The 56,132-nt window shown below is 50.7% G+C and carries 64 protein-coding genes and 1 pseudogene (2 of these 65 only partly in view); 39 read left to right on the forward strand and 26 right to left on the reverse strand.

What is annotated here, in order from left to right:
* Nucleotides 1-932, forward strand: the 3' portion of a protein-coding gene (locus M467_RS27335; protein WP_021067386.1) for a serine hydrolase domain-containing protein. 91 nt of this gene lie to the left of the window's left edge; only the last 932 of its 1,023 coding nucleotides appear in the window; its start codon lies off the left edge, out of view; the stop codon is at nt 930-932.
* Here M467_RS27335 and M467_RS27340 read toward each other — a convergent pair.
* On the reverse strand, nt 925-1,761 hold the full coding sequence (locus tag M467_RS27340) for a GGDEF domain-containing protein (protein WP_158406026.1): 837 nt from the start codon (nt 1,759-1,761) through the stop codon (nt 925-927). The genes M467_RS27335 and M467_RS27340 overlap by 8 nt on opposite strands.
* Before the next feature lie 214 nt (nt 1,762-1,975).
* A complete protein-coding gene (gene pyrH, locus M467_RS27345; RefSeq protein WP_021067388.1) occupies nt 1,976-2,713 on the reverse strand; it encodes a UMP kinase in 738 nt (245 codons plus the stop codon).
* A gap of 134 nt (nt 2,714-2,847) precedes the next feature.
* On the opposite strand from pyrH, the gene M467_RS27350 reads away from it, so the two are divergent.
* Entirely contained in the window at nt 2,848-3,759 is a 912-nt protein-coding gene (locus M467_RS27350; RefSeq protein WP_021067389.1) for an alpha/beta fold hydrolase, read from the forward strand.
* Between the two features lie 82 nt (nt 3,760-3,841).
* On the opposite strand, the gene M467_RS27355 is transcribed toward M467_RS27350, so the two are convergent.
* From M467_RS27355 to M467_RS27365, 3 genes are all read right to left on the reverse strand, one after another.
* Nucleotides 3,842-4,549 carry a class I SAM-dependent methyltransferase gene (locus tag M467_RS27355; RefSeq protein WP_021067390.1) on the reverse strand — a complete coding sequence of 236 codons (708 nt, stop codon included), beginning with the start codon at nt 4,547-4,549 and terminating at the stop codon, nt 3,842-3,844.
* Nucleotides 4,550-4,862: 313 nt separating this feature from the next.
* Nucleotides 4,863-6,086 (reverse strand): MFS transporter, encoded by a 1,224-nt coding sequence (locus tag M467_RS27360; RefSeq protein WP_021067391.1) that lies wholly within the window; start codon nt 6,084-6,086, stop codon nt 4,863-4,865.
* A gap of 99 nt (nt 6,087-6,185) precedes the next feature.
* On the reverse strand, nt 6,186-7,427 hold the full coding sequence (locus M467_RS27365; protein WP_021067392.1) for an MFS transporter: 1,242 nt from the start codon (nt 7,425-7,427) through the stop codon (nt 6,186-6,188).
* Nucleotides 7,428-7,549: 122 nt separating this feature from the next.
* Here M467_RS27365 and M467_RS31495 point away from each other — a divergent pair, with 122 nt between their 5' ends.
* On the forward strand, nt 7,550-8,344 hold the full coding sequence (locus M467_RS31495; protein ID WP_021067393.1) for a helix-turn-helix domain-containing protein: 795 nt from the start codon (nt 7,550-7,552) through the stop codon (nt 8,342-8,344).
* Here the strand turns inward: M467_RS31495 and M467_RS27375 are convergent.
* Together M467_RS27375 and M467_RS27380 are read right to left on the reverse strand one after the other, a co-directional pair.
* Nucleotides 8,341-8,742: a hypothetical protein gene (locus M467_RS27375; RefSeq protein ID WP_021067394.1), complete on the reverse strand. Its 402-nt coding sequence runs from the start codon at nt 8,740-8,742 to the stop codon at nt 8,341-8,343. The two genes, M467_RS31495 and M467_RS27375, sit on opposite strands and share 4 nt — an antisense overlap.
* 196 nt (nt 8,743-8,938) lie before the next feature.
* Nucleotides 8,939-9,388 (reverse strand): hypothetical protein, encoded by a 450-nt coding sequence (locus tag M467_RS27380; RefSeq protein ID WP_021067395.1) that lies wholly within the window; start codon nt 9,386-9,388, stop codon nt 8,939-8,941.
* A 124-nt stretch (nt 9,389-9,512) separates the two neighbouring features.
* Between M467_RS27380 and M467_RS27385 the strand changes: the two genes are divergently transcribed.
* From M467_RS27385 to M467_RS27395, 3 genes are read left to right on the forward strand one after another with little or no spacing between them, the layout of a single operon-like run.
* A complete protein-coding gene (locus M467_RS27385) occupies nt 9,513-9,815 on the forward strand; it encodes a hypothetical protein (RefSeq protein WP_021067396.1) in 303 nt (100 codons plus the stop codon).
* A gap of 58 nt (nt 9,816-9,873) precedes the next feature.
* Nucleotides 9,874-10,461, forward strand: a complete 588-nt coding sequence (locus M467_RS27390; protein ID WP_021067397.1) for a hypothetical protein — start codon at nt 9,874-9,876, stop codon at nt 10,459-10,461.
* Nucleotides 10,451-11,170, forward strand: coding sequence for a hypothetical protein (locus M467_RS27395; protein WP_144060668.1), 720 nt, complete (start codon nt 10,451-10,453; stop codon nt 11,168-11,170). Before M467_RS27390 ends, M467_RS27395 begins: the two co-directional genes overlap by 11 nt.
* 12 nt (nt 11,171-11,182) lie before the next feature.
* On the opposite strand, the gene M467_RS27400 is transcribed toward M467_RS27395, so the two are convergent.
* Nucleotides 11,183-11,500: a hypothetical protein gene (locus M467_RS27400; RefSeq protein WP_021067399.1), complete on the reverse strand. Its 318-nt coding sequence runs from the start codon at nt 11,498-11,500 to the stop codon at nt 11,183-11,185.
* Between the two features lie 228 nt (nt 11,501-11,728).
* Here M467_RS27400 and M467_RS31895 point away from each other — a divergent pair.
* The 12 genes and pseudogenes from M467_RS31895 to M467_RS27460 all read left to right on the forward strand — a co-directional run.
* Nucleotides 11,729-12,013: pseudogene (locus tag M467_RS31895) on the forward strand (DUF5412 family protein); the annotation flags it as partial.
* 40 nt (nt 12,014-12,053) lie between these two features.
* Nucleotides 12,054-12,737: a hypothetical protein gene (locus M467_RS27415; protein ID WP_021067402.1), complete on the forward strand. Its 684-nt coding sequence runs from the start codon at nt 12,054-12,056 to the stop codon at nt 12,735-12,737.
* 71 nt (nt 12,738-12,808) lie between these two features.
* Nucleotides 12,809-13,585, forward strand: coding sequence for a hypothetical protein (locus M467_RS27420; protein WP_021067403.1), 777 nt, complete (start codon nt 12,809-12,811; stop codon nt 13,583-13,585).
* Between the two features lie 219 nt (nt 13,586-13,804).
* Complete coding sequence (locus M467_RS31500) at nt 13,805-14,518, forward strand: DUF2750 domain-containing protein (RefSeq protein ID WP_021067404.1); 714 nt, start codon at nt 13,805-13,807, stop codon at nt 14,516-14,518.
* A 142-nt stretch (nt 14,519-14,660) separates the two neighbouring features.
* The gene (locus M467_RS27425; RefSeq protein ID WP_021067405.1) at nt 14,661-15,422 is read left to right on the forward strand and encodes a hypothetical protein; all 762 of its coding nucleotides are present in this window, start codon (nt 14,661-14,663) and stop codon (nt 15,420-15,422) included.
* A 25-nt stretch (nt 15,423-15,447) separates the two neighbouring features.
* Nucleotides 15,448-15,957, forward strand: a complete 510-nt coding sequence (locus M467_RS27430; protein ID WP_031200235.1) for a GNAT family N-acetyltransferase — start codon at nt 15,448-15,450, stop codon at nt 15,955-15,957.
* 39 nt (nt 15,958-15,996) lie between these two features.
* On the forward strand, nt 15,997-16,377 hold the full coding sequence (locus M467_RS27435; RefSeq protein WP_021067407.1) for a hypothetical protein: 381 nt from the start codon (nt 15,997-15,999) through the stop codon (nt 16,375-16,377).
* A 189-nt stretch (nt 16,378-16,566) separates the two neighbouring features.
* Nucleotides 16,567-17,361 (forward strand): hypothetical protein, encoded by a 795-nt coding sequence (locus M467_RS27440; protein WP_021067408.1) that lies wholly within the window; start codon nt 16,567-16,569, stop codon nt 17,359-17,361.
* A gap of 13 nt (nt 17,362-17,374) precedes the next feature.
* The gene (locus M467_RS27445) at nt 17,375-17,857 is read left to right on the forward strand and encodes an SRPBCC family protein (protein WP_021067409.1); all 483 of its coding nucleotides are present in this window, start codon (nt 17,375-17,377) and stop codon (nt 17,855-17,857) included.
* Between the two features lie 7 nt (nt 17,858-17,864).
* Complete coding sequence (locus M467_RS27450; protein WP_021067410.1) at nt 17,865-18,341, forward strand: GNAT family N-acetyltransferase; 477 nt, start codon at nt 17,865-17,867, stop codon at nt 18,339-18,341.
* Nucleotides 18,342-18,360: 19 nt separating this feature from the next.
* Nucleotides 18,361-19,341, forward strand: coding sequence for a Gfo/Idh/MocA family protein (locus M467_RS27455; RefSeq protein ID WP_021067411.1), 981 nt, complete (start codon nt 18,361-18,363; stop codon nt 19,339-19,341).
* Between the two features lie 59 nt (nt 19,342-19,400).
* On the forward strand, nt 19,401-19,766 hold the full coding sequence (locus M467_RS27460) for a hypothetical protein (protein WP_021067412.1): 366 nt from the start codon (nt 19,401-19,403) through the stop codon (nt 19,764-19,766).
* Here the strand turns inward: M467_RS27460 and M467_RS27465 are convergent.
* From M467_RS27465 to M467_RS27480, 4 genes are all read right to left on the reverse strand, one after another.
* A complete protein-coding gene (locus M467_RS27465) occupies nt 19,760-20,305 on the reverse strand; it encodes an ATP-binding protein (RefSeq protein ID WP_021067413.1) in 546 nt (181 codons plus the stop codon). The genes M467_RS27460 and M467_RS27465 overlap by 7 nt on opposite strands.
* A 66-nt stretch (nt 20,306-20,371) precedes the next feature.
* Nucleotides 20,372-21,184, reverse strand: a complete 813-nt coding sequence (locus M467_RS27470; protein ID WP_021067414.1) for an SDR family NAD(P)-dependent oxidoreductase — start codon at nt 21,182-21,184, stop codon at nt 20,372-20,374.
* Nucleotides 21,185-21,252: 68 nt separating this feature from the next.
* On the reverse strand, nt 21,253-21,768 hold the full coding sequence (locus M467_RS27475; RefSeq protein WP_144060669.1) for an AAA family ATPase: 516 nt from the start codon (nt 21,766-21,768) through the stop codon (nt 21,253-21,255).
* Between the two features lie 112 nt (nt 21,769-21,880).
* A complete protein-coding gene (locus M467_RS27480; RefSeq protein WP_235045188.1) occupies nt 21,881-22,636 on the reverse strand; it encodes a class I SAM-dependent methyltransferase in 756 nt (251 codons plus the stop codon).
* Between the two features lie 192 nt (nt 22,637-22,828).
* Between M467_RS27480 and M467_RS27485 the strand changes: the two genes are divergently transcribed.
* Nucleotides 22,829-23,395, forward strand: coding sequence for a histidine phosphatase family protein (locus M467_RS27485; RefSeq protein WP_031200236.1), 567 nt, complete (start codon nt 22,829-22,831; stop codon nt 23,393-23,395).
* A gap of 9 nt (nt 23,396-23,404) precedes the next feature.
* Nucleotides 23,405-23,569 (forward strand): hypothetical protein, encoded by a 165-nt coding sequence (locus M467_RS31750; RefSeq protein ID WP_158406027.1) that lies wholly within the window; start codon nt 23,405-23,407, stop codon nt 23,567-23,569.
* Here M467_RS31750 and M467_RS27490 read toward each other — a convergent pair.
* On the reverse strand, nt 23,556-26,936 hold the full coding sequence (locus M467_RS27490; protein ID WP_021067419.1) for a dynamin family protein: 3,381 nt from the start codon (nt 26,934-26,936) through the stop codon (nt 23,556-23,558). The genes M467_RS31750 and M467_RS27490 overlap by 14 nt on opposite strands.
* Nucleotides 26,937-26,953: 17 nt before the next feature.
* Nucleotides 26,954-27,574, reverse strand: coding sequence for an NAD(P)-dependent oxidoreductase (locus M467_RS27495; protein WP_031200237.1), 621 nt, complete (start codon nt 27,572-27,574; stop codon nt 26,954-26,956).
* 172 nt (nt 27,575-27,746) lie between these two features.
* Here M467_RS27495 and M467_RS27500 point away from each other — a divergent pair, with 172 nt between their 5' ends.
* The 4 genes from M467_RS27500 to M467_RS27515 all read left to right on the forward strand — a co-directional run bounded on the left by M467_RS27500 (nt 27,747) and on the right by M467_RS27515 (nt 32,154).
* Nucleotides 27,747-28,838 (forward strand): FUSC family protein, encoded by a 1,092-nt coding sequence (locus M467_RS27500; RefSeq protein WP_031200238.1) that lies wholly within the window; start codon nt 27,747-27,749, stop codon nt 28,836-28,838.
* 562 nt (nt 28,839-29,400) lie between these two features.
* Nucleotides 29,401-30,072, forward strand: a complete 672-nt coding sequence (locus tag M467_RS31505) for a WGR domain-containing protein (protein WP_021067424.1) — start codon at nt 29,401-29,403, stop codon at nt 30,070-30,072.
* Between the two features lie 73 nt (nt 30,073-30,145).
* Nucleotides 30,146-30,655 (forward strand): PH domain-containing protein, encoded by a 510-nt coding sequence (locus M467_RS27510; RefSeq protein ID WP_021067425.1) that lies wholly within the window; start codon nt 30,146-30,148, stop codon nt 30,653-30,655.
* Nucleotides 30,652-32,154 (forward strand): PH domain-containing protein, encoded by a 1,503-nt coding sequence (locus M467_RS27515; RefSeq protein ID WP_021067426.1) that lies wholly within the window; start codon nt 30,652-30,654, stop codon nt 32,152-32,154. Before M467_RS27510 ends, M467_RS27515 begins: the two co-directional genes overlap by 4 nt.
* Nucleotides 32,155-32,296: 142 nt before the next feature.
* Here the strand turns inward: M467_RS27515 and M467_RS27520 are convergent, their stop codons facing one another.
* From M467_RS27520 to M467_RS27530, 3 genes are read right to left on the reverse strand one after another with little or no spacing between them, the layout of a single operon-like run.
* The gene (locus tag M467_RS27520) at nt 32,297-33,439 is read right to left on the reverse strand and encodes a sensor histidine kinase (RefSeq protein WP_031200240.1); all 1,143 of its coding nucleotides are present in this window, start codon (nt 33,437-33,439) and stop codon (nt 32,297-32,299) included.
* Entirely contained in the window at nt 33,429-34,109 is a 681-nt protein-coding gene (locus tag M467_RS27525) for a response regulator transcription factor (protein WP_021067428.1), read from the reverse strand. Before M467_RS27525 ends, M467_RS27520 begins: the two co-directional genes overlap by 11 nt.
* Before the next feature lie 20 nt (nt 34,110-34,129).
* A complete protein-coding gene (locus M467_RS27530; RefSeq protein WP_021067429.1) occupies nt 34,130-34,690 on the reverse strand; it encodes a VanZ family protein in 561 nt (186 codons plus the stop codon).
* Nucleotides 34,691-35,469: 779 nt separating this feature from the next.
* Here M467_RS27530 and M467_RS27535 point away from each other — a divergent pair.
* From M467_RS27535 to M467_RS27575, 9 genes are all read left to right on the forward strand, one after another.
* Nucleotides 35,470-36,732: an NCS2 family permease gene (locus M467_RS27535; protein ID WP_021067431.1), complete on the forward strand. Its 1,263-nt coding sequence runs from the start codon at nt 35,470-35,472 to the stop codon at nt 36,730-36,732.
* 188 nt (nt 36,733-36,920) lie between these two features.
* Nucleotides 36,921-37,496, forward strand: a complete 576-nt coding sequence (locus M467_RS27540) for a TetR/AcrR family transcriptional regulator (RefSeq protein WP_021067432.1) — start codon at nt 36,921-36,923, stop codon at nt 37,494-37,496.
* Between the two features lie 72 nt (nt 37,497-37,568).
* Nucleotides 37,569-38,570, forward strand: a complete 1,002-nt coding sequence (locus M467_RS27545; protein ID WP_021067433.1) for an NADP-dependent oxidoreductase — start codon at nt 37,569-37,571, stop codon at nt 38,568-38,570.
* A gap of 47 nt (nt 38,571-38,617) precedes the next feature.
* Nucleotides 38,618-39,400 (forward strand): SDR family NAD(P)-dependent oxidoreductase, encoded by a 783-nt coding sequence (locus M467_RS27550; protein WP_021067434.1) that lies wholly within the window; start codon nt 38,618-38,620, stop codon nt 39,398-39,400.
* 110 nt (nt 39,401-39,510) lie between these two features.
* Nucleotides 39,511-39,864: a DUF2332 family protein gene (locus M467_RS27555; protein WP_081637954.1), complete on the forward strand. Its 354-nt coding sequence runs from the start codon at nt 39,511-39,513 to the stop codon at nt 39,862-39,864.
* Nucleotides 39,861-40,358 (forward strand): hypothetical protein, encoded by a 498-nt coding sequence (locus M467_RS27560; RefSeq protein WP_021067436.1) that lies wholly within the window; start codon nt 39,861-39,863, stop codon nt 40,356-40,358. Before M467_RS27555 ends, M467_RS27560 begins: the two co-directional genes overlap by 4 nt.
* Nucleotides 40,359-40,413: 55 nt before the next feature.
* Nucleotides 40,414-40,902 (forward strand): DinB family protein, encoded by a 489-nt coding sequence (locus M467_RS27565; protein ID WP_031200241.1) that lies wholly within the window; start codon nt 40,414-40,416, stop codon nt 40,900-40,902.
* Nucleotides 40,899-41,390: a DUF3916 domain-containing protein gene (locus M467_RS27570; protein ID WP_158406028.1), complete on the forward strand. Its 492-nt coding sequence runs from the start codon at nt 40,899-40,901 to the stop codon at nt 41,388-41,390. Before M467_RS27565 ends, M467_RS27570 begins: the two co-directional genes overlap by 4 nt.
* A gap of 87 nt (nt 41,391-41,477) precedes the next feature.
* Entirely contained in the window at nt 41,478-42,182 is a 705-nt protein-coding gene (locus M467_RS27575) for a hypothetical protein (RefSeq protein ID WP_021067439.1), read from the forward strand.
* A 92-nt stretch (nt 42,183-42,274) separates the two neighbouring features.
* On the opposite strand, the gene M467_RS27580 is transcribed toward M467_RS27575, so the two are convergent.
* Nucleotides 42,275-42,985 carry a GntR family transcriptional regulator gene (locus tag M467_RS27580; protein ID WP_021067440.1) on the reverse strand — a complete coding sequence of 237 codons (711 nt, stop codon included), beginning with the start codon at nt 42,983-42,985 and terminating at the stop codon, nt 42,275-42,277.
* A 162-nt stretch (nt 42,986-43,147) separates the two neighbouring features.
* On the opposite strand from M467_RS27580, the gene M467_RS27585 reads away from it, so the two are divergent.
* Entirely contained in the window at nt 43,148-45,037 is a 1,890-nt protein-coding gene (locus tag M467_RS27585) for a beta-glucoside-specific PTS transporter subunit IIABC (protein WP_021067441.1), read from the forward strand.
* Nucleotides 45,038-45,049: 12 nt separating this feature from the next.
* Nucleotides 45,050-46,504 (forward strand): 6-phospho-beta-glucosidase BglA, encoded by a 1,455-nt coding sequence (gene bglA, locus M467_RS27590; RefSeq protein WP_021067442.1) that lies wholly within the window; start codon nt 45,050-45,052, stop codon nt 46,502-46,504.
* A gap of 50 nt (nt 46,505-46,554) precedes the next feature.
* Here the strand turns inward: bglA and M467_RS27595 are convergent, their stop codons facing one another.
* Nucleotides 46,555-47,421 carry an AraC family transcriptional regulator gene (locus tag M467_RS27595; RefSeq protein WP_021067443.1) on the reverse strand — a complete coding sequence of 289 codons (867 nt, stop codon included), beginning with the start codon at nt 47,419-47,421 and terminating at the stop codon, nt 46,555-46,557.
* Between the two features lie 89 nt (nt 47,422-47,510).
* Nucleotides 47,511-47,726 (reverse strand): hypothetical protein, encoded by a 216-nt coding sequence (locus M467_RS27600; protein ID WP_021067444.1) that lies wholly within the window; start codon nt 47,724-47,726, stop codon nt 47,511-47,513.
* 111 nt (nt 47,727-47,837) lie between these two features.
* Between M467_RS27600 and M467_RS27605 the strand changes: the two genes are divergently transcribed.
* Nucleotides 47,838-48,101 carry an excalibur calcium-binding domain-containing protein gene (locus tag M467_RS27605; protein WP_021067445.1) on the forward strand — a complete coding sequence of 88 codons (264 nt, stop codon included), beginning with the start codon at nt 47,838-47,840 and terminating at the stop codon, nt 48,099-48,101.
* A gap of 33 nt (nt 48,102-48,134) precedes the next feature.
* Here the strand turns inward: M467_RS27605 and M467_RS27610 are convergent, their stop codons facing one another.
* Both M467_RS27610 and M467_RS27615 read right to left on the reverse strand, forming a co-directional pair.
* Nucleotides 48,135-48,674 (reverse strand): hypothetical protein, encoded by a 540-nt coding sequence (locus M467_RS27610; RefSeq protein ID WP_021067446.1) that lies wholly within the window; start codon nt 48,672-48,674, stop codon nt 48,135-48,137.
* On the reverse strand, nt 48,671-49,531 hold the full coding sequence (locus tag M467_RS27615; RefSeq protein ID WP_021067447.1) for an alpha/beta fold hydrolase: 861 nt from the start codon (nt 49,529-49,531) through the stop codon (nt 48,671-48,673). The genes M467_RS27610 and M467_RS27615 overlap by 4 nt, the downstream gene beginning before the upstream one ends.
* A gap of 194 nt (nt 49,532-49,725) precedes the next feature.
* On the opposite strand from M467_RS27615, the gene M467_RS27620 reads away from it, so the two are divergent.
* The gene (locus M467_RS27620) at nt 49,726-50,484 is read left to right on the forward strand and encodes a glucose 1-dehydrogenase (RefSeq protein WP_021067448.1); all 759 of its coding nucleotides are present in this window, start codon (nt 49,726-49,728) and stop codon (nt 50,482-50,484) included.
* A 33-nt stretch (nt 50,485-50,517) separates the two neighbouring features.
* Here M467_RS27620 and M467_RS27625 read toward each other — a convergent pair whose 3' ends face one another.
* Together M467_RS27625 and M467_RS27630 are read right to left on the reverse strand one after the other, a co-directional pair.
* Nucleotides 50,518-51,315 carry an AraC family transcriptional regulator gene (locus M467_RS27625; RefSeq protein ID WP_021067449.1) on the reverse strand — a complete coding sequence of 266 codons (798 nt, stop codon included), beginning with the start codon at nt 51,313-51,315 and terminating at the stop codon, nt 50,518-50,520.
* Nucleotides 51,316-51,455: 140 nt separating this feature from the next.
* A complete protein-coding gene (locus M467_RS27630) occupies nt 51,456-51,716 on the reverse strand; it encodes a DUF1294 domain-containing protein (RefSeq protein WP_021067450.1) in 261 nt (86 codons plus the stop codon).
* Nucleotides 51,717-51,924: 208 nt separating this feature from the next.
* Here M467_RS27630 and M467_RS27635 point away from each other — a divergent pair, with 208 nt between their 5' ends.
* Entirely contained in the window at nt 51,925-52,707 is a 783-nt protein-coding gene (locus M467_RS27635) for a LysM peptidoglycan-binding and 3D domain-containing protein (RefSeq protein WP_021067451.1), read from the forward strand.
* Between the two features lie 121 nt (nt 52,708-52,828).
* A complete protein-coding gene (gene cls, locus M467_RS27640) occupies nt 52,829-54,295 on the forward strand; it encodes a cardiolipin synthase (RefSeq protein ID WP_021067452.1) in 1,467 nt (488 codons plus the stop codon).
* Between the two features lie 49 nt (nt 54,296-54,344).
* Here the strand turns inward: cls and M467_RS27645 are convergent, their stop codons facing one another.
* Nucleotides 54,345-55,322 (reverse strand): hypothetical protein, encoded by a 978-nt coding sequence (locus M467_RS27645; RefSeq protein ID WP_021067453.1) that lies wholly within the window; start codon nt 55,320-55,322, stop codon nt 54,345-54,347.
* Nucleotides 55,319-56,132, reverse strand: the 3' portion of a protein-coding gene (locus M467_RS27650; RefSeq protein WP_021067454.1) for a DUF58 domain-containing protein. The gene runs 215 nt beyond the window's last position; 814 of the gene's 1,029 nt are visible here — the last part of the coding sequence; its start codon lies beyond the right edge, outside the window — the gene reads right to left on this strand; it ends in the stop codon at nt 55,319-55,321. The genes M467_RS27645 and M467_RS27650 overlap by 4 nt, the downstream gene beginning before the upstream one ends.

The following is a 56,132-nucleotide window of genomic DNA, read 5'->3' on the forward strand; positions in this document are numbered from 1 at the left end:
TGGACTCTAAACAGTTCGGAACGGTGGCGACGTGGAGCGGTCAACGGGTGAAGGCTGACACGCGCTTCAATGCCTGTTCGATGAGTAAGTTTCTGACCAGTGTCCTCGTTATGAAGTTGGTCGAAACGGGACAGGTAGCGTTAGATGAACCGGTGAATGACCGACTCGTTTCATGGCAACTCACAGATGTTGCCTCAAAACGTAGCGAGGTGACGTTGCGTCAAGTATTGCGTCATGAGTCCGGGGTCATCGATGCGACGGACAGTTTCGGAGAGCTTGATGTCACCTTCGGACGACCTTCGATGATCGCTTTATTGAACGGAGACACGCCGTATCACGACGGACCGGTTCATGTGACTGGCAAGCCGGGCCAAACGTTTCATTATTCAGACGCTGGATTTTGTGTGATTCAACTGCTGATTGAGGACGTCATGGAGCGTCCGTTCGCGGATGTGATGCGTGACGAGCTGTTCGTCCCGCTCGGTATGCATGCGAGTGGGTATCACTTCGAGGTGGAAAGTGTGAAGTTCGCGAGCGGCCACGACAAGCACGGCCATTCCGTCGCCCCCATCATCCCGCACTATCCATATCCAGCGGCGGCCGGATTGTGGACGACGACAGAGGATTTGTCGCGCGTCGTCATCGAAATGATGGAGGCGGTGAAAGGTAACAGTCGTGTTCTGTCTCCTCGGATGGTAAAAGACATGCTGTCTGCTTCGTCTTCAAACCCGTTCGTCGGACTCGGTGTCTTTCTTGACGGGGAGCATGGGCAACGTGAGCTATCCTCACTCGGCTGGGGAATCGGTTTTCAAAGCATGATCGTGGCATACCCGTACATCGGCAAAGCAATAATCATCATGACGAATGCAGAGTTAGGGGTGCACCAAATGGATGGTCTGATTGGGGATATATATCGCGCGACATTCAACTGAATGCGGACATGTTCGCAATGATTTCGTCGACGACCGCGTTTCCATTTTCTCGATTCACATCATAAAACGTATCCTCATGCGTCAATGACACGTGTTCACCGCTTTGGAGCTCGTACTGTTCGAGTAACGGACGAATCCGGTCATGGACGACGCGGGCGGCCTCTGGGGACGTATGTGGATAGATGATGGCGAACGTGTCTAGGGCGATGCGGTACTTATGATCTGTTCGTCTCGTGGCCAGATGGAGCTCGTCGCTGAAGTAGTTCAAGAACCATTCATACTCGGTCCGTCCATAGCGCTCCTCGAACTGTCTCAGCTCTTGGATTTGAATGAACGACACCGCGAAGGCGTCCCCATGGCGAATCAGACGATCGCGTTCTGCATTCAAGTCCATCCGAAACCGTTCGGCATTATCGAGCCACGTCTCAGAATCGACGGCCACGAGCTGACGGGCCCGCTCCTCTAACTCGAGCCGAGACAGCTGATCGTTCTTCACGAGTTGATGGACGAGGCCGGACAAAATGGACATGACGAGCAGCAGAACTGTAAAACTGATGCCTCTGCCGTTGAAAAACTGAACGTTTCCTGCTTCATAGATGGACGCGAACCATCGGAAATAGATGAATAAAAAGAGGAGAAGCGTGACAGACAGGGTCAGCCCGGCCCGCATCCCAAAGATGAGGGAAGATAAGACGATGGCGGGTAAAATCAAGTAGCCGAGAAGGCCGGTGTTACTTTCGGACAAAAGGACGGTGTACGCCATCGTGCCGACAACCATACAAGCGATGAGCCCGAACAAATAAATCGAGTCATTGGTCCATTGCTTCATGTTCATCCCTCCATCTGTTTCGAATCGGCTCGCCATGAGCCACCTCCTCAATTACCCGCTATATGTTGGGAATAACCAATCAAAGATGTCCGTCACCTTCATTATAGAACATCGATGGAAAACGACGAGCTCATTTTTCGAATCGGGGCGAGTGCGTTCTTCGAATGAATCAAGTAAACGACACCACCGACATCTGTGCCGGTGGTGTCGTCAGTTATGGCGCTAAGTTGGTCTGGCCGTCGTGAATCAACGTGCCGAGAGATTCGCCCGAACAGATGCGCTTCATCGCGCCCGTCTCTTCGAAGTCGAACACATGGATCGGGAGATGATTGTCCCGCGCGAGGAGCAGCGCTGACTGATCCATTACCTTCAAGTCATGGCGCAATACGTCGTTATAGTGGAGCGACGTATATTGTCTCGCCGTGTTCGATTGATTCGGATCGTCCGTATAGACGCCGGAGATCCCGTTCTTCGCGACGAACAGGGCGTCGCAGTGCATCTCGACCGCGCGTTGAACTGCTGGATAGTCGGTTGAGACGAACGGCTGACCGTTACCGCCTGCAAAGATGAGGACGTATCCTTTGTCCAGATGGGTGAGTGCCTTCAGCCGAATGTACGGCTCGGCCATGCTCGGAATCGGCATGGCCGTCATGACCCGAACTTCGCGGTCGGTCTTACTCTTCAAGACACCGCGCAACATCAAGCTGTTGATGACGGTGCCGAGTGTGCCGATGTTGTCAGCCTCGACGCGGTCGATGCCCCATGCGTCTGCCATATTTCCTCGGAAGATGTTCCCTCCGCCGATCATCAGGGAGACGTTGATGCCCATGTCAATCAATGACAGGATTTCATCCGCAATTTGATCGAGGTTGTGTGCATCGAAATTTGAGTTGTCCTCGCCGGCGATGGCCGCCCCGCTCAACTTGATGAGCACGTTTTGATAGTTGTTCATCGTTACACTCCCTTTACGATTCCAAATCTCCAAAATTATATAGTTTTTTCAATTAATTAGCAATGATTTTAAGGTGTCAGTTATAATGGAAAGTGAGATTGTTGGAAACGGGAGAGGAATGGGGGGACATATACATGAAGCATTTTGTGAAAGTGTTTGAGACAGAACTTGAAGTGAATCTTAAAGGAGAGCATGGTACACCGATCGTCATCATGACTGGAATGGGTTGTTCATTCGAGGAGTGGCATGAGGTGACAGAGAAGCTAAGTGCAATGAATCGGGTCATCCTGTATCACCGGCCGGGGATTGGCAGAAGTGAGCAGAGTCAAGGTGAGCGCAACACCGAAGCAACAGTACGCGATTTAAAAGAACTATTACACATTCTGCGTATTGACGAGCCCGTCATCTTGTTAGGACATTCCTACGGAGGACTTTGCGCCCAGCATTTCGCGAAGCGTTATCCATCTGATGTGGCTGCACTCGTGCTCGTTGACTCCACATCGCATGACTTGGAGAGGCTTGATACGCTAGACTTGCCAATCATGAATGAGGGAGCGTCGGATGAGGAATGGCTGAAACAATGTGAGGCGTATGCAGAGCAAACCGAATCAGCGTTAACGCGACGTATCCAAACCGTATTGACACCCAATCAGCTGAAGCTTCCGAGTGATGTTCAAGCAGAATTGATTCAATTTTTCCAAAGACCGAATCTGTATAAAACGATGATTGATGAAGTCAAGAACTGGTATGCGGATGCCCGGTTCATAAAACAGTTAGGAAACCTCGGTGTGATGCCGTTATATGTGATTGGACGCGACGCCGACCATGAAGTCGAACAAGGCATGTTAAACGGTTTTCCTGAATCTGAGTTAAGGTTATTAGAAGCAACGTGGCATCAACTCATTCGTGAACAAACGATGCTCTCAACGACTAGCAAGCTGGTGATTGCGGAACAGGCATCGCATGCCATTCATTTAGATCGTCCGGATGTTATTATTGCTGTGGTAGAAGAACACATTGATCAGATGACTCAAGCGATACAATAAGCCGAATGTCGCCGCAACAACTAAGAAAGAGCCGATTGAGAGAATGGTCTCAATCGGCTCTTTCTGTGTCGAGCATAAGAATTCAGTCCGTTTTTTTGAACAGCGCCGTCCATAGTGCCGGGACCCCAAAGACGTCTTCAGAACGGTCGGCCTGTCGCATCTTGCGAATCTCGACTTCCTCGAACGAATGGAAGATGGACCGAAGTTTTTCAGGCGTGAAGCCGAGCCCGCCGTTCAGGTTTCTTCGGCGATACACTTCCCAGTCCGTGATGTCCGAGCCGCCGAGCTCGCCACCTTCCACGAAGCACGTGATTGCAAAGTGACCGTCTGGCTTTAGCGTTTTCCAGACTAAATCGATATACTGTTTTCTTCGATGCGGCGCGATATGGTGAAAACAACCTGAATCATAAATGACGTCGTAGGTGGACTCTTTTAGTTTCACATCAAACAGATTGTCATGCATGAAGTTCACTTCCACTTGTTTCTTAAGGGCGCGTTCTTTGGCCCATTCAATCGACGTGATGGACAAATCGATGGCATCAACCGTACATCCGTTCTCCGCAAAATAGATGGCGTTGCGTCCAGGACCGCTCCCTAACTCCAACACGTGACACGGTGCTAGGATATCCCGCTCAAAATAGCTGACCAAGTTTTCATCAGGCTTGTTCACAAAGAAGGGGATGCGCTTGTCTCGATCTGCGTAAAACGAGTCCCAAAACTCACTCGGTTCCCTCAACAGAGAGTCCAACATATGCAATAAATCTTCTTCAGTTCGAATCGTCTCTTTCATGGTATCCCCCGCTTTTATAGTTTCTTGAACACTCCTTAATTATACGATTTTTTCCAAATATGAGGATGTCAGGTACATGACATTCAGGTTAATTCATCTCGGATTTGAAGGTAGTAGATGGACCGGTGAATCGTGTTTAAAGGGTTCAGGGGCGTCCATCTAGCTCGTTGTCTAAACTTCCATGTCCTTCCTTTCGGTTCAGTGATTATCGAAAGAAGAAGTGATTTTGAGAGCGTGAAGCGGAGTATTCATTTTCGAAAATCCCTATTTATTACAACTATTATAATTATGTTACAAATGAGGCAGTTTGGAATTACGAGACATTCTCTTCAACAACGACCGCCTCATACATCCCTCGTTTTGAACGTTCGAGCATAATCCGAACCGTGACCAAGCCGACGAGCAAGAACGAGAGCGAGAAGGCGACGTACGTCGAACGGATCCCGACATATTCAGCGAGGAGACCGATGCCGAACGTCAACCCGATAATCAAGACAGACTCCGCTACGTTGATCACCCCAGAGAAGCGGCCCATCAGCTCGGTCGGGACGTTGTTTTGATAGAACGACAAGAAGCCGGTGTTCGCGAACGACAGAGCGAACGTGAGCAAAAAGAACCCGACTGCTGCGAGTACGAATGACTCGGAGAAGGCGAAGACGAGATAGCCGACAGGTGTTAGGATGGCACCGAAACTGATTAGGAACGGTAACGTTAGCCGGGCACTGAACGTCGCGTTGATGATGGAACCGGTGATAATCCCGGCTCCGGCGACACTAACGAGAAAACCGTAGCGACTCTCAGAGAAGTTGAGCACTTGCGTCGCGAACGACGCCTCGAGCGAGTCGAGCCCCGACATGAAAATCGTCATGACGCAGAATAGGCCATAGACGAGTGTGACGTAACGCATGGTCGATGCGAATCGGACGACCGTTTTCCAATCATCGAGAATCATGCGCAGGTTGAACACTTCGACCTCGTCGCTGGCCGTGAACAGCTTCGGTAGTAGGGAGAGGATTCCGACGGACACGAGCAACGCCAACGCGTTCAACTGAATGGCGAACGTCGGTGTGCCGATCATGAACAACAATCCCGCGATGGCCGGGCCTAAGATGAACCCGGCCGATTGGACGAAGTTCTTGAGCGCGTTGAATCGTTGCCGGTCACTGCTCGGGACAAGCTTCGTCATATAGACGAGGGAGGCCGATTCGAAGACAGAGCTCGCGATGTTCAGCAGAAACACGAGCACATAAATGAGCGCGAGTGAGTCGATGAAAGCGAGACTGAAGACGACGACGGCGCGGAGCGCATCAAGCCACATCATCAAGCGGCGTGTATCGGTACGGTCGATGACCGAGCCTGACCAAACGTTCGCGCACAGGGCCGCGAGCGGGACGAGGATGTAGAGGACCGACACGGCGAACGCTGATTGCGTCATCTCAAGGACGATCAAGTTGAGGGCGATGAAGTACACCCAGGCCCCAAGGTTCGAGATGCCAACACCAGCTAGTAAAAGTAAAGGTTGTTTCCAAGTACGCATATCCATCGTCCCCGTTCAAAGTAGATTTTGAACAGTATGTCACAAAAATGATTGATACACTAGAAAAATCCAAATGATTTCAAAATTTTATGGATTTGATTATCCGACTTGCTCACTTTCCATAGATTGGATAAAGAGGCTGCGATATACTTTTTGATAGAGCCAGATGGCCGTCGCCCCGAACGTAATATAGACGACCGCCATCATGAATGGCGGAATCCATCCATACAACGAGACGCTCACGGCGCCGATGAGTAGTGCTCCCCGATAACGAAGCCCGTTGACAGCCAGGTATTGGCTGCGCCTCGATTCATCCATGAGCCGTGCGAGTAGCGCCTGGTGAATCGGGACGTACAACAACTCCCCGAGTGTGAACACGAACGTACCTAATAGCATAATAACAATAGAATCGCTGACGAGGAGCATCGCAAATCCGCCACTGAATAGGACGACCCCGGTATATAGCACCGAACGCTCGTTGAACGGATTCGTCCATTTCAAGACGAGGAAGCTGAACAGAAGCACGAGCACCGTATTCTCGCTCCGCAACACACCGAGCAGCATCGTCCCTTCGAACGGGACGCCGAACAGCAACTGTGGCGTCGTAAACGTGTCCACGAAATGAACGGCGAGATAGTGGGTCAATTGCAGTTCGAGCGACAGCGTCAACACACCGGCAATTAAATATGCGGTGAACAACCGGTCGCGAAACACGATCGCGTAGCCGTGATAGAGCCCGCGCCAAGAAAGAGGGGACGTGCCCGACTGCGGTCGATACGTATCGTTCAATCGCATCCGAATCAACAGCAGGCACCCAAACGATGCCAGCGCCGCGCCAACCAAAAGGTCGAACAGATGCGCTTGGAACAGGAAGCCACCGGCGATGCTGCCGACGACGATGGAGATGTTGAGCGTCCAGTAACTGAGCGCGTACAAGAATTTACGATTATCGCTCGTACTGTCATCAATTAAAATCGCCTCGTTCGCTGGTGTGACGATGCCACTTACGATGTTGTTCATCAAAAAGAAGACGAACGTCAGTGTCGGGGCGGTCAGAAATGCGGAGTTGCAGAACGCCATGGCGACGAGGCTCAATAGGCGGAGGTGTTCCCCGGAGACGAGGACTCGTTTGCGGCCATATTGGTCAGACCAAGCACCGCCGTACAGGCTGCCGATGAAGGACAGCACAGTCGTCATCAAAATCAAGACGCCGGCAAGCGTCACCCCGAACTGTTGGGCAAAATAAATCGTCATGAACGGGAAGATGGCCGTCTGCGTCAATTTTTGAATGAAGTTGATGGTGATTCTGATTTTTAAATTGGGATGTAACGAGTGGAACATATGGACACCTGGCTTTCATCGAATTGTCGACCTGTGATCGGTCTACTTCGATTATGGAAGGTGAGGCGGCTTGCGTCGTGTCGAGAATTGCGCAATTGTTCCGCAATAATAGGAGGGTCATCATGCAGCTAAAGTTGGAGTTACCAAATGTGAACATTCAAGTCAGGAATGAACGAAGTGGGTGGCAAGAGGACATGGTCGAGACGGCCAGGCATCGATTGACCGTGACACTCTCTGGGAAGATAGGTGTTTGTGTCGGATTGCGGGACTTTCGATTACAGGACGGAGAGGCAATCTTATGTGGCCCAGAGGTACAATGCCAGCGCTTCGTCACGAGTGAACAGGCCACGTTCGTGACGATGGACTTCGACAAGCATGAGTTCGACCGGTGGTGGCAACAGTCGAGCGGAGAGGATACACCGGTCACGTTTCAAGAGCTAACGACGATCGTACCGGAGATGTTGAAACGTCATGTCAACATGTGGATGCGCGAGTTTCTTGAGTACGGAGATGCGACGCTCGAACGTGACATCTACTCGTTCCTAAAGACGTTCGTCGCGGAACGTTCTGCGTTCAGCGAAGACGAATCATATGACGCCGTCTTCTCGTATATCGAACAGAATGTGGCCCAAGTTATCCGTGTCGACGACTTGAGCCGATTGGCGAACCAGAGCAAATATCAGTTCATCCGCAATTTTAATGTGTTGACCGGGTACACCCCGTATCAATACATCACCCGATTACGGCTTCAGAAGGCTAAACACTTATTGCGCTATTCAAATTTGAATTTGCTCGAGGTGAGCATCGCCGTCGGGTTCAGCAGCCCGGCCCAGCTGAACAAGCATTTCATTGACTGGGTCGGTTGCAAGCCGGCACGGTTCCGGGAGAACAAAGGGCATCGGGTCGAGACGACTTAACGGGCATTGCGTGCGAAGTGGGTCGTGATGGCAAGCGGTACGTCCTCGAGCGGTCCCGTCAATTGGGTAACGTGCGGCAAATGATAGAACGTGCTCGTCGTCTCAACATCGTCGAAGCGATTTGTAGCGTCATGGATGAACACGGGAACACCTGCACCAAGGGCGATTCCGAGCTCGACATGGCTGCTGTTGCCAGCCGGCAGTAAGATGACGACGAAGTCCGACGCCCTGATTGCCTCAAACTCGCTCGTGCCGATGGCTTGCAAGTCCTCAAGTGACGTCGCGCGGTCATTCGTCGTCCAGTCGTATGTATGGGTGTGACCTTGTGAGAGTAGACGATCACGCAGCGCTCTCACTCGTTCGATGTTTGCGAAGCGTGAGCCGATATAGAAGTTCATATGACTCCTCCTAGAGTATGTTATTTTGTTTGATTCATATTGAAGGTGAATCCTCACCATAGCACAATTGCTTCTAGTATCCATACGGACAAAGGCCCAATCCAATTCGGTGAGAACAAAAGGTAAACGATGGACATGAAAAGGCTCGTGCCACAAATCATCACCGCTTAAAAACGACGCGTCATGCTACTTTCGTTTATGATTTAACTCGATCGAATCGTGTCACTGCGAGTTCGTGGATGACGAGCAACAAAATTGCGATGAAAAAGACGAGCAACGCGACGTATTCCGGATTGACGTTCAGGAAGTAGTTGAGCCCGAACAGTGGTGTCACGAACAGGATGTAGAGCGGATACTGAATCGAGAACAAGGCATCCAGTAGCACGATGTCATAGACGTATGACTCGAAACTGATCAGTGTAAACACGGTCACACTTGCGAACAGAATAGCCATAATCAACAGTTTGGCGACACGATTCCGTAATAAACACGTCCCGAACATGCAGACGAGCAGTAAGCCGGAGGCGACCGCATGAATCGGCAATATCGTCGCATCAGGGAACATTATGGATGGAATCAGGTTCACGATAAATGCGAGTACATAAATCGCTGACAAGACGATGAGGCATTTCTTTGGATTGCCCATCAGGACACCCCTTTCTTGATGAGGGTTATATTTACATTTACTTACAAGTGTAATTTTACACTAAGGGGATATTGTGTCAAGATGGACAGGTGAAGTCAGACCAAAAAAGAAAGGTGGAACACCGATGACAACAGATGAATTGAAAGTACTATTGCCGACGGAAGAGCTCGAAATCAAGCTCGAAGATATAGAAGGGTTACCTCGTTTCGCATTCATCAACGAGAACGTTCGTTTCGAGGAAGTACAGGACGAGTATCAGGACGACGAGGAGCCATGGCCGGACGAACTCTATGTCATCGGGTATGAGGACTTTTTAGGTGATCCTGTCTGCGTGAACATCGAGACGAATCACGTCGTCATCGTCAGTCATGAGACGTTCGAAGTAGAGGAGACGTTGTCGACTTCCGTCAAAGATTGGTTACGGTAAGATGGGCGGGCCATTGTTTGAACAGCACGTCATCATTTCTTCATTAGGTGAGGAGGAAATGGAACGTCAGATGTTCACGACAGACGGAGCTTCAAGACAAGCAAGGCTGTTGACGATGGAAGATGCCGCACAACTTCGTGCTTTACAAGAAACCGACTTGCGGTTCATCCGTATTGGTTACGACAGTGTGAGGAGTTGGTTAGCGATCGATTTAGACAATGGGGAGCTATTCTTTTGTGACGACGAATACAGACCGAGTGATGTGATTCGCACACCGATTGAAACGGTTATGAGCTGGGCGCCGACGAAAGAACGACTATTGCTCTTGACGCAACGTTTAAATCTTGGAGAGTTGTCTGAACAAGAATTTCCTCGAAATCGTAATACCCCGACGTTCGAGGAGATGATCGAATGGATTCTGTATGTGAAGACGGGGGTATTGACTCGGGAAAACGTCTCCTCTTGGGCCGGACGTGTGCTCTGGCAATCGGAAAACGAGATGATGGAAGGGACAATGCTTGATGCACTGAATGAATTGAGCGTGATCGATATGCCGGGCGAGAATGGTTCTTATTTTTATGATGAAGTCGATTTGGACGAATGGATCGAGCAAATGCGGAAAGGGATGCGTCAAGATGAGGATTGAGGTTCAGCGAGTGGTTGAAGAAGGTGGTGCGTGGCAGATTTATGATGTGGGTGGCGTTGATTCGTTGCTTTGGCTGTACCACCAAAAGATTCGTCAATTGAAGCTAACGCTCCCAAAAGAGTCGAGCATCACCGTCCTATTTTGTGATGTAACATTACATGAACACGTTGAAGACATAAGACACTCGTTCGGTGCTTATCCAGTCTATATCACGATGTTGAATGAAGATGTGTCCCTCATGCCGTCTGTGTTGGCAGAGATAGAACGAGCGCTTCAGTCATATGATGTTACGGTTTTTACCGATTACATCATCCAAACCTTGCGTGATCACGTCGAAACAAATGAATATGCGTTCTCTTCTCGGCTGATGTCAGAAGTGAATAAACCCGGATCGATTCGGGCGACACTTAAGGTGCAAATTCATTCGAGTGATGCAGAACTGATTTTGGAGTTGTTTGATGTGCGCCAGAAACGTAAGTTGATTCAGCGCGATACGGTCATTCGTCTCGAACCATATGAATTTGTCGCCTCATTCCCCGCGTCCTATCGCCTGTCTCGTCAGTGGTATCGGCTTCATTGGGAGACGCTGTATACAGTGGATGTCATCGGAATGTTCGGTGATTGTTTTCGGTATCGCATCTATCCAAAACAAGATGGTAGCTGTGTTGTCGGGGCTGTTCAGCTCGAGCAAAGACGTTCAGAGCGCTAGATTGCCGTGCGGTTAACCGTAGATAAAGGACCAGATGAACCAGCATAAGTGAATCGTCGCGATCGAATAGAGCGCAGTGAGTGAACCAAGTAGGCGCGGATTGTCTCGTTTGTTGAAGTATCGAATCGTATATTCTGAGATGATGGCGCTCGTGAGCGGAATCACGGACACCATCATGAGGAATGGCAAAAATAAAAAGGTCTCAAATCCAATCAGCTCAATGATGAAATGGTTTTGATCGATTAAAACGCCTTCCACATAGAAGTACTGACGACCGAGAATGTAATTCCAGGCGACAAAAGATAAGATGCCAAGTATTCGAATGCGCAAACGACAATCCCCTTTGTTATAAAATGGATATAGATTACAATAATTATAATACGATGTGAATTGATTAACAATTTGAATCGAATGTATGGGGCTGGAAGGGTGCGATGGTTTGCAGAAGTTTAAAGTGAGCAAAAAGATGAATTTGACTGTAGCTACTATAGGTATAATGCTTCTGTTAGCCGGTTTTTTCTACGCCATCTTTGATTTCTTGACGGCGTCCCTGTCGGAGACCTCGTCTATGAAGAGGATTCTCCAGACGGTGCCTTCACAGTCGAATTTTATCGAACGAGCGGAGGCGCGACGACCGACTTTGCTATGCTCGGGGTGATGGAGCGGAAAGAAACAGGGGAACGGGCTCGAATCTTTTGGGAATATCCATGTGAGACGGTTTCCGTCGATTGGGACGACGCACACATATTTGTAAACGACATCAAACTAAAAAAGATGATGGACGTGTATGACTTCCGGTACGGCATCGCGGAACGTGAGGTTAATTCGTCGATTCCAAATTGATGATCAGTGAAACGATTCCATAATCGAGGGGGGCGACGCCATGCGTTGGATGATTCGGCTTGGCTTGACCGCAGTGCTGACAGTAGGGATGGTCATTGTCGGAATACGTCTCGTCTCATTTTTAATCGAGTGGTGGTATCGCCCTACGACGTCAGGCTTGAAGTTGCGACCGACACCGGCAGAATCTGAGTGTATGATGGAGTCGTCCGAAGGAAAGATGAGGATACCGAAAGAAGAAGAACAGACTCGTCTGAAACTGGACTATTTGGATTATACGATTGATTCTGTGACGACCGTCATCGAACGAGGCGATGGCCTCTTCTATTGGTTGCTGTTTTTAGCTTTTGTGGTGCTTGGAGGACTGATCTTTACCTTCAAATATCACTTTAAGCCTCGTAAACGTGCCAGTGAAACCGCTTCGTTCACGACACGGACGTTCTCGCGTCATCCAGTTCCGAGTTCGATGACATATTTCGAGGAACCGGCTTGGACCGGTGTGACGATTCGGGATGCGCTCATCGCGTTCAATCAGATGTTACCACCGGCGAAGAAATGGTTGCCGACAGAAACGGTTTTAGAGTGGGCACGACGCATTGAATTGACGGACATCGATTTCAAGCCTTATTTGGACGAGCGCTATGGAATGACCGATTCGGTGACTCCGGAAGAAGTTGACCGCTTCCGCAGAAGGCTCGAGCAGTATCAAGACCGTCTAACTCGTTGAGTAAACGTATAAACGATTCATCGTGTTCGATTGAACAACAAGATAGCGGTGAATATGGGAGGTGAAACTGGATGGAACTGCATGTTGAGACGTTATTTAAAATGGATGGGTTTAGCATAATTGATGCCGATTTATCAGGTGACGAAGTGATTGTTCTAGTGAATCAGGATGACCCGGTCGTCAATTGGAACGAGCGGACGCTGCGACTGCCGTTTCATTTGAGTTCGCCATTCATCCGTCTCCTTGATTCAGAAACGTTTCTCGTCGTCGATGTGACGCACGAAGGTACACCCGGCAACGCCTGGGTCATCGATGGGCGAGGGTCGATACTTCATTCGTTCCATGCGGGCAACGCCATCGGAGCTGTCGCCGTCAACGACACGGGGATTTGGATCGGCTATGCCGATGAAGGGGTGTTCGGGGAAGGGATATCCACCGAGGCACTCGTCTGTTTCTCGAGGACAGGGGAAGTGTTACAACGCTATCAGTCAGATTTTGTACGTCCGCCGACCATTGTCGACTGCGAATTGTTGAAAGCAAATCAAACCGGGGTATGGCTCTGTCCGTCGATTTGGTATGACTTGATTCATGTTGATTCAACCGGTCGACTCAACAAGTATAAGACACCGAAGCTTCTTCACGATAGCTCGGCGCTGACCGTTCGAGGTCAGGTCGGCTACTTCGTAAAAGACGGATTGTTGTACAGGTGGCCGTTCGGCAAGCGGGAACGCCCTCACATCGTAGCTAAAGTTTCGGGGAACGCAAGAGGGTTAGCCGAGGACGGACGGTTCCACTTCATTCAAATCGGTGATTATGAAGTGAGCGGCGTTCAGCTCGTTAACGAGTGATGACGCATATAGGTAGTCGTTGAATCGACTAAGAAGTTACTACTTACAACCGAATGATTTCTCGTGACGATGGACCTGGTCTACAGGTCCTTTTTTACGTTTTACACGTCTGGTCATACAGAATCGCGTTAATCATTGAATCAACTTGTCGGAATCAATTCCCTCTTTTTTGTAAATTCAGTATACTCATGTTATTGATGTTAGAAAGAGGGCGATGAGATGAGACTTGAGACAAACCTTCCAGGATTTTCGGTCGAAACGATTGAACAGGTAGAGCAACAAGTGGGGTCACGCTTCCCGGGCGGCTTACGTGACGCATGGGGTCATGGGAACAAGTTCGAACTTGGGGATTGGTTCTTTTATCCGATCAAGGACGAGCGGTTTTTCAATAAGACGTGGGATGATGTGATTCGAGCCAACGAATTGAAGCAAGAGGAGTTGCCGGAAGGGTTCGTGACGCTTGCGACGAATGGGTCTGGTGATGAGCTCGGTTTTCTAAAAGACGACCGGGAGACGATTTACGTCTGGTGGCACGAGTTAGATGAACTCGAGGTGGCGGCGCTTTCGTTTGAGGCGTTCGTCGAAGTGAAGCAGGCGGAAAGCGACGTGCTCGAGACGTTTTGCGAACGAGTCGAGGAGAATGGACTCGTCTTTGGATTATCTGCAGAGCAAGACGAGGGGTGGGCGTACGCACCATCGCACGTCGAAGAAGACACAGACGTCTTGTTATTCTTTTCGTCCCGAGAGCTTGCACTCGCTTGCCGGGCTGAAGAATGGGCCGACTATCATGTGATCGAGTTGCCGGTCGATTTGTTCCTTGAACGCTGGTTGCCGAACATGTCGGATGATGAGCTGCTGTGCGGCCTTGATTGGTCGAGCGAACTGGTTGGGTTGGAATATGACCCAGAAACCATTCTAGAGTATTTCGAATAATTTTATTTCAAATACCGTATGCGTTATATTTAAAAAAAATATAGCAACGAATATGATAAATTCTTTTTCTAAAAACGCAATCATATCGACAGAATTACTAGCGCTCATCGTGGAAAGCGACGCGTGAGAGGAGAACACGTCTTTGAATGATTATAACGTAGGGAATATCTTTGAGCTGTATTCAGGCAACGAGACCCTTTCGTTGGAGCAACAGGCGATGATGGATCGCATCGATGCCTACGTTGAGGCAAACCAGTTCAAACAGCTCGAACATTACCTTCGACAGACCCGGGGCATCGAACAGATGTTGATTGACCGTGTGATGATAAATCCGACCGATCACAGCCGATGGGACATGCTCATCGGGTATGAGTTGATCGATACCATCGAAGATTTTGCCCGGGTGAACAGCTTCGGTCTCACTGCCTATACGTTTCATCCGGATGACCCGTTCTATTTCGCGCTCGCCTTATATTGGACGGGGTGGAATGACTTTGTCATCACGGACGAGGATGTCGCCTTGGCAGAGTCGCTCATCGAACACGGGGCGGAAGAAGTGAGTGGCCTGCTATGTATTGCGTTGGCGAGGAGAGACATCGATCATCTCGATTATACATATGTTCAACGAGCGATTGAACGATGCCCATGGGCCGTCGAACCATATATTCGTCTCGGCGAACATCGCTTGCGAGTCAATCCAGCAGAAGGAAAGATGCTTCTACAGCAAGGGCTTGACCGGGTGAAGGATACGTGGGGATTCGATCAAAAGGGGCGCTGGTTCAACACGGGCTCGCAGTATTTTAATCCCACCACGTGGCGACAAGACACAATCGCTGAGCTGCTCGGTCTAAGCATGGACCACGACGAGTATAAAAAATACGAACGGATTATCAATACGAAATAATTACCTTCAGGAACGGAGCATTGGAATGACTACAATCTCACTAGCCAGACCATCAGATGTGAATGCAATCGAACGACTGTATCTCGCTTGTAAAGACGATTTGTTCACCCGACAGATTTTTCAATGGGACGACACGTATCCGAACCGCGCCTACTTTGAGGAATGTATCAAAGACGATTCTGTTTATATCATGAGAGACGGTGAGGAGTTGTTTGGAGTCGTTGTACTCGATCAATGGCAGTCGCCGGAATGGGAAACGATTGACTGGCGTCACGATCACCCGCTCGTCATCCATTCCTTGATGGTGCATCCGGAGCGGCAAGGTCAAGGGAGTGGAAAAGCCATATTGCATGCCTCGGAACAGTTCGCGAAAACGGAAGGCTACACCAGCATCCGGCTCGACAGCTTCTCAGGGAATGAGGCAGCCTGCAACTTTTACAAACAACACGGCTATGTCGAACGTGGAAGCGTCCATTTTGATTCGAAACCGAAAGGGCATGAACGGTATATTTGTTTCGAGAAAGCACTTGATTGAACAATCAAACTTCGAGGTCCAGCCTTGGAAAGGAGCCCTATGCTAGAATTTGTTCGTGATTCGCAAACCATCGTCAACTTATTTTATCCGGCATCGAAACGTCTCGTAATACATCGCCAGTTGAGTCAGTGCCTAGATGGTTCAATCGAATCGTTCGATGTCATGTACAAGACGCATGGTTCAGGTGCCTCTCAAATTCAAACGCGTCTGACGGTGCAACGCGGTGATCAATCTTCGCTTCAGATTGAGAAAACGTTGATTACACTGACATTACCCGAAGCATCGATTCAAATGTGGATGAACGGACTTGCAACCGAGTCCGATATGTATCGTGATTCTGCTGTACCGGCCGTATTTATAGGAGCGTCAACCCTTGCTCGAGTCGAGTGGGTGATATTAAGCAGACGTTCATCACTCTAGTCGTCCCCCGACAAGGACGACGAATGGAGTCGAAAAAAATCTCACTGCAATGAATAGAGGAACTAAGAAGCAACCAATCGAAGTGTCCACCTATCAGCGGACTAGTTCCCTTACCGAGTTACCAGACGTTCATTTGTCTAGCTTAAGATGAACAGATCATCAACATGATATAAAAGGGGAGATTCAACGATGTGGGATCAAACAACGAAATTACTTATGAAAAAGGCAAAGAAGCATCGGAAATGGACCGAAGGCGTGTTTGTCAATCCAGTCTATTGGATGGTTAACGGAACGCCATACTACATGGCAGGCTTTACGCGAAACAATCAACCGGTGGCAAGCGCCTACTTCACAATCGGGGATGAGAACGTGGACGAAGTGCTGATTGCGCAACCGAACCTGTCTTATTTTGCCGACTTAAGCGGCAACCTGTCGCGTATGGCGACAGAACGCTCAAACATTCCAATCTCTTATTACACGAAACCGTTGGACATACCGGTTATGAACGCAAGCCCTCAGGTTCAACAAGGGAGAGACGCATTTGCTCACTTTTGGGAGATTCAGCAAACGTTTAATCAGATGCTTCAGGACTATACGGCGTATTATAACGATGACGTATTAATCCGAAAGCACATTACGGACACAGATTTGTCTAAGATGAAAGAATTCGCCGTGCTCGCAGATATCTATCAACATCAAACGTTGAAGATTTTAACGAGTCAGGGTGAAGACGTTCAAGCGTTCGCGGCGTTTCTCGAAAATACGAAAGAGTGGTCGAGCCTGTCTCGAGAAGAAAAGAAATTCATTAAAGGGATTGCGGTCGGCAAAGAAAAGATGCAAAAGAACATGGAGTCTCTAGACGTGATCGAGGCCAATGATTTTGACCAAATGTTCAAGCTGAATTATGACCACTTGATCAATAAAAATAAAGCAATCATCGAGGGGCAGCGACAGTATATCCGTTATCCGAAAGGGATTTCTTAAGGGGGATTTGATTTTGAAACAACTTGAAGTGGCTACATATACAATGACAATCGACGCACCGATTGACCACACGTTCGCTTGTCTAGCAGAAGACGAACACATCATCAAATGGAACGACCATTTGATTGAAAACATTTACGAGGATGGTGACGCCTCACTCGTGACAGGAAAACGGTTCATCTCGGTCCAACAGTTCGAGAAAAAAGAGATTCGGGTCGAATCCGAGTTGACGCATGTCAATCGTCCTCACGAATGCGAGGTGCAGGCGGTGACGAATCAAGGGGTGTCGATTGCGACGTATACGTTGAGCGAGACGGCAGACGGGACCGACGTGACGATTCGCATCTCACTCATTCCATCCTCATGGCTCTATGCCCTTTATGTGAAGGCGTTCAAATGGGCCATCCGGCTGGTATACGATGAACAGTTCAAACAATTCCGGATTTACGCCGAGGCGAGTAAACCAAAACTGTCACCTGTCCGAGAGGCGGAGTGATTCGGCGATGATTGAACCGATTACCTCTTCGACGCGTGACGCGGTCCGTGCATTTTTTATCGATGCCTGGGGCTCATCTGAGATGGTCATCTCGACCGGGACGTATGATTGCGCCACGCTTGACGGGTTTGTCTGGTCGGAAACGAACGTCATCATCGGGCTCGTCACGTATGTCATTCGGGAAGACGAGCTTGAAATCATCTCGCTCGACAGTCTGCAGGAGAAGCGTGGCATCGGCTCAGCGCTCCTCAATGAAGTGGAGCGAGTGGCCAAACACTATCAGCTCGAACGGCTGTCGCTCATCACGACGAACGACAATCTGCGGGCGCTCGCCTTTTACCAACGTCGAGGCTGGCGCCTCGCACGGATCATCTCGGGTGCGGTCGATGCGGCCCGGCTTCATAAGCCGTCAATCCCTGTCATCGGGGAGCACGGCATCCCGCTCCATGACGAAATCATGCTTAGCAAAGTCATCACAACTTAAAGAAAAGAGGGATTTTCCTATGATTCGATTCGGTATTATCGGCACGAACTTTATCACCCGTTCTTTCATTGAAGCGACCCATGAAGTCGAAGGCGCATCCGTGTCCGCTGTCTATTCCCGGACAGACGAGCGAGCGAAAACGTTCGCTGAAAAATTTGATATTCCAAACACGTTCACCTCGCTCGAGGAGATGGCGTCCAGTGAGTTGATTGATGCGGTCTATGTCGCGAGCCCGAACTCGCTCCACGCTGAGCAGAGCCTGCTGTTCATGCGCCACGGAAAGCATGTCCTTTGTGAGAAACCGTTCGCCTCGAACGTCGAGGAAGTCAGACAGATGCTTGAGACGGCGCGCGAACATGACGTCGTTTTGCTCGAAGCGCTCCGCAACCTATTCATGCCGAATTTCGATGTGTTGCGTCAAGAACTCCATCGCGTCGGACCGGTCCGGCGTGTCATCTTGAACAAGTCGCAATACTCGTCCCGTTACGACTTATATAAGCGCGGGGACAACCCGAACACGTTCAATCCAGCCTTCTCGAACGGTTCGCTGATGGACCTCGGAGTCTATTGCCTCGGACCGGCCCTGAAATTGTTCGGTCGACCGGACACCGTGCAGGCGAACGCGGTCAAGCTCGCGTCAGGCGTCGACGGCAGTGGTTCGGCCATCTTATCGTATGACGGCATGGATATCATCGTGCTCCACTCGAAGATCCATGGCACGGACGCTCCGTCCGAGATCATCGGGGAAGCGGGGCGCATCGTGATTGACGATATCGGTTCGCTCGACCGCTTGACATTCGTTGGCCGCGACGGGACGACCGTCGAACTTGGCTTAGAACAGGCGAGCCATATGACGTATGAGATTCAGACGTTCGTGAACATGATTGAGGAAGGGGAGCGGGAGACCGAGATCCACTCATTTGCCGATATGCTCACACTCGCGGACGTCATGACCGATATCCGGCAGCGCATCGACGTGCGGTACCCGGCTGACGCATAACAAAGAGCCTCGAGCACATGCTCGAGGCTCTTATTCTAAATAGAAGGTGAGGAACAACAATGGACGCACAAGAGATTTTAGAGGAGATTGAAAAGATACATTATTGGGATGCTCGTGTTCTAGGGTGTGATTGTCGGTACTATGGGGATGAAGTGTTAATCAAAATCGAAGAAGAATATGAGCCTTATCATCACCAAATCGAATTTTTAGGGTGTATCAAAGTCGACATATGTGCTGCCTTAAACGACAGAGTCGCACCAGTAAAGGAATTAACAAGAGGCCAGCTACCTTACTTTATGCACGATATCGCTGTCTCGAGTTACATGTTGGATGGAACCGAGGTATTCGTATGTAATCTGTTGTTCCCTCCCGCAAGCGCTGAAATTCATTTCACCAAAATCAGGATCGGGAAGGAATATCATTGATGCTGATCCTGCTTTAACACATTCAGCACCATCTCAATCCGTTTCTCGGTCGAGTAGTCGCCCTCGATTCTTAGGATGGGACAAGACAGTTCAGCTAGCCATTGTTCATGCAACGTCTTGCTTCTCACTTCCGTCCCGGCATGGTCGTAGAGGGCGGCCCATTTCAAAAACGCTTGTGATTGCTCGTATAGGCTGCCGCCAGCGAGTGCCTCCGCTCCATAGCGCTCGAGCTCACGTTGTTGTAATCTGGCCAAACGAACATCTGGTGGAATCCATAAAAAGATAACCAAATCAAAATAGGGCATGAAGCAGTCGCCCCAACCTACAAGCGACCCTGACAAAATCCACTGTTCAGAGTTCATTAAGTCGTTCTTGAGCAGTTCCTGTCTTTCAGGTATTGGTCTCGGTTCGGTGAACTTGTTGGTCCAGAAATAGTCATCCGTATCGAGATAAGTATGCGGCAGCACGTTCGCTAACGCGTCGCCAAGTGTGGACGTCCCCGAGCCCGAAGCGCCCAGTATGTGAATGCTACGTTTCATTTCTCTACCTCCCGTCTATGCACCTAATATAAATTTCTTTGAAGCCATCAATATTTATGTTTCAGTTCAGAACGGTAAATGACGAGACCCATCGATATCTGTAAAACTATAACGTTCGGATAACGCCGCGACAGTGAGTGTTTGGCCACTATATTGGTTGTTGTCCATGTCGTTCGCGAGTGCGACGACGGCACGACCGACGTAGGCGGTCGTTTCTGTCGTTCCGTCTTCTGGTTTAAAGCCGGCGTCGAGGACACGCTCCGTACGCATCCAGCCGGGACTCAAGGCGACAACCGAAATCTTCAGGGCTTCGAACTCCTTGGCCATCACATAAGTCATCCGATTGATGGTGTTCATGGCCAAATCATAATACAGATTGCTGGCGACTCCGCTTTCTGTGAACGAAGTGATGTTGATGACGACGGCCTGTTCACTTGCTTGAAGGAGCGGGACGGCGTGTCGAATGGTTGAAAGATAAGCCTTCGGTCCTGTGACCATCATCGCATCCCAATGCTCGTTCGGTCTCTCCCAAAAATGTCGTCCTTGTCCCCGAGGTACCGAATCTTCTGAACCACCGAAGATGCCATTCACTAATAGATCGATGCGACCATGTTCTGATTTAATTCGAGCGTAAAGGCGTTCAAGTTCTTGCTCATCCGTATGATCGCAAGGGACAGCGATTCCAGTCCCTCTACGTGACGTGACGGCAGAGGCCGTATCTTCAATCGTCTCCGGTCGATCGTCCGTTCGTTTCGAACCAGAACTTCTTCCCGTCACATAAACGGTCGCGCCGGCGTTCCCGAGTTCCAAGGCAATGCCTCTCCCGGCGCCACGCGAAGCACCGGCGACGAGCGCGATTTTACCTTTCAATGGGTACATTTCAGTTTCTCCCTTAGCAAGTATCGAATTATAAGATTCACTGGAATTATTTATTCAACAAACAAAACTCATATTTTCAAATTGAGCTCGTAAATATCGGTGATGATGTTTCTCTCAATCTCTTCATTAGACAAATCACAGGTCAATATGGATTCATTGTTCACACCTAACCAATCCTCAGCACGATACCATTTCATTAAATTCTGTTCGGTAAACTCGAGGTCGTCACCTTTTGTTCGATGTCGTTTGAAAGTCTCTTCTAAAGATAAGTCAAAATAGTAGACGAGCGCATTTCCATTAAAGGCGTCAATCAGGTTCAATATCATCTTTCCATACCGTTCTTTGATTAGGATTCCTTCGAGGATTACAATCGGACAGTGTTCCATACCATATAACGAAATCCGTTCAATCAACTCAATCGATAAGTTATTGTCTTTGTCACGTGTATGTAAGATACCCCTTCGAATTACGTCTTGGGAGACGAGCATCGTTTCAGGTCCAAAGTTTTTTTGAATCTGTTTGGCGATGGTCGTCTTTCCACTTCCGGAATTGCCTCGCAATATAACTAGAATCGGTTTCATCATATTCTCCTTTCTACGCGATTGGGATGTAAAAATATTAGGATTTAATGGTGAGTGAAACAATCAATGGTAGCAAACTGCGAAGCCTCCATTATGTGAATACTTCGCTCCAGGTTCAACCCATATTTTTTGTGGCCACCATCGTGAATTCCCATGGCATATTCTCATCGTTCCAACCTCGATGTTCGTCAAAACGACGGATTTGAAAGCCGGCAATGATCACCGAATTCATGATGTCGCTCAGCGTATGATGTGTCAGCAAAACATCAGGGAAGTCCTGTTGTTCGTTTTCATCAAAAAACGATTTAAACGCGATGTTCTCTTCATGCAATCCGTTATCAAAATAGACGGGCATAAATGTAGACTCAGGACCAATGCATCTTCTAAGAGGATGATAATCACTTAAGATCATGGTTCCCCCGGGTTTCAAGATTGAATTTAGGATAGTACACAATCGATTGAGATCATCGAAGTAGTGTAAGATGCCACCCTCTAAATAAAGAAGATCGAATCGGCCTTCGTATTTGATTACATCGAGGTCATAGACATCACCTAACACATAGTCGATTCTCGTCTGGGCACAGGCAGCTAATTCCAGTGCATATCTTCTATTCTCTTCGGATACATCGAAGATGGTGACGTTCGCCCCCATCAACGACAGCGGGACGGCTTTTCTTCCGTTCGACCCGCATAGATTGGCCACGTTCAGTCCTTCTACGTCATGAAAATAGTCTCGGTGTTTCTTCAAACTGGCTCTCGGGTCTTTTAATAACTCGTTGGCCTTCTCTGCTGGTGTGCCGTCGCGCTTTTGCCAAAATTCATAGGCACGGTACTCCCAAGCGGTTTTATTAGTTTCTGTCTGTTTATTCAAACGCATCTGTCCTCTCTGTTTGTACCTGACGATCGAGTTGTGTGTAACACTATGAAAAGCTGTATGGTTCGAAGCAAAATCAACAGCATTTAACAATTTGAGGGGTATACTAAAGTGGCGCTGGATAATTTTACAATAAGTTTCAGTGGAATGATAGTAAATGATGACATATATAGAACGGGAGACGATGACATGACGACCTTATATTTCGTAAGACATGCACACTCTACATATACAGCCGATGAGTGGACGAGACCTTTATCTGAAAGAGGGGCTGGTGACGTGCCTCACATCACAAACATATTAAGCAAAGAAGCGATCGAACTCGTCGTTTCGAGCCCATATAAACGAGCCATTCAAACGGTACAAGGGATTGCTGACCAGCTTGGAACAGAAGTGCTACTCATGGACGATTTGCGGGAACGGACGTTGACGACAGAACCGGCGGAAGATTTCACGTTGGCGATGACGAAAGTGTGGGAAGATCCGACATTTACGTGGGAAGGCGGCGAATCGAACGTTGTCGCTCAACAGCGTGGAGTCCGTGCGATCTTGTCACTACTCGACCAATACGAAGGAAAGCGAATCGCAATCGGTACGCATGGGAATATCATGGTGCTGATCCTAAATTATTTTGATGAACAGTATGGCTATACGTTCTGGAAAGAACTCGATATGCCGGACGTATATAAAGTGACGTTCGACAAACAAGAACTATTGAGCGTCGAAAAGCTTTGGGACCGTCAAGGAGTGGTTTGAAGTCGGTTTATGATGACATGGAAAAAGGATGGGGCCGGTCTCGGTCCCATCCTTCAAAGTCTACTCTCTATTCAAATACAGATGGCGGATAAACAAGCCGAGCGCGACCGTCATGATGACGGCCGGAATCAGGCCGACGAGCAACAAGGAACCCATGCGTTCAGTCCTTTCTGAGCGCATCGAGGCGCTGTGTCATGTCTTGGAACGATTGTCCGTCCGAGAGCACGCTCAGTTCGCCGGCGACGAGGTCGTTCACTTCACGGTCCCAGTCCTGGCTGAGCGTCGTCTCGAGCGCGATAAGGTGCGTCGCCGTCCGTTCGACTTGATGACTTCCGACGCGCGCGAGCTGTTCACGCACTGCCGTCTTCAACAGGGCGCTCAAGTCGTCGCGCAACTTCGTCCGGCCGTCGCCTTCGAAGAACTGGTTCGCGTTCTTATAGTGCTTTAAGACGGGACGGAACGGGGCTGCCTCGAACGTGACCGGGTCGACGGCGTCGCGGAGCCAATCGATGTCGATGTCATCTTCGAACGACAACGTCGGCAGGAGCGGACGCAGTTTGAGCGTCTCGCGCTCGATCAAGCGTTCCGTCTCTCGTTTCAAGAAGCGCTCGAGTCGATATTGGAACACTTGCAACTCTTGATGGATGTCATACGCATACTTGTCGAGCGTCCGGGTGAGGGCGCGCTCGAGGCTCGCTTTCGACCCATCGACCTCGACCGGGTGGAACGTCTCTTTGACGAAGTCCGACAGCCGGAGGAGCGAGCGAGTCTCGAGGTGAGCGAGCAGCTCGTCCGTCTCGCGCTTGAACGGGTCTTCGAGCGTCGTGACGTTGAGACGATTGTCAGACGTGCGTACTTGTTCGAGCTTGTCACGGCGGGCCGCCTTGACGCTCGCATCCGCTTCGGCCTCGCGTACAACGTCCTCGAACGCGGCGACGAGGGCTTCTGTCTCGTCTTTGATGCGGACCGCGTTCGCCTGACGCAAATCGTGGTCGACGAATTGCTCAAGCTTGGCCGAGAATCGTTCGAATCCTGCGTCCGTGCCTTGGATGGCGTTCCGGCTCGAAATCGGTAGCACCGTCGGATGACGGACACCGAGCTTCGTCAACTGGTTCGACACATAATCAGTGACGGCAAGCCGTTCCGTCTCATCGGCCGCCAAATCTGATGCGTTGACGAGGAAGAACATGTGATGGTCACCTGTCCCTTGGACCCGTCCGAGCTGGATGACGAGTTCACGGTCGGCCTCGGTGAAAGCGTGATTGTAGTACGTCACAAATAAAACAGCATCGGCGTCACGCATATAGCCGAACTGCACCTCGCTATGACGGTTGAACTGCGAGTCGGCACCCGGCGTGTCGACGAAGATGATGCCGCGCTCGGCCCAAGGGGAGTCGATGGCGAGCTCGATCTCTTTGACGATACAGCTCTTCTCTTCCTCCGTGACGAACGAGCAGAACGTGTCATAGTCGACCGTCTCCTGGCTACCGAGATAGGACAGGGGAGCGTTCTTGACGGCGTTTACGAACGGGTGGTCGAGATGGAGTGCGTCGAGTGACGCCCCGTAACCGTTCAGCTCGGCCTCGAGTTCGGCACGTGTCTTGAACGTGATCAACGCGCTCTTGTTGGCACGGCCGTTCGGCGGCACGATTTTCGTGATCGACGCCGTCAGTGGGTTCGGTGACGTCGGAAGCACCGTCTCACCGAGCAACGCGTTCAACGTCGACGACTTACCGGACGAGAACGCCCCGAAGATGGCAAGCGTGTACGTCTCGGATTCGGCCCGGGCCAATTTATGACGGAGCGATTTGACGCGTGACTTAAATAACGGATGGCTCTCTAGTATTTCACATACCGCATACTCATATGAAAATTCAAATGACAAAGCGGTAATATCATCCACCAAAAGCGAGGTCGAAGCAACTTCTTGTTGTTGATGTTCGACTTGTTTCTGCGGCAATTGGTCGGCCGTGACGTAGTGGCGGGTCTCAAGGTCCTTCAAACGCGAAGCAGAGAGGTCACGTGTCGTGTAATTGGTGAGCTCGTCTCGCTGTTCCGCCAGCTGACGTTTTAGCGCCAGCGTGTCGAGCATGTCATACAACTCATCTTGCTCGGTCTCGATGGCATGGATTCGGTCTTTGCCTTCGGCCTCAAGATACGTTTCGACGGACGTGACCCACGGTTCGGACACTTTCGTTACCCAAGAGGCGAGAGCCGACTCGATGTCGCGGCTGTATTGAAGCACCGTGTCACCACTGAGCGATGCGCCGGACTTCACTTGGTCACTGATGAGCGTGCTCGGTGCAGTCGGTAACGTATCCGGACGGGACAAAATCGCCTCGGGCAGTTTCAAATCGCGGACGATATCTTCAGCGTACTTGATCAAGTGGGGGCGAAGGTTCGTATCAATCAATCGGTTGAACTCCTTGACGGCGATATCTTCACGACGTAGCCGTTCCTGGCGTGTTTTGTCTTTTGAGAAGAACAGGCCGACCTTGAACTCCGGCGCACAACTCTCGAGATAGTCCCGCAACAGTTCACGGAACTCATAATTCATGATCGGCGCGCTCGCGACGATTGGTGTCTGGTGTTTGAAGAACTCGCGGCGGAACGCGGTGAGCCATATCGCTTTCTTATCGAGGCGTTGCAGGCGGGCTTGAATCTCCGTCGGCTGCTTCTCGATGACCGGCAACTCGTTCAGGAGCGCGTCGTTCGCACGAGTGGACCGGGCGAGCAACGTGTCAACGAGCAAGTCGGCGCGTGCTTCCGCATGTTCCAGCGCGGCGTCGATGACGGTTTGGACGTACGTCCGGAGGCGTTCGACCTCATTTTCCGGGTGATCGAGCTCACGGAGCGAGATGTAAAACATATCGTCCGGATTAATCGCATGGCGGGTGAAGGCGGTCTCGAGCGAACGCTTGAACGTACTGAATGGAAGCTCTCCTTCATCGTGCTTATCGATTTGGTTGATGATGATCGAGTAGGGACGTCCTTCGGCGCTAAACTGTTTCATCAGTTTGATGTTTTGTTCGGACTGGACGTGATTGTAGTCCATCATGAAGAACAGATGGTCGGCGAGAAAGAGCGAGCGTTCCGTCGCTTGACGGTGCCGTTCATCGGTCGAGTCGATCCCAGGCGTGTCCATAAGGACGACGTCGCTTCCGAACGGGAAGCGGGGCAGGGCGTACTCGACTTCTTTAATCTCTTCGATTTTGCAGTAGTCGCTCAAATGGTCGAGCTCATCCGGCGCGAGGCGAATCCAATCTGTGTCGTTGACGGCGACGGATGCCCCGATTTCCCCCTGTCGAAGCGTCACGATATTCGCACTCGTCGGAATCGGGCTCGTCGGTAACACACCGTCCCCGAGCCAATTGTTGAGAAGCGTCGACTTACCGGCCGAGAAATGACCACAGACAGCGATCCAAATCTCATTTTGTGTCACTTTTCGGAGTGCGGTCTTGGCGAGACGAGCCGACTCGGTCTCAGCTTGCATGTCAAATACGTCGGTCAATTGCGCGAGGCGCATGCGTTGTTCGTTCATAAATCCCCATCCCCTACTTATGATTCCGTCGTGATGCCGACGCGGTGTCTACGATATGAGTTGTTTTCCCAGGCTTGAATGACGAGCTCCGCCACATCGTCACGCGAGATCGGTCCCGAGTTCTGCGTCCCGAGCACGTCAGCTGTGATGACAATGTTCCCGACGGACGCATCTTCAATCAATTGGGTCGGACAGACGATTGTATAATCGAGCGGCGATGCATCGAGCAGTTCATATGCCCGGGCGTGATCCTCGGCCGCGGTCGTCATCGAACGTTTCGACTCGCGGGTCTCGAAGCGATAGTGATCGGAGTCGTGTGCCTGCAAGATGCCAGCCGTCCCGACTGTCAGGATGCGCGTGATCCCGGCTGCTTGCATCGTTGAGATGATGAGCGGTGTGAAGCGGGACAAGACGTCCTGCTTATCCGTACCGAGCGCCGACATGACGACGTCGGCCGATTTCACCGTTTCTGCGATGGCATCCGCATCGGTCGCGTCCCCGATGATGACCATGAGACGATCCCTCGGTTCGACCTCGCGGCGTGACAACAGTCGGACGTCGTGGCCGTCTTCTAATAAACGTTCAAGCAACCGCATCCCCGTGCGGCCGCTCCCTCCAAATAAAGCAATGGTTGACAAGTAAACCCCTCCCAATCAAGATTAAAGAAAATATCCAACGCCATCATACCACGGAAGCGCTATCGAAACAGGAGACAACGGCTTGAAGTTGTGAGGTTTCAGGGCAGGGTAAGTGGGATACAAAAAGTTAAGACGTGTATAAGGGAGGAAGACACTTCGTTGTCGACACCGCATGAGATTTGGAGCTAGAACCATCAAGACCGGGATATCCGTCGCCTTGGTATTGCTCATCGCCGAGGCATTTCAATTTCAACAGATTGTCGTACCGGCGCTCGCGGCCTCGCTCGCGTTATTGCCGTCCGTTTATCAGACGGGTGTCCGGCTATTAGAAGAACTAAAAGGGAACTTGATCGGGGCTTTGCTCGCCGTCTTCTCATTAATGTTGACGCCGAACCCGACACCGATCGCCATCGGAGTCGTCATCATCATCGCCATCTCGATCCTTCTCTTCTTGAACCTCGAGTCGACGACCCGGACCGTCATCTTGACGACGATTCTGATTATGGAAGGGGCCAGCCAATCGGACATGCCCGTCTGGATGTTCGCCGGGGAGCGTTACTTGCTCATCATGATGGGGATCACGGTGGCGCTTCTCGTCAATGCGCTCTTGTTCCCGCCGCGCTATGAGCGGAAGCTCGAGGACGAGATTACGACCGTGTTCCAAATGGCCGTCCGTATCGCGCGACTGTTCTCGGAGACGGAAGGAGGTCGCTCGTCGTTCGAGTCACTCGATGAGACGAAAAAGAAACATCGAGGCTCAAAGACGACGTACGACTTCTTTGAAGAAGAGATTAAAGCCAACCGCTGGCTCGAGAAGAAGACGCCTATTTATCGCCGGGCCGTCTTGAAGTCGAAGATGATCGATACGAACAGTGCCGCCATCCACGTGCTCGACAAGCTGCATGACGATTTTCTGACGCTCGAACATCTACCGCCCCAGCTCGAGGACGAACTGATGCGTCATATGCGGCACTTGCTCAGACGGCATGAGCGTCTATTTTCAGCGTATGAACTCGAGAACGAGCATATCATCGACCGGGAAGAGGATTTGATTCACGAGAACTTCGACTTCGCGAAGTTGATGATTGAGAAGATGCGGGATGAAGAGGAAGACCTCATCCTTACCGTCGTCCCGCTCGTCGCGACGATGACAGACTGGGTCAAGGCAATGAACGAACTCGAACGTTACCTCATCACTGAGATGAAGAAGCACGGGGACAACTTGAAAGTGGAGCCACGTAAGAAATGGTTCTTTGAAGACTAACAAATCGCCAAGTCGCAGAAGCGGCTTGGCTTTTTTTATGGAGCGAAAAGGAATACCGGAAGTTGTCGCTGAATGTATGAGAGGCGTGCAGTAATGAGGGAGGGATCAGCATAATGAATAAGAAAGTAAGTATAGGCCTTGTTTTTCTTTTATCAGTGATTTGGATGGTTGCCTCATTGACCCTTCCGCCCAAGCTTATTGCGAGTTCAAGTGACGGGAAGTTTGATGCGGTTTATACGGTTTCTCATTCCTTAAAAGAGACGTGGGCGGGTCAGGTGGAGTGGTAGGAGTCAGACGGTGTCATCGTCAATCTATCTTTTTATGAGAACGACATCCAAATGACTGGGGATACTATGATCAATCCAATTGAGATGGATCAAAGCAACTCGTATGAATTCGCATTTTTAGGTGCTGAACCAAATCCGACCAGTGTCTACACGCTACGAATCTCTGTAGAAGAAGAAGGGAAGACTCATGAGGAAATTCTGACGTTCAAACCAAGAAAACGTCTCTTTGTACTACCCGCACTTGACTGAACTCATATATCATTCTGGAGGTTTTGATGAAAACGTACCTACAACACACCAAGAAGTTTTGGAACATCCGCGTCGGTTCCGACGAGTTCGCCGTCCATTACGGAAAACTCGGGACGATTGGTAAAGTTCAAATTAAGTATTTCGAATCCGGGGATATCTGCCGCAAAGAAGCGGACAAGCGGATTCGTCAGAAACTCCGGAAAGGGTACGTCGAGACCGATACCGATTGGGACGACTTGATTTATGTCGACGACCCGGAAGTCGGACCGAACCGACTCACGACACACACTCGGTTCAATGCTCACTTCCAAGATGACTATTATTTGGACTGCACGGATGAATATAGTCCATTCGGGAGCGATGAAGGTGCCGACGTGCTCGTGATGTTCGAGGACGCAATCCGAAAAGACCGGAACATCGACTTCCTCGTCGGTGCGTACGACATCGTTTCAGGCTGGATGGAGCGGGATGTATCGAGCCCTGACGACTGGGCGACATATGAATACGGCTTCGACTGTGACGTCGCCGTCATGTCGAGTGCGTTCACGTCAATTAAACTGACCGGTCATCTAGACGCTGCGCTACAAGAGCAAGGTGTCGCCGCACTCGACCGCCTCATCCAGCAAGTCAAATCAGAAGACAGACCGCGGTTTGAATCGATGAGCTTGCAGTTGAACAGTTTCCCAACCTCAATTTGAAACTTTTTAGCGGACGCGCCGTATACTAGAGGTAGAACGGACACATGCTCCGAATCGTTAGGGGGAAACACCAATGTCAGACATAGAAACAACACCGACATCATTCAGCGGCACATTGCCAATCGAGGCACGTACCGTCTTCCGACTGTCGAGCGCCATCTTTTATCTCATTGGGCTCGTCATCACAGGGGGCCTCGTCGCCGCAGCGCTTTATTTTGACTGGCCGACATGGCTGCAATATACGATGTACGCCTTACTCGCCATCGACCTCATCTATAGTGTGATTGATATTGTCGTCTTCCAAAAATGGAAGCAAGAGCGGTTCACGTATGATGTGAAACCACTCGAGATTCGCTTGCATCATGGGGTCATCACGACAAACGACGTGTTAATCCCGATGACGAAAGTACAATACGTCCACGCCCAACAAGGCCCGCTGCTACGAAAGTACGGCTTGCAGACGATCACGATTGGAACGGCGGCCGGGTCGCACGACATTTATGCAATCGAGGAGTCGTTCGCGAAGACGCTTCGTGAACAGATCGCCGTCTACGCCCGCATCGAGGAGGAGGATGTCGTATGACGGAAGCCGCCCTCACGTGGCATCGACTGCCGAGTCGCGTCCTCATGCTTCGAGTGTTAGAGGTCATCAAGTCGTTCGCCATCCCGCTCGTGCTCTTGTTCGTACTAAACAACGACTGGGAGTCGACGTTCGGCATCATCCTGCGCGTCGGGATTCTGCTCTTCCTTGGACTCGATGTCCTGCAGAAGTTCTTTGGCTGGCTCAACTTCCGGTATGCGCTCGATGAGAAGACGGTATACATCATCGACGGTAATTGGATCAAGAAAGAGAAGTCGCTCCCGCTCTATAAGATTCAGAGTGTCCACTCGAACAGCCCGTTCTTGTACAGGTTGCTCGGGGTCGTCGAATTGACGTTCGATACGAACGCGAACAGCGACGACGCTTCGTTCAAACTGGCCGGCGTCTTCCCGAACGAGGCGAAGCGGCTCGAGGACATTCTCGACCACGTCCGTCATCGGAAAACAGAAACTGCCTCACCGATAGAAGGAGAGGCTGAAGCAACGTCAGAACCGCTATCAATCGAAAAGCCGGCAAGTCGGTTGTTATATGCACTATCGACACGAGAGATCATTATCGCCTCGTTGACGTCACTATCGGTATTCGCGATTTTCCCTGTCGCTTCGACAATCATCTCGTCGATTGATGACTTCATCAATCTCGACGGGACGTTTGACACGGTCGGCGATTGGGTCGTCCACGCGTCAATTATCGCCATCGGTATGCTCGTTTTATCGGTCTTGCTCCTGTCGATTGTCATCGGCATGGTCATCAATTTCTTGAAATATGGGAACTTCCGTCTCGAACGGCGCGGCGATCGAGTCCGCGTCGAGAAAGGTCTTTTAAATCGTTCGGCAAAAGAAATCCCATATGAAAAAATCCAAGCAATCCGAATCAAAGAGACGTTCATTCGGCGCTGGTTCAATATCGTCGGTGTCGAACTCGTCGCGGCCGGAACGATGGACGAGGTGAAAGATGAGTCCTCGACCATCCTCCCGTTCGTGAAACGAGAACGGGCGATGAATGTGTTGAACGAGCACTTCGACCAGTTCGTCTGGTCTGATGCGCTTCATCGTCTGCCGAAGCGCTCGCTTTGGATCAAACTGTTGCGCATCAACTGGGTCGGTCTCATCATTTCGGGCGTCGTCCTTTACTTCTTTCGAGATTACGCCTGGTGGCTCATCCTCCTGTGGGCCATCATCATCGGCGGCAAACTGTTGAGCTATATGACGACGCGCTACGCCCAGAATGGTCGGTTCATCGAACTACGGACCGGCGCCTTCACCGTCACATCGTTTTTGACTGACAAACCGCGGATTGAGCAGATTCAAGTGACGCAGACGCCGCTTCAACGCCGTTTCGATGTGTGTAACGTCTTGTTTTTGACTCGCGGTGTTCTAGCGTATGAGTTGATTGAAGATATCCCGAAACAAGAGGCGGACGCCATGCTGAACTGGTTCTCCCGCTATACGGTACAGGAAGATATGAAAACACCGGGCTAACGGATAGCCCGGTCATGTGATCGACGAGCCACTCGCGTGTTGCGAGTGGCTCGTCTTTTTTAATCGGCTTGAGGGCTCGCTCCGACATAAGCTTGAAGTTGATCCTGCTTGGTGTGAATGCAAAAATCATGGCGCGTGTAGGTCACACGGGCCATGATTTTTCATGAACAGCATTGGAAGAGACTTTTGGGAGAATGATTGTGAACGTCGTTTTTCTTGGTTGACTCGTCACGTGAATCTCGCCCTCGTGTAAATCGATGATGGACTTGGCGATGGCGAGACCGAGACCTGATCCGCCAGTGTAATGTGCGCGTGACTTTTCCACTCTAAAAAATCGTTCAAACACGTATGGGATGTCACGTGATGGGATGGCCTCCTCGCCGTAATTCGTCATGTTGATAAGAACCACTTCATCCGTATCTTCAATGAACGTATCGATATACGTTCCGTCACGACCGTAACGAATCGCATTCTCGAGTATATTTTCAAACACACGGACGAGCTTCAACGCATCACCTTCAACGATGGGTCGTTTGGCTGAAGAGCTGAATCGAGCTTCCATTTCAACTTCCGAGAGACGTAACGTCGACTGCATGATGAGCTGATTGAGCAATTCATCGAGACGGATCTCACTTGTTTGCAGCGCGATTCGGTCGTTTTGTAGAAATGTATAGTCAAAGATATCGTTAATCAATCCTTTCAGATGGATCGCATTCGCATGAATGACTTGGATGTAATGACGCAATTCCACCTCGTCCCGGTAACGGTCGCTGTGAATCAAGTCAAGATAACCCGTGATTGACGTGAGCGGGGAGCGTAAGTCGTGCGCGACGTTCGTCACGAGCTCGTGCTTCAAACGATCAGCTTGAACCAATTCCTGCTCCGCTTTTGCCGCACTGTCCGAGATGGCGCGAACGGTCGCCATCAACCGCTCTAGCTCTGGCGGGACCGATGGTTCAACCAAATCACGATTGGCATGGAGTTCTTCGACAAGTGAAGTCATCCGCTCAATGTGAACCTGTAAATACCGTTTACGCTCATATTGATAGATCAACACGAGACAAACGATGACCATCAGACTGTAAAACATGACGATGACACCTTCCCGGAAATACGACAATACGATGATCAGACTCTCCACAAATCGTGAAGACTCCTCAAAGTACCAGACGGCAGGCAGTAACAGAACACCGCTCAGGGTGGCGACTCCAAACGCAATCACCACATACAGCAGACGTTTCCACATCGGGATGAACGTTATGACGCGCCATATATTATGTCTCAATTTTATATCCCACTCCCCACACCGTATGAATGATGACCTCATGTGGCACAACGGCATGTAATTTCTCGCGGATGTTACTGATATGAACCATCACCGTCTGGTTCGACCCGACGCCATGCTCTTGCCAGACAGCCTCAAATATTTCTTCAGAGCTATACACCCGGCCTTTATGTTTCGCCAGTAAATACAAAATCTCAAATTCACGTGCAGTCAATCGAATCGTCTGCTCTTGCATCATGACGGTGTGGCTGGCTCGATCGATGAGGAAAGGGCCAGCTTGTACACTTGAGGACTCGCTTGGTCGGTTATAGTTTGAACGGCGCAGCAATGCTTTAATACGTGCCATCAACTCGAGCGGATTGAACGGTTTGATGATGTAGTCATCGACTCCCGTCGTCAATCCCAATATCTTATCCATATCACCCACTTTGGCACTGACCATTAAGATCGGAATTTGGCTCGTCTGGCGCACCCGCTTACAAAATTCAAGCCCATCCATCCGAGGCATCATCCAATCTAAAATGATTAAGTCAAACGATTCTTGGTTGAACAAGTCAAGCGCCATTTCCCCGTCGGTTGCCATCGTCGTGTGATACCCGTCATTTTTTACATACACATCAATCAGTTCTGCGATTTGGACATCATCATCCACTAACAAGATTTTTGTCATGCTTGAAACTCCCTCGCGAATTAAAGTTGGAAATTCTGATACAAACGTCGGAACGGGGCGTATTGGACGACGAAGCGAACGAGTAAGAACCCTAAGAGCGCCCCGAACGCATTTGCCAATAAATCATTCACATCCGTGCTTCGTCCACTGCCTAGTGTCGTGCGCACCAATAATTGAATCAGTTCAAGGATCAGACTAAACTGAAATCCTAATTTAAGTACTTCTTTTTTCGTGATCGACGGTTTCAAAAATGGAAGATAACAGCCGAACGGGAGGAACATCACGACATTCAGCACAAATGAATACACATCGATGGTCAAAATCGGAATAAAATTAATCGTTCTCCACCACGGAACTTGATTCGCATACTTTCCTAAATTGACGTCAATCGGGAAAAACACGAAGTGAAGGACGCCTAATAAGTATATCCCGAATGATAGAAGCAAAATAGTTTGTGCGGCTCTTACATGTTTCTTGCGAAACGACCAGACGAGTAACGTGATGAGTCCGAGGATGGCGAGTGGGATGAGAACGACCCCTGATTCGATTGTGAACATAACTGAATAATTCTGATTATACATGGGAATAAACCTCCTAAGAATTTGAACTGTCTTCAGTGTAGATGGCAGATTTAAAGAATTCTTAAAGGAGTCATAAATGAAATCTAAAAAAGGCAAAGCGCTTTGCTCTGCCTCGAACTGTTGAACAATCAATCAAGAAGCTTGCTCTCGGATCGATGTTTGGCGCCCAGATATCATTCGTCACGTCAACTTCACCGTTTTCGCGTTTCTGTTGCTGAAAAATGGGAACAAGTATGGTATGATGCAAGTAGAAAGAGACCGGTGCTGGACACACCGGCCTCTGGCTTACAGGCTACCACTTTAAGAGTGGTCCCAGCCGCCACAATGGTTAGTGAATCAGAAAGTGACCCATCTCATTGCGCCGAGGGGGTCATTTTTTTGTGCGTTCAGACTTTGCACGATCGGATGTTTGGTGTAAAACCAAGTGAACGATGATCGGAGCGAGGATCGGGACGATCACATAATCGCCGACCCAGGTCCATAGTTGTTCCATCCGCACCACCGCCTTCCTCCATTGTGGACTTGGCGGCTGACCCCACTATTGCTGCGTTAACCTGCCTCTTCATTATAGCAGATTCTTGTCAGAAAAGATGCTAAAAACAGGAACGTTTGTTCTTGTTTTATAAAATGAACCTTTCGTCCGAATGGGTCTCATGACTAGGTCCAAAGATGGATTTGAACCAATAATAGCTTGTATGTCAGAGGTCAGACAGGATATAATCAATCTCGTGTGTATAACCACATGGGTGGGTGAGGGTGCCAATAAAGGATTGATTCCTATGGCAAAACAAACAGAATGGAAAACAGAAACATACGGGGGCGTGCTGAACTTTCTGGCGACAGCATACATCCCGGCCGTTCACGCGGCAATCTTGACACAAGCCGGACTCCCGTTCGAGGGAGCGCTCGTCGGAGCGATTTTGACAAGCATCATCGGAACGTTCATCGCAGGGCTGTTCAACTTGCCGCTGCTCCTGTTACCAGGGATGGGCATCAACGCGCTGTTCACGTACACGCTCGTCCTGCAGATGGGGCTGAGCTGGCAAGGCGCGCTCGCTGTCTCGTTCGTCTCAGGGGCGCTCGTCGTCCTGTTGACGGTGACAAAAGTGGCGAGGAAACTGGCGAACGCGTTCCCACCGATCATTCATGACGGATTAACGGTCGGACTCGGCCTGTTCCTTATCTTGATCGGACTCGAGGCGGCGGGGATCGTCTCGGGCGGTGGCGGGGCACTGCTTCACATCGGAGACCTCGGGGAACGGCCGGTACAGGTCGCGTTCCTGTCGCTCTTCGTCGCCATCCTTCTCTTCTTGAAGATGGGGCCGAGCAGTTTCTTATGGACGATCGCGTTCGGGGTCGGCTTGAGTGCCGTCATGGGCACGCTCGACTGGACCGGTGAGTTCGCGCTCATGCCGTTCTTCGAGTCGTTCGGCACCGTGTTCGGCAACGTCTCGTTCGCCGAGTCGGCGTCTCCGATCTTCCTTGTCGCCGTCGGCGTCTTGACGCTCGTCTTGCTGATTGAGAACATCAGCCTGATTCAGAATCAGACGCGCGCCATCGGCAAGGATGCGGACGCACCGAAAGGGCTCGTCGCCCAAGGGTTGTCGACGATGGCCGGTGCCATGTTCGGCTCGAGCCCGACCGTCTCGACGGTCGAAGTCGCGGCCGGCATCTCGGTCGGCGCTAGGGGCGGCATCGCCTCGTTCGTCACATCAGGCCTGTACGTCGTCTCGCTCTTGTTGTTGCCGCTGTTCGCGATCATTCCGGTGACGGCAATTGCGCCGGTGTTGATCATCATCGGCATGATGATGTTCCAGAACGTGAAGCATCTCCCGCTCGACAATTGGGAGCATGCCTTCCCGGCGATTCTAGTCATCATCATGATCCCGTTCACGTATTCCATCGTCGATGGCATCGGGCTCGGATTCGTCGCCTACACGATGATCGTCTTGTTCAAGAAGGGCTATCGGTCGCTCAGTCCGGTCGTCGGTGTCTTGACCGTATTGTTCTTAGTTTTCTTTTCTTTACCAGTCTGGCTTTAAATTTCTTGAAGAGGAGCATCGGCCCAAAAGGACCGACGCTCCTCTTCTTTCGTTTGCCTGCTTTTAAGCGGTGTTTCCTTAAGTTTTTATTCTTTACTAATCGTTCTAGAAAGGATATAGTGGGGTTGCAGTTACATGGGAGTTCGAAATCAGTCCAACAAAGATGGGGTGATCGAAGGAGGATTGAAATGGCAAGGAGTAAAGAGTTTGACGAGACAATTGTGTTAAAGAAAGCGATGGAGCTGTTCTGGGCACAAGGGTATGAGAAAACTTCGATGCAAGAACTAGTCGACCACATGGGAATACATCGCAGAAGCATTTACGACACGTTCGGTGACAAACGTTCACTGTTCTTAGCCTCGCTTGCTGAGTATGAGAAAGTGATCACGAATGAAATGGAGACCCTCATCCACCGAAACGAGTCAGTCAAATCAGCGATCGGGGAGGTTTTTCAATTCATCCTGCGTTCATCCGAGAAGTACCCAAAAGGTTGCCTCTCTGTCAATGCAGCTGTCGAATTGTCACTTCTTGATCAAGAAGTCGACCAGATGGCGACGAATATGTTCCATCGATCCGAAAAGATGTTTCAGGATTTGATTGAACAAGGCAAAGTCAATGGCGAGTTCTCAAGAGACATCGATTCAGAACAGATGGCGCGTTTCCTCCACAATAACTTGATCGGTCTGCGTGTCCTGATCAAGACGAACTACACTCAAAAAGAATTAGAGAGCATCATCAGGTTGGCACTTAGCGTGTTGGACTGAGTTTCTCTTTTTTTACTCATTTTAGAACGTACATTCTAATAAAAACCAAACACATTCAAAGGAGAATCCATCATGAAAGCAGCTCAAATCAGCAAATACTCGAAAACAATTGAGGCACAAGTCAACGAGGTACCCGTTCCGGACATCCAGGACAATGAAATATTGATTCAAGTAAAGGCCGCGGCAATCAACCCACTTGAGATGTTAATCATGACCGGTAGCGTCAAACTCATTCAAGATTATGCATTCTCACTGACAATCGGGAACGAGTTAGCAGGTGTCGTCGAACAGGTAGGGAAACTTGTGACCGGTTATTCCGTCGGGGATGACGTCTATACCCGTCTGCCGATTGAAAAAATTGGGGCAATCGCAGAATATGTAGCCGTCGATATATCGGCCATCGCCAGGATGCCAAAGAACTTAACTTACGAAGAGGCAGCCGCAGTCGCTTTGACCGGACTCACGGCCTATCAAGGTCTACACGAAGAACTGAACGTCAAGTCGGGGCAATCAGTGTTCATTCCGGGAGGATCAGGTAGTTTCGGTCAAATGGCTGTTCCGCTCGCGAAGTCATTAGGACTGACCGTGATCGTCAGTGGAAATGCGGAGTCACGTGACCGGACGCTGAAGCTCGGTGCCGATCGATATTTGGATTATACGACGGAACACTATGAGGACGTCTTGAAAAACGTGGACTATGTCATCGATACGTTAGGCCCGACCGAATTCAAGAAAGAACTGAGCATCCTCAAACGAGGCGGACGACTGTTGTCATTGCGGACAGGACCGAATAAACGTTTCGCCCAAGATCGACAGTTCCCGTTTTGGAAACAAACGCTATTTTCGATGGCGGGTGCGAAATATGACCGGATGGCCAAAAAACATGACGTCGAATACCGGTTCATTTTCGTCCGTGCGAACGGGACACAGCTAAAAGAAATCACGAGCATCGTGGAAGCGAACGAAGTGGTTCCTGCCCTGCATCCGAAACGATTTACGATTGATGAAGTGAATGAAGCACTACAGGTAGTTGCGACGGGTCGGCCGAAAGGCAAGGTCATCATCACGTTCTGAAGAATGTGAGACCACCGCTTATAGCAAAAATAGAGGGAGAGACTGCCATGCAAAGAACAGTTCTCATCACTGGTGTGTCGGGCGGCATCGGCAAGGAATTGGCCGATCGCTTTGCCCGGGTCGGCCATGAGATGGTGCTCGTGTCACGAAATGAAGAGAAGATGAACATGCTCGCCGAACAGTATCGAACGACATATGGTGTCGGGGTCACGGTCATCGCCAAAGATATCGGGACGCCAGGAGTCCCGGAAGCGATTTTCAAGGAACTGCAAGAGAAGCAGATTCACGTGGATTACTTGGTGAACAATGCCGGTTTTGGACTATACGGGAAGTTCTTAGAGACCGACATCAACCAGGAAGCGAATATGATTGACGTCAACATCAAGGCGTTGACGGCGATGACCAAATTATTCTTACCCGGTATGGTTGAACGAAATCGGGGCGGGGTCATGAATGTGTCTTCGATGGTCGGCTTTTTCCCTGGCCCGTTGATGTCGGTGTATCATGCGACGAAGTCATACGTATTGTCATTTACAGAAGCGCTCGCGAATGAAGTGAGCAACACGAACGTGACCGTGACCGCCTTATGTCCAGGATTGACGTCGACTGGTTTCGTCGACCGCTCCGGGATGCAGGCATCGAACCTGGTGCGGAGCGGCACAATCATGGAAGCAGGACGGGTGGCGGATATCGGGTATCGCGGGTTCATGAACGGAAAAACCTTGATCATCCCAGGGAGACGGAATCGTCTCGTTGCCTTCCTGCCCCGATTGCTGTCGCGTCAGCGAGTCACTCAGATGATGCGAACGATGCAGGACGGATCGACATAAATGAACATGATGTCAATCGCTTGATCATAATACGCTCAAACGTCGTGCGGTACCTTACATGAGGTACCGCTTTTTTGTGTTTTAGAAAGGAGTCTGAAGACTTTAACGGAATGTATGAATTAAGAATAAGTACATATCAGAGGAGAATCGCATTGACTGCACATGATCCATGTCAAAAATTTTTGAGGTTTGCCGAGAGTATTCCAGAAGAAAGCACCCTCTGCATCTTCCACACGCATGTGGCCGACCAGATGACGATCGATATGAAGAAGCAATTGCTGAGCGTGGTCGAACAGATTGGACAGACGAGAGACGTGTTCCATCTCTATAACAATATCCAAGACAAAGACCTGCATCTAGACGAATATGTGAACGGTGTTAAACGAGAACAGACAATTGTTGAGACGGAGGGGCACGGTAGATGGTTCAAATGGTTGCTGAAACATGAGGCGTTATTGCCATGAATACGATCATCGAACGATTCGTTTCCATTCAAGAAGTCATGACTGCTCTCCATTCACAAGTCTCCGACTATAATTGGTTAGTGACGGACCTCGACGCCGTTCTCTCAAATGATGCGTTACAGTATTTTGAAGAGGTTCAAGAAGTCGAGGAGGGGACGGCTTACTGGATAAAAGGTGAACGTCTACTCGAACTGGTCCATCACACAAACTTATACGTCATTTGGGGAGTGTTCACGGCGTTTGAACGCCATGAGTCGATCACGTTAAACGAACTGACCGTCTATCCGTTCGCAGACGGTAATAGCGACCTGTGGATCGAGTCACCTCGTATTCAGTATCCGAGTGCGGTGTGTGAGTTGATCTTTTGGGACTCAACGTTTGTCTTGTTGCTGAGCCAAGTAAAAGACGTCAGTAGCCGCTTCCGAAAAACTTTCCCTGATTGGCGCAGCTTGGAAGAGTATAATCGAACGGAAGGGTTATATGAATCGGAATAGATGTGTTCGAACATGAGTCGCTCTACTTACTTTATAGACCAAGGAGAACAAGTCCATGACTAGCACTATAAACGTAATCGATGAATTCGCATCTTATACAGATTGGCTAAATACGTTAGAGAGATTGGATGAATCGATGTGGGAAAAGCCAATTGCGACCGACAAATGGTCAATCAAAGCAATCGTCCTTCACATTGCCCATTGGGATAACCATCTGTTGAACGTCATCATTCCAGCGGTGAAGACCGGGGAAGGTATGATTTTCCCTGAGTTCGACTCGTTTAACGCGCGAGCGACCCAAAAAGCGAAGCGTCTCTCGGGAGAAAACGTGCTCCAGTTAGCCAAAACGAGTCGAAGTTCGCTCATAGAAGCGCTTCAGTCATTAAGTCAAGAGACGCTGACTTCGCACACGACGGCGAACGGGGTAACCCATTGCCCGCATCACGGTGTCCCGTATACGCTCGCCTATATCGTCACCGAGTTCATCGAACATGACCGGCACCACCAGCAGCAAATCGACGCCCTATTGGGAAGAACATCTTGAAGAGACGAGCGAAAGTACGCGGTGTCAGACGAAGACTGAAACGGTTGCGCCTGCATGTCAACGAACAGACCCAATCGTTCCCGACGACGTTTCATGACGGGTATTGGCATAACAAAATCCCGATTGATCAATCGTTCTTATCGTCTGTACAGGATAACAGCCGGATTCAACGTGCGATTATCGAGGTGATGATGGAAGGGGCCTCACGTCTCGTGCATAACCGAGAAGAGGAGCGGTACCAGGTCGTCGTCTTACTCGATTTGCCGACGCTTTGGCAGTCCGAACTCCTCGTGTTTGAAAGCGATGCACGACTGAAGGCGTTTATGGATCGGGATACATCAGAGCAGACGTGGACGCGGTTGCCTAACGATTGCGTATTCCTACAAAGACTCGACCTGTCAGCGGACGTCGAGGTGCATCGGTTCCACGAACTGATTCAAGATGAAGATTATATGCATAGTGGAGAAGTCTGGTTGCTCGTACAGTGAGCGAAACTGGCATGATATAGCGAGAAATAGCATTCATAATGTTCTACTGTTTATAAAGAAATCCGTTAAATGAGAGGAGAAAGAAATATGTTCCGCCACCTCACAACATTCGCTTTAGCCGGGATCTTCACGCTCGCTGCTACGTCGGCAGCTGCGGCGCCGACAGAACGATCAGCGGAGCGTTTCGCTGAAGAACATTTCGAGTCAATCGTCCTCGACCATATCGAAGGAGACGACCCGAGTAACTATCACTTGACGGAAAGTCGCGCCATCTCGTTCGGTTCGCTCCATGAAGTGATGATTGCCGCGCAATCCTGTTATTCGTCGGACGAAATGTGTACGTTCGTCTCGAGTAAGGAGTACGTATCAGCCGTCCTACAAGATGGGGAGCCGAGAAATGTCATCGGGACGTACGAGCAAGAACCGGGCCTCTTCGCCTTCTCCACGTTCGGGTATGGTGACGAGTTGGCCATTGCCTTAGCTGATGTGTCCGGTACATTGGTCCATTCCGCGCGAGAGAATGCCTGGTTTGACTATGATGGAAAGACGTTGACCGCCTTGACGACCGATGCGAAACGGTTCATCGACGGAGACACGATCACGCTCGAGATGTATCAGAAACGCTTGGTCGAGACACAATCCAACACCGAAGCGCAACCAGGAGATGCGCTTACTGGTGGTTCAGGTGACGTTCAGACGACAGAGCCAATATCATATTGGATGCTCGGACTCGCGTTGTTGGCGGTGCTCCCGCTCGCTTATCTTTTTTACCGAAGGCGATGGAGAAAGTGAAATGTAAACGTCAGTGATTGATTTAAAGCGAAAACCGCTCGTCTGAGCCACACAAAAACACCGCTCCACGCAAATCGCGTAGAGCGGTGTTTTCACATGTACGGCCCGTTCGCCTGAACGACGAACTGTGAGTGTTCGTAATGATACGTGATGCGTGAATAATCGAACGGCTTCCCGTTCGAAAGATGGAAAATCGTCTCGATGCGGAGCGTCGGGTCGTCCGTCTGTAAACCTAGATAGCCGGCTTCCGTCTCAGTCAGTCGACCGACCTGCATGTACATGTCCGAAAAGCCGATGGTGACACCGAGTGCGCCTTGTACGTAATCGAAGATCGAGTCGGCGACGATTTCTCGGTTCAAATACGGAACGATCGCCTTCACATAGTACGACTCCTCGTAACAGAACACCTCGCCGTCGACGAAGCGGACCCGCTCGACGCGATAGACGTCATCTGTCACGTCGATGCCAAGGTTCTGTGCGACCGTCACGTCCGGTTTCGTGACCGAGACGTCGAGCACGTCCGACGTCAACACCCGGTCACCGAGGTTACTCTTGAACCCTTGTGTCGAGAACAGACTCATATAGCCCGGCCGGTTGTGGCGCCGGACGAAGATGCCGCTCCCCCGTAATTGAAAGATGACGCCTTTTCGCTCAAGCAATTCGAGTGCTTTCGTGATCGTACTCTTGCTGACGGCATATTGGCTCATCAACTGCTCGAGGACGGGCAGTTTATTTCCTTGCTTCAAATCATGTTGATTGATGTACTGTTCAATCTCTGCTGCCACTTGTTGATATTTAAGCACGCTCATCCCTCATCTACTTAAAAATGTTGCCTTCATTATACCACACACATGTCTACGAAACGTTCACAAACTATTTATTGTATCGCTATTGATTAATTGTACCGGTACAATTATAGTAAGGGTGTACAAAATGTAAGCGTTACATCAAAGGAGGGTTTTCAGTTGAGTAAAGTTCGGGATTATTCAAAGCTGGCTCGGGATATTTTAGAGGCCGTCGGAGGGGAAGACAACGTCATCAATGCGGCGCGCTGTGCGACGCGACTCCGCCTCGTCTTGAAGCGGTCGAATCCGCAAGCGAAAGAACAAGTCATGGCGATGCCAGGTGTCATCACGGTCGTCGAGACGGGTGGCCAGTTCCAGGTCGTCATCGGGCAGCATGTCGGGGAAGTGTTCGATGAGTTCACGAAACTGGTGCAAATCGAAGGGACTGAGGTCGAAGACGGAAACAAGGGGACCGTCCTTAACCGCATCATTGCGACGATGTCCGCCGTATTCGCACCGTTCATCTATATCTTGGCCGCAGCCGGGATTTTGCAAGGGGTACTCATCATCACGACATTGTTGTTCGACGGTTTCGCCGAGACGGGGACGTACGAAGTGTTCAGCTTCATCTCATGGGCACCGTTCACGTTCTTACCGATTTTCATCGCCATCACGGCATCGAAACACTTTAAGACGAACACGTTCATCTCCGTCGCAGCCAGTGCGGCCTTGGTCAGTCCGACATGGGCCGAGATGGCGGCTCGCATCACGTCAGGGGAGACGATCAGTTTCCTCGGTCTCGCCTTGTCAGGTACGACGTATACGTCATCGGTATTGCCACCGCTCTTCCTCGTCTGGATCTTATCTTACGTCGAGCGGTTCTTGAACCGACACATGAACGAGGTCATTCGTCCTCTGTTCGTACCGTTCTTCAGTTTGGTACTCATGGTGCCGCTCACGATTCTCGTCATCGGACCGATCACGACGATGGGTGCGGTCGGAATCGCCAACGGCTACAACTTCTTGGCGGAGAACGCCCCGATGCTCGCTGGTGCGATTATCGGTGGTCTCTGGCAAGTCATCGTCATCTTCGGGGTCCATTGGGGTGTGACGCCGATGGTGCTCGCAAACTTCGATTTGTATGGCCGTGACTCGTTCCAGGCATATCAGACGATTGCCGTCATCGCCCAAGTCGGCGCCGTCCTCGGTGTCATCTTGAAAGCGAAGAGCCAAGAAATCAAAAAAGTCGGTGTCTCGGCTGGGATTACTGGACTATTCGGAATCACGGAGCCTGCCATCTACGGGGTGACACTCCGCTTCAAGAAACCGTTCATCTTTGGATGTATCTCGGGGGCCGTCGGAGCCATCGTGGCCAGTTTCTTCAACCCGTATTATTTCGCTTACGCCGGTCTCCCGGGTCCGCTCACCCTTGTGAACGGAATCAGTGAAGACGTGCCGACCTCGATTTGGGGACTGTTAATCGGGACAGCAATCGCCATTATCCTTCCGGTCGTCTTGATTCAAATCTTCGGTTTCGGAGAAGACACAGCCAAACAAGTGACAGAAGTGACGGAAACACCTGCGACGGCAGAAGCGAGTGCGACGCTCGTCCAGGAAGAGACGATTGCTTCACCGCTCTCTGGAAAAGTCATCGCCTTGAGCGATGTTCCGGACGATGTATTCGCCTCCGGGGCGATGGGGAAAGGTTATGCCGTCGAGCCAGACGGGAATAAGGTCATTGCACCGTTTGACGGGACGGTCGTCATGATCGCACCGACGAAACATGCGATCGGTCTCCGTTCGAACACGGGAATCGAGTTGTTGATTCACGTCGGTCTCGATACGGTGACGCTCGATGGGAAACCGTTCACCGTACACGTCAAAGACGGGGATAGCTTTAAAGCGGGCGATGTGTTGACGACGTTCGACCGTGACATGATCGCTGCACATAATATTTCAAGCATCACACCTGTCATCGTGACGAACAGCGCGACATACGCTGACGTACTCGTCCAAGCAAGTAATCAGACAGACACGACGACACCAATGCTCACGATTGTTAATCAATAAGGAGGAACTATTATGAAGACATTACCAAAAGACTTTCTATGGGGCGGCGCGCTAGCTGCCCACCAATTTGAAGGCGGCTGGGACGCCGACGGCAAAGGGCCGAGCGTCGTTGACGTGTTGACAGCAGGCGCCCATGGTGTCGCGCGTCGTATCACAGACAAGGTCGAGCCGGACGAGTTTTATCCGAACCATGAAGCGATCGACTTCTACCACCGTTATAAAGAAGACGTCGCGCTCTTCGCCGAGATGGGGTTGAAATGTCTCCGCACATCGATCGGCTGGAGCCGGATCTTCCCGAACGGCGACGATGCAGAGCCGAACGAAGCCGGTCTTCAATTTTACGACGACTTGTTCGACGAACTGTTGAAGCACGACATCGAGCCGATCATCACATTGTCTCACTTCGAGATGCCGCTTCACCTCGCTCGTGAGTACGGCGGGTTCCGCAACCGTAAAGTCGTCGACCATTTCGTCCGTTTCGCCGAGGTGTGTTTCGACCGCTACAAAGACAAGGTCAAATATTGGATGACATTCAACGAGATCAACAACAAGATGGACGTCAACAACCCGCTCTTCTTATGGACGAACTCTGGCGTCATCGTCGAAGATGGGGAGAACGCCCGTGAAGTGATGTATCAGACGGGGCACCATGAGTTAATCGCGAGCGCGCTCGCCGTCGCAAAAGGGAAAGCCATCAACCCAGACTTCGAAATCGGGGCGATGGTATCACACGTTCCGATCTATCCGTTCTCGTCGAACCCGGACGATGTCATGCTCGCTGAAGAAATGATGCGTCAGCGTTACTTCTTCCCGGACGTGCAAGTGCGCGGGGTCTATCCGAGCTACGCCTTGAACGAGTTCGAGCGTGAAGGCTATTCCATCCCGTTCCTCGATGGGGACGAAGAGATTTTGAAGAATGGGACCGTCGATTACCTCGGTTTCAGTTACTATATGTCGACGACCGTGAAGAGTGACGTCGTCGCCGATAACAGCGGCGACATCGTCAACGGTGGTCTACCGAACGGCGTCGAGAACCCGTACATCAAGTCGAGCGATTGGGGCTGGTCAATCGACCCGGTCGGTCTCCGCTATGTGCTCAACCGGTTGTACGACCGCTATCAAATCCCGCTCTTCATCGTCGAGAACGGATTCGGTGCTGTCGATGAGATCGTCGACGGGAAGATTCATGATGCGGCCCGCATCGACTACTTGAAGGCGCATATTGAGCAGTTGAAACAAGCGGTCGTCTATGATGGCGTCGACTTGATCGGCTACACGCCATGGGGCATCATCGACATCGTCTCGTTCACGACGGGCGAGATGAAGAAACGGTACGGTATGATTTATGTCGACCGTGACAATGAAGGCAACGGCTCGATGGAGCGGATGAAGAAAGACTCGTTCGATTGGTATAAGCATGTGATTGAAACGAACGGGGAAGCGCTCGCGTACGAGCCTTCGAAGTAAACGAAAATACCTCTTGAAGACAATTGTCTTCAAGAGGTATTTTTCTGTGCTTACGTCGTTTTCGGTTTGACCGCCACCCACACTTCGCTATAGACGTTTTCCGACGGTCCGTCATGTTTCGTGAACGAGATGCTTGGCAAGTCTGCCAGTTCGTAGCCCGACGTCGGCAGCCATTCGGCATACGTCTTGGCCATCGTCTCCTGGAGCGTCTCCGGGAACGGGCCGGTATTCGGGAAGACGGCCCACAGGTTCGACTCGATCGTAATCTGTTCAAGATCCTCGTACGGATTATCTTGTGTCGTCGCGAAGCCAATCATGTGCGTGAGTGAACCCGTTTCGTCCAAATAGCCTTCATCGAAGTCGTACGACACGTTGAGCACTTGATTTGGATAAAGGTCCGCCAATTGATGCATCTCGCTTCGCTGTTGCTCCGTGATTGACTGCGCCAACTCGACGATGTCATGATTCACGCCTTCGAACTGAATCGGGACGCGTTTGGACACGCCGACGACGTTGAATGAAGATTTGTGTTCTAATTTGAATTCCATTGAAATTCCTCCTTTGATGTCGATGAAGAAAGTGAATTTCGGGAATGACTTTTGAATCTTGTTCTTGATCACTTCAGACGGTAAAAAGCCACACCAGTCTCGAAACGCTCGAGAGAACCCGTCGACGGATTGGTAGCCATACGTATACGCCACGTCCGTGACCGATTTCCCATGAATCAAGTCCTTATTTGCTTCTGACAGCCGACGATTTCGGATGTATTCATTGAGCGTCATCCCGGCCATATAGGAAAACATGCGTCGAAAATGATAGTCGGACACCCCGACGATGCGTGTGATATCCTCACTCGTGATGTCTTCTGTTAGATGTTGATCGATGTGGTCCATCAATCGGTTCAGTGATTCAAGCATCAGTATTCCCTCCTTTCTGCATTCATCATACTTCGAACATCGTAGGGGCACTCGATGATTTTGATACGGATATCATCGGATAGAAGGCATCACTGGTTGTAGCCGATGAACATCGTGAACATGATGAGGATGACCGATGACGTCATGAGTAGGAACGCAAGCGAGCTCGCGAACACGAGAAAACCTTTGGAGAAGTGGCGTCGTCGTTTCCAAATCCCGATGACGAACACCACGTTCAGAATGAGAAATAGTGCGAGCAGCAGTAACGGGAGGGCCCGGTCCTGCATCAATATAAGTAAGTCCATAGATGTTACCTTCCTTCAACTATTTTTAAAAATCAGGGGATTCATCATAACTGCCCTTATAATAAACAAGAATTAATACGCATATCGTTTGTTACCAAGGAGGAAACAACTATGAAGAAGCTACTTCGTGCGACCCTCGCGGGCATCGCGTTGTTCACGCTGAGCATCGCGCCGTCAGAAACCGTGGACGCCGCACCGAAAAAATTTAAGAATTGCACCGAACTGAATAAGACGTACAAAGGCGGTGTCGCCAAAACGAAGACGACGAAAAACAAAGGCGGGAAGACGAAATACAAGCCTTACGCCAACAGTTCGTTATACGAAGCGAACAAATCAAAAGACCGTGATAAGGACGGCATCGCCTGCGAACGCTAAGAGATGAGAGGACAATCGTCCTCCGTCTCTTTTTTAGTTATTGAAACGGTACGATACGTCTCCCGCAGCATTGTAGCCGGTGATGGATTCAATCGATTCGATTTGGTCGACGAGCACGAACCAGACATCATTCCCGGCCTTCGTCTTCAACAGTTCCGGTTCGAACCGTTCCCCGTTCAACTCGACGAAGACTCGGGTCGTCTCGCCGTGGTTCATCCCGTAAAGGATATCGTACGGGGAACATGCTGACGGATCTCCGCATGATTGGCCGAAAGTCGACCACGTGATGCCTGCTTCGGACAGCGATTCAGATGTAATCGACCGAACCTGATTGTCGACAGTAAGTTCAAGACCTATGCTTTGCGCAACCGGCTCGTCGCTCCATTCCTCGACGGTATAACTGTTCGTGAAAAAGCGAAGACTCATGTCACGGTCATCAACGGGGTAAGTGAGAATCGGTTCCGCTCCCTCGGGCAACTGTAGCTGCTTCGTCGAATCAAATGCCCAGGCCACTCCGGCATATACCAACAATAAGCACACAAGAACGAGGACAATCTTTTGCTGACGGTTCATGACAGACCGCTTACTTTCTCGACTTGTAAAAACTGTCGCACTTGTTCAATCGGGAACGCTGGATTCCAATGGACGAAGTGGCCGCCTGTCATTCGTATGTAAGTGATCGGCAGCTCATGCCGTTGCAGGTCCATCATGGCTGACTTCGTCACTCGAGCTTCTTTGTCGTCCAGTCCGACAAAATCGCCGTAAATAAGCAAGGTCGGGACTTGAAGTGATCGCATGAGCTGCGGCACGTCAAGGTGATAGAAGCCGAACAACAGATTCAATCCGCCTCGTCCGAGTTTGGCCGGGTCGTTCAACGCACGTCGAATCTCGTCTCGTTCAGTGAGACCTGTCTGTGCGCAGAAAGCCTTAACCTGTTCCTCTGTAACTGGAGATGTACCTTCATCTGAAATGACCTTCGTCTCGATTTTCCGGACGAGTCGAGGTCCGAACAGACGATAAAGTCCGCTCAGGAGCGGGACGGCCAGGCCGAACACGCCATATTCTCTCAACGGAACGCGTGGGAACGCCTTATGGCCTTGGTCGAGCAAGACGAGCCGCTCCACTTGCTTGGGATAATGCGTGGCGAAAGCGAGACCGACCGCGCCGCCGAGCGAATGCGCCATAACGTGTACAGGTCCGAGTCGATGTGTGACGACGTAGTCGTTGACCCAATCCGCCAACTGTTTGGACGTCACAACTCGATTGATTCCTTCACTTCGCCCGAACCCTGGCAAATCCAGCAAATGCACCTCGAAGTCGTCGCGTAGCGCCTCAGCGAGCGATCGGCCTTCTTCTCCGGTGAATCCTCCAGCCGGTAAAAATATAACGGGACACCCGTTTCCCATCACTTCAGTATAATAATGACGCAATCGAATCCCACCTTCCAACTCCCAATATCTGTATCTTTTCATTGTACGTGACTGACAACTTTAACAGAAGCAGATTCTTCCAAACAGAGATACGTTTTCCTCCAAATCCGGGTATAGACTAATGACACGTGAGTAAATTGCACTTGTCGTTTTCTCTGTCGTTCTTGAGTTGTCTCAACAAGGAGGAATGCGGTGTGAAATTATCGGGTAGAACGGCAATTGTCACCGGGGCGGGGTCAGGCATGGGACGGGCCATCGCCAAACTGTTTGCCGAGGAAGGGGCACGCGTCGTCGCCGTCGACATGAACGGGGACTCTGTCGAGGCGGTCGCCTCAGAGATTAAAGCGAGCGGTGGGGAAGCCGTCGGCGTCGCCGGGAACGTCACGAAGCAAGAAGATATCGACAAGATGGTCGAGACGGCGACGAGCACGTTCGGCTCGCTCGACATCTTGGTCAACAATGCCGGCATCATGGACAACTTTTTGACCGTCGGCGAAGTGACCGACGAGGTATGGGACCGTGTCATCGCCGTCAATTTGACCGGACCGATGAAACTGGCCAGGGCCGCGATCACCATCATGGACAAGCAAGAAACGGGAGGCGTCATCATCAATAACGCCTCGGTCGGTGGCTTGTTCGGGACACGCGGCGGTGCCTCGTACGTCGCCTCGAAGCACGCACTTATCGGCTTGACGAAAAATATCGCCGCCACGTACGGTACGTTCAACAAGATTCGGGCCAACGCCATCGCACCGGGCGGGGTCAATACGAATATCGGCGCCACCATCACCGCGCCGAGCGAGCTCGGGATGCGGGCCATTCAAGGGGCAGGGGAGGCACCGATGGGTGAACCGGAGCAGATCGCCAAGGTCGCGTTGTTCCTCGCCTCCGACGATTCGAGTTTCGTCAATGGTGACGTCTTGAAAGCAGACGGCGGTTGGACCGCCCGTTAACGAGAAAAGCCGACACGTGCGTGTCGGCTTTTGTTATGTCTTCTGCTTGCGAAACGCGAGCGGCGTTCGGTTATGTACTTTCTTAAACGTCTGCACGAAATGGCTCACGCTCGTAAAGCCAAGCCGGTTCGCTACTTCAGCGACCGGACTGTCCGTCTCACATAACAGACGTGCGGCCCGCTGCATCCGGACGTCTTGGACATAGGCGAGCGGCGATGTGTCCCCCCATTTTGAAAAGTAACGGCAACATTCCGCCCGGCTCAGTCCACCGGCAGCGGCGATGTCTTCGAGCGACAGCTTCATCGTGTCATGGTCGTGTATATAGGAAATCATGCGTTGCATGCGCTCCTGTCCATGCCGCCTCGTCACGGGCGGCCGTTGAATCCAATAGCGCCAGACGACGACAAGCTGCAGTGTCGCATCGAGCAACGCGAAAGCCGAGTCTTTCTTTAAACTCCTGATTACTTTATGAAGCGTCTCGAGGATGGCTTTGTCACCCGGTTCAGCCGGATGCAGCATGTGATGGCCAATCTTCTCGATGAACGGTGTGACGTATTGCTCCGCGAGCGGCGGTGCCACCAAGTCGAACGGGTCGACATGAAGCATCTTCATGTGAAACGAGTCATCTGTCCGTTCGACTTTTGTGACCTGTCCGCGGTCGAGCATCAATGCCATTCCGGCCCGAAGCCTTGAACGGGTACCGTTGATCCGGACCTCGACTTGACCTTGGGTGACCAGCCAGATTTGAAACTGTTCATTAGTCGTGAATCCGATCTCCATCGTCCGTTCGGTCCACGACTGGACATCAATCATGTCTGCTTCGACTTTCATCCCTTCACCTCAACAATCAAACATTTATTTCAGTTTCACACCGGGTGGAGACTTCGTTTTCTCGTTATCAAGCGTCAATCCAGACATTTCGACCACATCTCCGTTGGACAGTGCGAACAAGTTTCTTCTATATAATGGCGTCAGAAGATGAACCAGCCCGTGATACCGGCGTGCACCAAGATGGCAATCGGGACACCGATCCGAAACATCGGCTTCAACGTCTTATGACGGAAGAGGCGCATCGCGAGATAGGCGCCGAATGCCCCACCGATCCAGACAAGAATGAGCAGCGTTCGTTCTGAAATTCGCCATTCCCCTGATTTCGCACGGCGTTTATCGAGGAAAAATGACATAAACGCTAGTAAATTAGTCACAATGTAATATAGCAGTAATAGTTCCAAAGACTAAAACCTCCTTTCTCTTCTCCTTAGTATAGACGAAAATGGCTCAACAAAGCCATTTGTATTTGGATTGTAAAAAATCAGATTCCTCTCATCTCGCTGAAAGCTTCTGTAACTGAACTGATATCACTCTCATATCAGGCTGTAACGGCAGTGAAATATACAGGTGTTACAGTAAGGGGGCGTTAGAAAAGGGAGGAATATTCTTATGAAAAAACCACTATTGACACTAACGGCACTCGCTGGCCTTAGTTTAGGAGTCGCTGCTCCAGCTTCGGCAGCATCAACACACACAGTTCAGTCTGGGGATACACTTTACCGTATCGCCGTGAACAACAACGTATCTGTAAATGATATCAAACAAGCGAACGGCTTAAACTCTAATATGATTTATCCAAACCAAGTATTGAAGCTTGCGAAGTCAGAAGCTAAAGCTTCAAGCGCTTCAAAAACGTATACAGTTAAAGCAGGCGACACGTTGTATCGCATCGCGACAAACAACGGCGTATCTGTCAACCAATTGATGACATGGAACGGTCTTAAATCAGATCTTATTTTCCCTGGTCAACAATTCTCTGTAAAAGGTGCCAACGCAGCATCGGTTGCAAACAGTGCACCAGCCGCTAAACCAAAAGCATCAACATCTGCACCAGTGACGAAACAGTCTACGTCTACAACGCAAACCCAAGCTCCGGCTTCAGGTAAGACGATGACTGTGGAAGCAACGGCTTACACGCCATACTGTGCAGGATGCTCAGGAATCACGGCAACAGGAATCGACGTCCGCTCGAACCCGAACCAAAAAGTCATCGCGGTTGACCCTTCAGTCATCCCACTCGGCTCTAAAGTATGGGTTGAAGGCTACGGCGAAGCAATCGCTGGAGATACTGGCGGCGCCATCAAAGGTAACAAAATCGATATCTTGATGCCGACACAAGAGCAAGCGCTCAACTTCGGTCGTAAATCAATCACAATCAAAGTCTTAAACTAATCGATTTACCCAAAAAACACCGCAGGCGCGGTGTTTTTTTGTGTTGTAGACGCGGTATCTGTAAACGAGCATTTCGTTTTGCCCATCATCGGGTAAACTAGAGGATAAAGGAGGCGTCGAGATGGTCCCAACTGAAATCATCATCAGTATTCTTGGTATCGTACTGATTGTCCTGAACGTAACGTTCGCCGTCACCATCATCTTCTTCGAGCGGCGTGACATTGGTTCGACCTGGGCTTGGTTGCTCGTGCTGTTTTTCATCCCACTGCTCGGTTTCTTCATCTACATCTTCTTCGGACGGTTAATCAAATCGAACAACTTTTATCAGGTCGACGAGGAGCGTCGTCACGAGTACGCCAAACACGTCGACGACCAATTGACCGAGCTTGATGCGCATGAAGGGCTTTTCGCCCATGACCCGCTCTTGTCAAAATATCGAAGGCTCGCCCGCTTGAACTTATCCTCCACAAATGCGCTCGTGACGTATCATAATGCGATTCAGGTCATCCATGATGGCGAGCAGAAGTTCGAAGCATTATTCCATGACATCGAGATGGCGACGCAGGAAATCAACATCCAGTACTATATCATTCAAAATGACTCGCTCGGCCAAGCGCTCATCGAGGCACTCACGCGCCGGGCCAAGGAAGGCGTCAAAGTACGTCTGCTCTATGACGCCGTCGGCTCACGGGGATTGCGACGCTCCCATTTCAAACAGCTCCTCGTGCACGGCGGCGAGGTGAAGTCGTTCTTCCCGTCACGCCTCGGTATCAACTTCCGCGTCAACAACCGGAATCACCGAAAGCTATGTATCATCGATGGGGAGATCGGCTATATCGGCGGTTTCAACGTCGGGAATGAATACCTCGGGACGAATCGTCAGTTCGGCTATTGGCGCGATGTGCATCTGCGGATGAGAGGGGAGGCGGTTCGTGAATTGCTCGAGCGTTTCCTCCTCGATTGGAACCGTGCCGTACCGACGAAACATCGGGCCGAGAAAGAAGACTTCCTTTGGCCGACTTCTCTACTCGAGACGTCCCGGTCACCGGTACAAATCGTCACATCTGGCCCGAACTCGTCGACCGAGCACTTGAAAAATATGCTCGTCAAGATGATCACCGAGGCGAAAGAGACGATTTACATCCAGACCCCATATTTCATCCCTGACGCTAGCTTCCTTGACGCCTGCCGTAACGCGCTCATGTCTGGGACGAAGATCCGCCTGATGATTCCGAACAAGCCGGATCACATGTTTGTTTACTGGGCGACGTATACGAATGCGGCCGAGCTCGTCCGCTACGGTGCCGAAGTATATACGTATGAAGGTGGGTTCCTCCATGCGAAGACGCTCGTCATCGATGGCGAGGTCGCCTCGATCGGAACGACGAACATCGACGCGCGCAGTTTCCGTCTCAATTTCGAGATCTCAGCGCTCGTCTATGACGAAGTCGTTGCCCAGTCTGTCATCGATGCATTCAATCGAGACCTCGCATGTGCCGACAGGTTAACGATTGAGCGTTATGAGACACGAACGAAATGGATCCGTTTCAAAGAGAGCGTGTCACGTTTGCTCAGCCCAATCCTTTAAAAAAGACCAGTCAGACCGTCCGGGAGTGCCCGGCGAACTGACTGGTCTCTTATTTTTTGAGCGTCTGGGTGACATGTCGTTCGAACGCCTCGACAATGGGTACCGGGGCTTCTTTCTCCCCGTACTCGGCGGCCTCGAGCCAGACGGCGAAGCGACTCCCTTCGCTGAATCCGATGCGGTCGAACCATTCCATGACCGTCTCCTCACGATGACGAGGATGGGCCTGTTCGAGCCGGCGCCCGGCATCGAGCAAACGGACGTGACGTGGGGCCCGTGTGACGCGACGGACGGCATCCGCCGCTTGATGGCGCTGTTTCGGTACCGTCACAGCCTCTTGTATCTCTTTACGGCGTTGCAAGTAGATGAACAAGGCGACCAACCCGACCAGAAGGACGAGAAACGCCAGAATCAAGAACAGTGATTGATTCGTTGCCGATTCGAGCAACGTCTCATTCGAAATCGTCTCGGCATCGATGTTCGGATTGTCAGGAACGAGAATCCGGTTGACGCGGTCGGTCGGATCCAAGTTGAACCCATCGAACCAACCCCCGATCCACACGAAGATGGGACGAATCCAGGCGACGAGGTTACCGAACAATAACTCTTTGATCGTCCGGATGATGACGGCCAGTCCGAGACCGACGGCGAGGGCGACGACGAGCGTCGACAGCATCCGTTTATAGTCACGGCGATAATATAGGCTCCGCTGCCAAAACAAGAACAAGAACGGGAAGACGATCATCGCGAGCGGCTGCGACGCCGGCGGGGACAACCAATCGACGATCAGGAAGAGCACGCTGGCGATCGCGTAACGGTCCGTCCAGTCGAGCGTCCGGATAAAGGCATGGACGTACGTGAACAAGAGCAACGTCACGCTCATCTCATAGGAAAACCAAAGGGCGGCGATGCTGAGGGCCGTCTGAACACCGAGTTGCCAGTTGCGCGGCAATCGGAGCGTCAAGAGAAAGACGAGTGGAAACGCGTGACCGACATAGAAAGCGGCAAATACCCACCAAAGTAGTCTCATCGGCCGTCACCTCCGAGCCGTAGAATCGATTGGCTGCCGCCGTATTTGGCGACTTTCCGTTCGAACAGCGACCGGGCGAGCGGGAAATCACGCTCCGATAGACAGGCGAGCGTCGTCATGACCTTGCGGAAATGCGTCTCACCGCTCCCCGGTGCGAGGTCATAGGTGATCCCTTCCTTCGTCAATGTCGGCACAATCAGCCCATAGCTCGCGTTCTCTTTCTCGAAGTCGCGGCATAGCGCCGCAGCCTGCGAAATCAACCGCTCCATCTGATGGGTGAGGGCGCGTCCGTCTTTCGTCAGCAAGTCGAGCACGACGACATATTCGTTCGCTTGGACGGGTTGCTCGGTCCGGGCGAGCAGTTCCCCCGTTTTCGCATAGGCCGACCAATACAGTTGTCGCATCGGCTGGCCGTGATACGGCGCCACTGACTGGAACGTCTCCGGGTCACGGTAGGCGCTATGACGGACCATCTCCTCCCCAGGTAACGTCGGAGGGCGCTTCGGAATCGGATAAGGCAGGAATTCAGGGAAGACATAGCCGATGCGGTCGAGCGGGTCTTCCTTATAGAGCGAGAACATACGGAGCGGGTCACGAATCTCCATACCGATCGCCTCCATGCGGATCGGTCCGCGTCGAATCGCCTTGAGCGGGAGCGTATAGGCGACGGCCGCCTCGCGTCCGACATAGTTCTCTTGGCGCCAGAAGGCGTGTTCCTCCGACTCGACGGTAGGATGGAGATATCCTGACAGACGGACGACACCGAGCGGGACAGGCGCCGTTGAAACCAATTTGATTGTATACGTCTCT

Source organism: Exiguobacterium chiriqhucha RW-2, assembly GCF_000416965.1.
Classification (GTDB): Bacteria; Bacillota; Bacilli; order Exiguobacteriales; family Exiguobacteriaceae; genus Exiguobacterium; species Exiguobacterium chiriqhucha.

Excerpts from the sequence above, each read along its gene's own strand:
- M467_RS27340 (WP_158406026.1), bottom strand. The coding sequence starts at position 1,761 with ATGAAGCAATGGACCAATGACTCGATTTATTTGTTCGGGCTCATCGCT.
- pyrH (WP_021067388.1), bottom strand. The coding sequence starts at position 2,713 with ATGAACAACTATCAAAACGTGCTCATCAAGTTGAGCGGGGCGGCCATC.
- M467_RS27350 (WP_021067389.1), top strand. The coding sequence starts at position 2,848 with ATGAAGCATTTTGTGAAAGTGTTTGAGACAGAACTTGAAGTGAATCTT.
- M467_RS27355 (WP_021067390.1), bottom strand. The coding sequence starts at position 4,549 with ATGAAAGAGACGATTCGAACTGAAGAAGATTTATTGCATATGTTGGAC.
- M467_RS27360 (WP_021067391.1), bottom strand. The coding sequence starts at position 6,086 with ATGCGTACTTGGAAACAACCTTTACTTTTACTAGCTGGTGTTGGCATC.
- M467_RS27365 (WP_021067392.1), bottom strand. The coding sequence starts at position 7,427 with ATGTTCCACTCGTTACATCCCAATTTAAAAATCAGAATCACCATCAAC.
- M467_RS31495 (WP_021067393.1), top strand. The coding sequence starts at position 7,550 with ATGCAGCTAAAGTTGGAGTTACCAAATGTGAACATTCAAGTCAGGAAT.
- M467_RS27375 (WP_021067394.1), bottom strand. The coding sequence starts at position 8,742 with ATGAACTTCTATATCGGCTCACGCTTCGCAAACATCGAACGAGTGAGA.
- M467_RS27380 (WP_021067395.1), bottom strand. The coding sequence starts at position 9,388 with ATGGGCAATCCAAAGAAATGCCTCATCGTCTTGTCAGCGATTTATGTA.
- M467_RS27385 (WP_021067396.1), top strand. The coding sequence starts at position 9,513 with ATGACAACAGATGAATTGAAAGTACTATTGCCGACGGAAGAGCTCGAA.
- M467_RS27390 (WP_021067397.1), top strand. The coding sequence starts at position 9,874 with ATGGAACGTCAGATGTTCACGACAGACGGAGCTTCAAGACAAGCAAGG.
- M467_RS27395 (WP_144060668.1), top strand. The coding sequence starts at position 10,451 with ATGAGGATTGAGGTTCAGCGAGTGGTTGAAGAAGGTGGTGCGTGGCAG.
- M467_RS27415 (WP_021067402.1), top strand. The coding sequence starts at position 12,054 with ATGCGTTGGATGATTCGGCTTGGCTTGACCGCAGTGCTGACAGTAGGG.
- M467_RS27420 (WP_021067403.1), top strand. The coding sequence starts at position 12,809 with ATGGAACTGCATGTTGAGACGTTATTTAAAATGGATGGGTTTAGCATA.
- M467_RS31500 (WP_021067404.1), top strand. The coding sequence starts at position 13,805 with ATGAGACTTGAGACAAACCTTCCAGGATTTTCGGTCGAAACGATTGAA.
- M467_RS27430 (WP_031200235.1), top strand. The coding sequence starts at position 15,448 with ATGACTACAATCTCACTAGCCAGACCATCAGATGTGAATGCAATCGAA.
- M467_RS27435 (WP_021067407.1), top strand. The coding sequence starts at position 15,997 with ATGCTAGAATTTGTTCGTGATTCGCAAACCATCGTCAACTTATTTTAT.
- M467_RS27440 (WP_021067408.1), top strand. The coding sequence starts at position 16,567 with ATGTGGGATCAAACAACGAAATTACTTATGAAAAAGGCAAAGAAGCAT.
- M467_RS27450 (WP_021067410.1), top strand. The coding sequence starts at position 17,865 with ATGATTGAACCGATTACCTCTTCGACGCGTGACGCGGTCCGTGCATTT.
- M467_RS27455 (WP_021067411.1), top strand. The coding sequence starts at position 18,361 with ATGATTCGATTCGGTATTATCGGCACGAACTTTATCACCCGTTCTTTC.
- M467_RS27460 (WP_021067412.1), top strand. The coding sequence starts at position 19,401 with ATGGACGCACAAGAGATTTTAGAGGAGATTGAAAAGATACATTATTGG.
- M467_RS27465 (WP_021067413.1), bottom strand. The coding sequence starts at position 20,305 with ATGAAACGTAGCATTCACATACTGGGCGCTTCGGGCTCGGGGACGTCC.
- M467_RS27470 (WP_021067414.1), bottom strand. The coding sequence starts at position 21,184 with ATGTACCCATTGAAAGGTAAAATCGCGCTCGTCGCCGGTGCTTCGCGT.
- M467_RS27475 (WP_144060669.1), bottom strand. The coding sequence starts at position 21,768 with ATGATGAAACCGATTCTAGTTATATTGCGAGGCAATTCCGGAAGTGGA.
- M467_RS27485 (WP_031200236.1), top strand. The coding sequence starts at position 22,829 with ATGACGACCTTATATTTCGTAAGACATGCACACTCTACATATACAGCC.
- M467_RS31750 (WP_158406027.1), top strand. The coding sequence starts at position 23,405 with ATGATGACATGGAAAAAGGATGGGGCCGGTCTCGGTCCCATCCTTCAA.
- M467_RS27490 (WP_021067419.1), bottom strand. The coding sequence starts at position 26,936 with ATGAACGAACAACGCATGCGCCTCGCGCAATTGACCGACGTATTTGAC.
- M467_RS27500 (WP_031200238.1), top strand. The coding sequence starts at position 27,747 with ATGAGATTTGGAGCTAGAACCATCAAGACCGGGATATCCGTCGCCTTG.
- M467_RS31505 (WP_021067424.1), top strand. The coding sequence starts at position 29,401 with ATGAAAACGTACCTACAACACACCAAGAAGTTTTGGAACATCCGCGTC.
- M467_RS27510 (WP_021067425.1), top strand. The coding sequence starts at position 30,146 with ATGTCAGACATAGAAACAACACCGACATCATTCAGCGGCACATTGCCA.
- M467_RS27515 (WP_021067426.1), top strand. The coding sequence starts at position 30,652 with ATGACGGAAGCCGCCCTCACGTGGCATCGACTGCCGAGTCGCGTCCTC.
- M467_RS27525 (WP_021067428.1), bottom strand. The coding sequence starts at position 34,109 with ATGACAAAAATCTTGTTAGTGGATGATGATGTCCAAATCGCAGAACTG.
- M467_RS27530 (WP_021067429.1), bottom strand. The coding sequence starts at position 34,690 with ATGTATAATCAGAATTATTCAGTTATGTTCACAATCGAATCAGGGGTC.
- M467_RS27535 (WP_021067431.1), top strand. The coding sequence starts at position 35,470 with ATGGCAAAACAAACAGAATGGAAAACAGAAACATACGGGGGCGTGCTG.
- M467_RS27540 (WP_021067432.1), top strand. The coding sequence starts at position 36,921 with ATGGCAAGGAGTAAAGAGTTTGACGAGACAATTGTGTTAAAGAAAGCG.
- M467_RS27545 (WP_021067433.1), top strand. The coding sequence starts at position 37,569 with ATGAAAGCAGCTCAAATCAGCAAATACTCGAAAACAATTGAGGCACAA.
- M467_RS27550 (WP_021067434.1), top strand. The coding sequence starts at position 38,618 with ATGCAAAGAACAGTTCTCATCACTGGTGTGTCGGGCGGCATCGGCAAG.
- M467_RS27555 (WP_081637954.1), top strand. The coding sequence starts at position 39,511 with ATGTATGAATTAAGAATAAGTACATATCAGAGGAGAATCGCATTGACT.
- M467_RS27560 (WP_021067436.1), top strand. The coding sequence starts at position 39,861 with ATGAATACGATCATCGAACGATTCGTTTCCATTCAAGAAGTCATGACT.
- M467_RS27565 (WP_031200241.1), top strand. The coding sequence starts at position 40,414 with ATGACTAGCACTATAAACGTAATCGATGAATTCGCATCTTATACAGAT.
- M467_RS27575 (WP_021067439.1), top strand. The coding sequence starts at position 41,478 with ATGTTCCGCCACCTCACAACATTCGCTTTAGCCGGGATCTTCACGCTC.
- bglA (WP_021067442.1), top strand. The coding sequence starts at position 45,050 with ATGAAGACATTACCAAAAGACTTTCTATGGGGCGGCGCGCTAGCTGCC.
- M467_RS27595 (WP_021067443.1), bottom strand. The coding sequence starts at position 47,421 with ATGCTTGAATCACTGAACCGATTGATGGACCACATCGATCAACATCTA.
- M467_RS27600 (WP_021067444.1), bottom strand. The coding sequence starts at position 47,726 with ATGGACTTACTTATATTGATGCAGGACCGGGCCCTCCCGTTACTGCTG.
- M467_RS27605 (WP_021067445.1), top strand. The coding sequence starts at position 47,838 with ATGAAGAAGCTACTTCGTGCGACCCTCGCGGGCATCGCGTTGTTCACG.
- M467_RS27610 (WP_021067446.1), bottom strand. The coding sequence starts at position 48,674 with ATGAACCGTCAGCAAAAGATTGTCCTCGTTCTTGTGTGCTTATTGTTG.
- M467_RS27625 (WP_021067449.1), bottom strand. The coding sequence starts at position 51,315 with ATGAAAGTCGAAGCAGACATGATTGATGTCCAGTCGTGGACCGAACGG.
- M467_RS27635 (WP_021067451.1), top strand. The coding sequence starts at position 51,925 with ATGAAAAAACCACTATTGACACTAACGGCACTCGCTGGCCTTAGTTTA.
- cls (WP_021067452.1), top strand. The coding sequence starts at position 52,829 with ATGGTCCCAACTGAAATCATCATCAGTATTCTTGGTATCGTACTGATT.
- M467_RS27645 (WP_021067453.1), bottom strand. The coding sequence starts at position 55,322 with ATGAGACTACTTTGGTGGGTATTTGCCGCTTTCTATGTCGGTCACGCG.